The sequence below is a fragment of the Streptomyces sp. NPDC001914 genome, from assembly GCF_042891215.1.
Lineage (GTDB): Bacteria > Actinomycetota > Actinomycetes > Streptomycetales > Streptomycetaceae > Streptomyces.
Genome location: NZ_JBIASW010000008.1, coordinates 310,231 through 367,901, shown reverse-complemented (window position 1 = coordinate 367,901; position 57,671 = coordinate 310,231). Strand labels below are relative to the sequence as shown.

Genomic DNA, 57,671 nt, shown 5'->3' with positions numbered 1-57,671 from the left:
GGGAGAGCTGCGCCCGGTACACGGCGGCCAGCGAGGGCCACAGCCGCGCCCGCGGCCCCAGCTCCGCGGCCGCGCCGGCGTCCTCGGCCAGGGGCAGCGCGCTGCCCGGCAGAACTCCAACGGGTACGGCACTCACGTCGAACTGCTCCCCTTCGTCGGCAGCCGTCCTGTTCCGCTCACGTACGACGCCCCCCTCCCGTACGGATTCCACGCCCTGGACACTCACGCCTTCACCAGTCCCTGCGTCGCGTGGCCGCCGAGCGCCAGGTACACGTCCTCCAGGCTCGGCGTGGCCAGGGTGAAGTCGTCGAGCGCGGCGAAGGCGGCTCCGCCGGTGACCGTGGCGACGGCCGCGCGGGCCTCCTCGGGCGCGAGCCGCAGCGTCCAGCGGCGGCCCGACTCGACGGCGCGGGCCCGCAGCGCGGCGACCTCGGGGACGTGCAGCGGGGCGGCCTCGCGCCAGACGAGTTCGACCCGCACCTCGCCCGCGACCTGTTCCTTGAGCCCGGCCGGCGTGTCGCAGGCGATGACCCGTCCCTCGTCGAGGACGGCGACCCGGTCGAGGACCGTCTCGGCCTCGATGACGTTGTGGGTGACGAGCAGGACCGTGGCACCCTGTTCGGCGCGGCGCCGGTCGACGGCGGCCCACACGGCGCGCCGGGCGACGGGGTCCATGCCGGTGGTGGGCTCGTCGAGGACGAGCAGCGGGCGCCGCCCGACGAGGGCCGCGGCGAAGCAGGCGAGCCGGCGCTGTCCGCCGGAGAGTTTCTTCAGCGGGCGGGAGGCGAGCGCGGTCAGACCCAGTTCGTCGAGGACCGCGTCGCGCTCGGCGCGTGCCGCGCGGAGGTCGAGGCCGCGCAGCCGCCCGGTCGTCTCGGCGGCGAGCGACACGGTCAGCTCGTCCAGGGCGGTGGACTCCTGCCCGAGGTAGGCGAGGAGGCGGGCCGCCCGCTCGGGGTGGCGCACGATGTCGTGTCCGAGGATCTCGATGCTGCCGCCGTCGGGGCGCATCAGCCCGGTGAGCTGGCGGACGAGGGTGGACTTTCCGGCGCCGTTCGGCCCGAGCAGCCCGAAGATCTCGCCCCGGCGGATGTCCAGACGTACTCCGTCGGTGGCTCTGACCTCGGGTGTCGCGGGTGTGCCGCGGCGGGCGCGGACGGCCGGATAGGTCTTGGTCAGACCTCGCACGGCGCACACGACATCGCCCTTTTGTCCCGTCGGGGCCGTCTGTGCCGTGCGCGTACTCACGAAGGACGAGAGTACGTGGTCCGGCGCCCCGCGATGCGATCGGGGCCTTGGCGGGGCCCGGGCGCGGGCCCCCGCGGCCCTTGTCCGCGGCCGGGGATCACTCCCCCGCGGGCGCGTGCTCCGTCGCGGTGCGTACGTCGATCTCCCGCCAGAATCCGGCGCGGATCGCGTAGCGGTCGTGCTCGTCGATCTGGTCGTCCTTGTGCGCGAGCAGGCCGAAGCGGGCTGCGTAACGCAGCAGTTCGCCGTCCACCCGATGGGGGACCCGCGGGTACATCGTCGACAGCTTCTGCAGGTGGCCCGGGTCGGTGAGGCGACCCATCCAGCGGCGCGCGAAGACCTGGCCCACCTCGTACGGGTCGCCGCCGACCGTGGTGATGTCCTCCTCGCGGTCCGCCCACCGCTGCTCGGCGGAGGTGAGCTGGGCGAGGGTGGGCAGCGCGGCGGCCTCGGGGGACTCCGTGGTGCCGCCGGGCCGGTCGACCCAGCCCTTGTCCGAGGACCAGCGCAGTGTGGCGTTGGCGGGGTGCTGGGCGGGCTGGGTGCCCGGTCCGCGGAGCGCGGCCAGGTCCTTCGGGGTGGGGACTCCCTTGGCGGAGGGAATCCGTTCCTGCGTGCCGTTCGGCGATTCGGCCGCCTGGTGGTGCTCGGTCTCCTGGGCGGAGCGCTCGGCGGCGGCCGCGAGCGCGGACTCGGGCAGCGGTGCGGAGAGGATGGCGGCGATCTCGGGGCGCGGTGCGGGCGGCGGGGCGCAGACCCCGCCGGTCTCCTTGGCGCGGACCGCCTTGATGATCCAGGCCCGGTCGAGCACCCGCCGCTCGTCGGCCTCGGCCACCAGGTCCTCGGACTGGTTGTAGTCGCCGTCCGCGGCCTGCACGGCCCACAGGTGTACGGCCACCCCGTGCTCCTTGGCGGCCATCATGCCCGGGAGCAGATCACCGTCGCCCGTCACGAGGACGATGTCGGAGCAGGCGCGGTTGCGCGCGAGCTCGGTCAGCTCGGCGTGCATGGCGGCGTCCACGCCCTTCTGGGCCCACCGTCCGTCGCTGCGGGTCAGCGCGCCCAGGCGCACCGTGACCCGGGGCATCACGCGCAGCCTGCGGTGTTCGGGCTGCGGTACGCGGTCGGGGGCGCCGTCGAACCAGTAGATGCGCAGCAGGGGCCGTTCGGTGTCGGACTCGGCGCGCTCGCGCAGGCCCTGGATGAGGGCGGTGTGGTCGACGGTGATCCGGGATCGGGACGGCTCCCCGGCGAGGAGACTGGCGGCGGCCCCGAGCAGATACCCGGCGTCCACCAGGACGATGCAGCGGTCCACGCGATCCACCCTCTTTCCGGGAGGTTTGCTTCGGGCTTCCTTGGAGTCTGCCCGACCGTGCGGAGGTTAACGGCCGGAACTCGATCTTCGGCGTGGCGGATCGGAAGAACACCTGCCGACAGGTCTTATTACGCACGGTAATTCTACGAAATGCGCTGCTTGTCAGCCTATGTGAATCTGGTCGCGGCCCTGGCCCCTAGATCCCCCTCAGGAGGCAGATCACCATGGCCAAGAACAAGAATCGCAAGCAGGGCGGCCATCAGGACCGCTCCTCGCAGGCCGAGCGTGCGCAGGAGCAGGCCCAGCGGTCGTCGGCGCAGGCACAGCAGTCGCCGATGTCGCAGGCCCAGGGCAGCCCCGCTGATGTTGCCCGTAAGCATCAGAGGCGTTTCGGCCACAACTGAGGCCGCCGCGCGGGCCGTCGAGGCCCACACACGTGTCGAGGGGCGCATCCGGTACCGGATGCGCCCCTCGACACGTGTGTGTTGTCGCCGCCTTCGGCGCCCGGTGGTCAGCCGGCCAGGCAGGCCGGGCCGAGCAGCACCTTCAGGTCGCCGAAGAGCGCCGGGTCCGGCTTCACCCGGTGCCGGTCCAGCCGCAGCACGGTGGTCCTGCTCGGGCCCTGGAGCCGGATGCGGACCTCGCTCTCACCCTTGTGGTGGCTGAGGATCTCGCCGAGACGGCTGACCATCGGCGGAGTCACCTTCAGCGCCGGGATGGTGAGGATCACGGGCGCGTTGGTGCCCGCGTTCGACAGGTCCGGGACCTGGAGTTCCATGGCGACCAGCCGCGGCACGTCCTCGCGCTTGTCGAGGCGCCCCTTGACGAAGACGACCGCGTCCTCGACCAGTTGGGTCGACACGAGCTGGTAGGTCGCGGGGAAGAACATGCACTCGATGGTGCCCGCGAGGTCCTCCACGGTGGCGATCGCCCAGGCGTTGCCCTGCTTGGTCATCTTGCGCTGGAGGCCCGAGATGATGCCGCCGATGGTGACGACCGCGCCGTCGGCGTGCTCGCCGCCGGTGAGCTGGGAGATGCCCGCGTCGGCCTTGTCGGACAGGACGTGCTCCAGGCCGAAGAGCGGGTGGTCGGAGACGTACAGGCCGAGCATCTCCCGCTCCTGGGCGAGCAGGTAGGCCTTGTCCCACTCGTCGGTGGTGAACTCCACGTCGAGTCCGAAGCCGGGCTCGCTGGTGTCCTCGTCCCCCATGCCGCCGAAGAGGTCGAACTGCCCCTCGGCCTCCTTGCGCTTGACCGCCACCACGTTGTCGATCATCGGTTCGAACTGCGCGGTGAGGCCCTTGCGGGTGTGCCCCATCGTGTCGAACGCGCCCGCCTTGATCAGTGATTCCGTGGTGCGCTTGTTGCAGGCGACCGCCTCGACCTTGTCGAGGTAGTCCGGGAAGGAGGCGTACTTCCCCTTGGCCTTGCGGCTGCGGATGATCGACTCGACGACGTTCGTGCCGACGTTGCGGACGGCCGAGAGGCCGAAGAGGATCACGTCGTCGCCCTGGGCGGCGAAGTTCTGCTCGGACTCGTTCACGTTGGGCGGGAGCACCTTGATGCCCATGCGCCGGCACTCGTTGAGGTAGACGGCCGACTTGTCCTTGTCGTCCTTGACCGAGGTGAGCAGCGCGGCCATGTACTCGGCCGGGTAGTTCGCCTTCAGGTAACCGGTCCAGTACGAGACGAGTCCGTACGCGGCGGAGTGCGCCTTGTTGAAGGCGTAGCCGGCGAAGGGGACCAGCACGTCCCACAGCGCCTGGATCGCCTCGTCGCTGTAGTTGTTCTTGCGGGCGCCCTCCTGGAAGAGGACGAAGTTCTTCGCCAGCTCGTCAGGCTTCTTCTTGCCCATGACGCGGCGCAGGATGTCGGCCTCGCCGAGCGAGTACCCGGCGATGATCTGGGCGGCCTTCTGGACCTGCTCCTGGTAGACGATCAGGCCGTAGGTGACGGCCAGCACCTCTTCGAGGGGCTTCTCCAGCTCCTTGTGGATCGGCGTGATCTCCTGGCGGCCGTTCTTGCGCTCCGCGTAGTTGATGTGCGAGTTCATGCCCATCGGGCCCGGGCGGTACAGGGCCGAGACGGCGGAGATGTCCTCGAAGTTGTCGGGCTGCATCTGGCGGAGCAGCGAGCGCATCGGACCGCCGTCGAACTGGAAGACGCCGAGGGTGTCACCGCGGCAGAGCAGTTCGAAGGTCTTGGGGTCGTCCAGCGGGAGGGCGAGCATCTCCAGGTCGATGCCCTTGTTGGCCTTCACCATCTTGATGGCGTCGTCCATGATCGTGAGGTTGCGCAGGCCGAGGAAGTCCATCTTGAGCAGGCCCAGCGACTCGCACTGGGGGTAGTCCCACTGAGTGATGGTCACGCCGTCGGTGTGCCGCACCCAGATCGGGGCGTGGTCGACGATGGGCTCGCTGGACATGATCACGCCGGCGGCGTGCACGCCCATCTGCCGGACCAGGCCCTCGACGCCCTTGGCGGTGTCGATGACCTTCTTCACGTCGGGCTCGTTCTCGTACATCCCGCGGATCTCGCCGGCCTCGCCGTAGCGGGGGTGCGAGGGGTCGGTGATGCCGTTCAGGTCGATGCCCTTGCCGAGGACGTCGGCGGGCATCGCCTTGGTGAGCCGGTCGCCCATCGCGTACGGGTAGCCCAGCACGCGCGCGGAGTCCTTGATGGCGTTCTTCGCCTTGATCTTGCCGTACGTGCCGATCATGGCGACCTTGTCGGCGCCGTACTTCTCGGTCACGTACCTGATCACCTCGACGCGCCTGCGCTCGTCGAAGTCGATGTCGACGTCGGGCATGGAGACGCGCTCGGGGTTGAGGAACCGCTCGAAGATCAGGCCGTGCGGGATCGGGTCGAGGTCGGTGATGCCCATGGCGTACGCGACGATCGAGCCGGCCGCGGAACCACGGCCCGGTCCCACCGCGATGCCCTGCTTCTTGGCCCACATGATGAAGTCGGCGACGACGAGGAAGTACCCGGGGAACCCCATCTGGATGATGACGTCCATCTCGTACTCGGCCTGCTTCTGGCGGTCCTCGGGGACGCCGCCGGGGAAGCGGCGCTCCATGCCGCGGCGCACCTCCTCCTGGAACCAGGTGACCTCGGTGAAGCCGTCCGGGATGTCGAACTTCGGCATGAGGTTCTTCGCCTCGAACATGCCGGTCGTGTCGATCTGCTCGGCCACCAGGAGGGTGTTGGCGCAGCCCTCCTGCCAGGCGTCCGAGGAGTCGACGGCGTACATCTCGTCCGTCGTCTTCAGGTAGTAGCCGGTGCCGTCGAAGCGGAAGCGGTCCGGGTCGGAGAGGTTCTTGCCGGTCTGGATGCACAGCAGGGCGTCGTGCGCGGTCGCCTCGTGCGCGTACGTGTAGTGCGAGTCGTTCGTCACCAGGGGCGGGATGCCGAGCTTCTTGCCGATCTCCAGGAGTCCGTCGCGGACCCGGCGCTCGATCTCGATGCCGTGGTCCATCAGCTCCAGGAAGTAGCGGTCCTTGCCGAAGATGTCCTGGTACTCGGCGGCCGACTTCAGGGCCTCGTCGAACTGGCCGAGGCGCAGCCGGGTCTGGAGCTCGCCCGAGGGGCAGCCGGTGGAGGCGATGAGCCCCTCGGACCACTGGGAGATCGTCTCCTTGTCCATCCGGGGCCACTTCTGGAGCCAGCCCTCGGCGTACGCGTCCGAGGAGAGCTTGAAGAGGTTGTGCAGGCCCGTCCGGTTCGCCGCCCAGATCGTCTTGTGCGTGTAGCCGCCCGAACCGGACACGTCGTCGCGCTTCTGGTGCGGCTGGCCCCACTGGATCTTGCGCTTGTTGCGCCGGGACTCCGGGGCGACGTACGCCTCGATGCCGATGATCGGGGTGACGCCGGCCTTCTTCGCCGTGTGGAAGAAGTCATAGGCCCCGTGGAGGTTGCCGTGGTCGCTCATCGCGATATGGGTCATGCCCATCTCGTTGCAGGCGTCGAACATGTCCTTGAGCCGCGCGGCACCGTCCAGCAGCGAGTACTGGGTGTGGACGTGCAGGTGCGTGAACGGCGGCTTCGACACGGTTTCGGCCTCCAGGAAGAACCATCGGTTACAGGCTGCGGACAGTCTGGGGGGTCAGCGTCGAAGTCTATGACGCGGGACTGACACTCGGCGGAGCATCGTCCGTACCGTCGTACGGGGGCCCGTCGTCCGGGGTGTGCGTTCGCCGCCGGAACCCGGGCACTCCGGCGTATGTTCGTCCGTTGGAAGTGGACGGAACCCCTTGTCCCGGGGCGGCGCGCCCGCCCCGTCATGTCACGCACCACCTGCACCAGGAGGCACCCAGCGATGTCGGTCCCGCAGCTCAGCGCCGAGCAACGCGGCGAGGAGATCCTCGCCGTCTTCGACACCGCCTTCGGCGAGCTCCTGGCCGCCGACCCGGCCGCGTTCCGCGTGAAGTTCCGCAAGATGGCGGCTTCCGCCTTCGCGTTCTACCGCGGCACCGCGGCGCTCTTCTACCACGACCTCGACCAGGACCGCCGGGGCGGCCCGTACCTGGACGAGCGCACCTCGCGCGTGTGGATCCACGGCGACCTGCACGCCGAGAACTTCGGCACGTACATGGACGCCCAGGGCCGTCTGATCTTCAACGTGAACGACTTCGACGAGGCCTATGTGGGCCCTTTCACCTGGGACCTCAAGCGCTTCGCCGCCTCCGTGGCCCTCGTGGGGTACGCGAAGGCGCTCAGTGACGAGCAGATCACCGAGCTGGTGCGGGTGTACGCGGCCGCCTACCGCGAGCGCATCCACTCCCTGGCCACCGGCGCCAAGAGCGACGAGGTGCCGCCCTTCACGCTGGACACCGCCGAGGGCCCGCTCCTGGACGCGCTGCGCGACGCCCGCTCGCTGACCCGCTTCGGGCTGCTGGACTCGATGACCGAGATCCGCGACTTCGAGCGGCGCTTCGCCTCGGGCGGCGGCTCCATCGAGCTGGACGCCGCCACCCGGTACAAGGTCCTCGCGGCCTTCGACGGCTATCTGGAGACGCTCCCGGAGTCCTCGCTGACCCGCCCGGACTCCTACCGCGTGAAGGACGTCGTGGGCCGCCGCGGCATCGGCATCGGCTCGGCCGGACTGCCGTCGTACAACATCCTTCTGGAGGGCAACAGCGACGCCCTGGAGAACGATGTGGTGATCTACATCAAGCAGGCCCAGACCCCGGCCGTCTCCCGGCACGTCACGGACCCCGCCATCCGCGGCTACTTCCGGCACGAGGGCCACCGCACGGTGATCTCGCAGCGTGCCCTGCAGGCGCACGCCGACCCGTGGCTGGGCTGGACCGAGCTGGACGGCGCGGGCCAGCTCGTCGCCGAGGTCTCGCCGTACGCGGTGGACCTGGACTGGGGCGACATCGACGACCCCGAGGAGATCGCCTCCGTGGTCGCGGACCTCGGCCGCGCCACCGCCACGATGCACGCCGCGGCGGACGACGAGAGCGGCCACTCGGAGCTGGTGCCCTTCTCCACGGAGCGGGCCATCGACGCGGCCATCGCGGCCGACGAGGACGGCTTCGGCGACCTTCTGGTGGACTTCGCGCACAGCTACGGCGGCCGCGCGCGGACCGACCACCAGATCTTCGTGGACCTGTTCCGCAACGGACGGATCCCGGGCCTTTAGAGCACACGGCCGGCCACGGGGCGTCACCCGCGGCCGGCCCGCCCCACAACGCTCCCGTAACGCACAGGAACCGTCCCTAGGGACTGAGCGGGAGTGAGTCCTGTTGCCAGGACCCGTGCTCAGCCGAACGCCCCGGACGGTGTTGGGCGTTCTGGTTGCCCGCGTTCGCTCCGCGTCCGGGCCGCACGGATCGTGTCCGAGGTCCGGGGATGCGGGGGCGGGTTTCCTCACGCCCCGGGGAGCCCGTTCCGGCCTGCACGGTCCGATGCCCGTACCCATCGCTCTGGTGGGTACGGGGCGGTGCCGTCCGACGCCGGATCGGGTGTCCCAGGGCGCGCCTTCCGATGGCCACGGCGGCAGCGTCGTGCCGGGTGGTGGTGCGTCTGCTGGTGGTGAGGGGTTTCTGCCAGTGCTGGGCGCCCCACTTCGAGGTGTAGGCGGGGTCGACCGCGACCAGAGGGATGCCGAGCTCGGTGGCCATGGAGATCAGACGGGCGCGCAGCCGGGCGATGGGCATGCCGGAGATCAGCTTGCGGAACTTCTTCTGCCGACCGTGCTTCTCCCGGCTGGTCTCCGCGGTGAAGTCGAGATCCTCGACCGCGATGGCGAGACGGTGGCGTCGAGCCCAATGGAGCAGGCGGGTCAGCGCGTGGCGCACCTGTGCGTCACGGTGGTCGGCCGAGCCGGTCAGGTCGTAGGCGAAGCGGCGCGGGGCACCTACCGGGTTGCCGTGCTGGTCCAGCCGCCAGGCTGCCAGGTGGTCGGCGTTGGTGTCGACGCCGACCAGGCCGCCTGCCCGGACGGCGGTCAGGGGCATGGTCTGGGCGGGTGGGATGGCCCAGGAGGCAGTCAGGTACCAACGTTGTCGCTGGACGTCTTCGTGGATGTGGTAGGCCACTGCCCGGTCCGCCTCGACCCGGTCGCGCCACGCCTGGCCCCGGTGCGCAAACGACACCCGCGCGGTGAGGACGTAGCGACTGTGCGGGGCATTGGCGAGATGAGACAGCGGGGCCGGGAGCCTGATGCTGACCTCGCCGTCGGGGCTGATGCGGATGGTCTCGTTGCCGTACCGCTTCCCGGACTCGCCGTCCGCCTGAAGGAACCGGCGCGACGCCTCCCACCCGGCACGCCACACGTCCTCGATGAGGTGGGCCTGTTCCAGGTGGTGGCGACTGTGGAGCAAATGTTTCCCGCCCCGGACCACCCGCACCCGACCGGCCGCCCAGTCGGCCCGCGCCCGTTCCAGCCGGTCCTCCAGCACCCGCAGGCGACGCGTCTTGGCATGCCACTCCCGCCGACTGCGATATCCACCCGCCGTCCGCTTGCTGCCCTTCTCCCCCAGAGGCAGCGCCAGCCGGTGCCGGATCGTGTTCACCCCGGCTTCGAGCTGCCGGATGTGCGCGGCCTGGCCTCGCCGGGCCAGCGCCCACAAGTCATGCGTGGCCTTCGTCAACGATCCCGCCCACCGCGATGACGACAGCCCCGTCAGCTCCCGCTTACGCACCGCCCAGCTTTCGCTGTCGTGGTCCAGGCCAGCCGCGCACCGCGCCTTCAGATCCACTGCCGCCAGCGAACCGAGATGGTCGCCGACCAGCCGCAACACACCCTCGTCCTCGACCGTCAGACCCTTGAGCCGGTCACGGAGCGACACACCCGACGGACCGGGCACCACGAACGACACCCCTACCGCCCGCAGCCCACCCGCATCGCCCAACCCGATCACCCCCGACCCGAACACCCAACGAACAACCCGCCACCCCACTCAACGACCACCACCCGCACAGGTCACCCCTTCGAGACAAGAACTCCCGTTCCCGCCCGCGCTCTCATGCGGACGAACCTCACCGACACTCACCCATCCACGCGAGAACACCCCCATACGCAGTCAAGAGCAACAGTTGCCAACCCTTTAGGGGATGCTTACGGGAGCGCGTGGGAGACTCACCTCTGCTATGGACATATCCGGGACCCAGCTCAGAGCCGCGCGCGCGGCCGTGTTCACGGCTGTCGTCGTGACGCTCTCCGCCGCGTCGCACGTGCTGCTGTCCCGGATGCCGCTGCCGCTGACCACCGTGGCCGCGATCAGCGCCGCCGTCTTCGCCCTCTCCTTCGCGCTCGCGGGCCGTGAGCGCGGCTTCGGCCGCATCGCCGCCCTGCTCGTCCCGCTGGAACTGGCCGCCGACACCGTGTTCACGACCGGCCAGCACGTCTGTTACGGCAGCGCGGGCGGCCCGGTCACGGGCCCGCTGCGCTCGGTCGGCCTCGACGTGCTGTGCGGCGGCGACGTGGGCACCCCGCTGTCCCGGGTGACCGGCGGCGCCCCCGACCGTGCCGCCGCCCTGCTCGCGCACGCCGACCCGGCCGCCGCCTGGCTGCTGCTCGGCGCGCACGTCGCCGTCGGCCTGCTCGCCGCCGCGTGGCTGCGCCGGGGCGAGCGCGCCCTGGACCAGTTCGTCCGCGCGGTGGCCGCCTCGACCTTCCGGCCGCTGCTGCTCGCGGTCGCCGCGGTGACCGTCCGGCCGGCCCCCGCCCGTCCGCTGCCGCGCACCGCGCACCGGCCGGCCGCCGCCCGCACCCGCCTGTTCGTGCACTCCCTGGGACGCCGCGGACCGCCCCTGCCGGCCCTGTCCGCCTGAACCGGCCGGCCCGGGCGACCGCGCGGGAACGGACGTTCCCCGGAACAGCCCTGAGCACCAGCAGTCCCCCTTACGTATTCCGCGTACCACGTCGTGCGCGTCCCCGATGGAGAACACCACTATGAGCAAGCGGAACAGCCAGGCGTCGAAGACGGCGGCGCGCGAGAGGCTGCGCCTGGAGCGCGAGCGCCAGGCCAAGCGCGACAAGGTCAAGCGCCAGGCGATCGTGGCCGGCTCCCTCGTCGCGGTCCTCGCGATAGCGGGCGGCATCGGCTACGCCGTCGTGCAGAACAACAAGCCCTCCCAGTGGGAGGCCGTGGCGAGCGACAAGGTGGTCGCCCCGGCAAACACCACGGGCAAGGACGGCACGACCGTCGTCATCGGCAAGGACACCGCGAAGAAGACCCTGAAGCTGTACGAGGACCCGCGCTGCCCGATCTGCGCCTCCTTCGAGCAGACCGTCGGCCCGACCGTCCAGAAGGACCTCGACGCCGGCAAGTTCAAGATCCAGTACATCGGCGGCACGTTCCTCGACGGCGACTCCGACAAGAGCGGGAAGATCTCGATCGGCTCCCGCGGCGAGGGCTCGAAGAACGCGATGAGCGCGATGGGCGCCGCGCTGAACGTCAGCGACCAGGCGTTCCTCGACTACAAGGCCGCGCTCTACTCGGCGAAGTACCACCCCGAGGAGACGACCGACAAGTTCAAGGACGACGCCTACCTCATCAAGGTCGCGAACACCGTCCCCGCGCTGAAGAACAACGCCAAGTTCCAGGACGCGGTCAAGAAGGGCACGTACGACGCCTGGGCGCTGGCCATGTCCGAGACCTGGAACAACAACAAGGACGGCGTCAACGGCACGCCGAGCCTGGTCATGGACGGCAAGAAGCTCACCGGCTCGGACGGCCAGAACGCCCCGATGACGGTGGCCGACTTCACCAAGGCGATCGACGCGGCCCTCAAGGCCTGAACAGTCAGCACCGGGTGACCTGTGTGACCTATGTGACCTGAGCGGCGAAAAGCAGAAGAGCGGGCGAACTTTTCCAGTTCGCCCGCTCTTGGCTTGTACCGCTCGGTAACCTCATCGCCCGTGACCAGTCGACAGAGATCAACCGACTCCGCGGAAGTCCTCAACTCCCGCGCCCCCCGCCGCCGTACGGTCGTCAAGGCCGCGGCCGCCACCGCCGTCCTCGCCGCCCCGCTCGCGGCCGCCCTGCCCGCCCGCGCCGCCGAGGCGCCCACGTTCCTGCACGGCGTCGCCTCCGGCGACCCGCTGCCCGACGGCATCCTGCTCTGGACCCGGGTGACGCCGACGTCTCAGGCGATACCCGGCTCCGGGCTGGGCCCGGACACCGAGGTGAGCTGGACCGTCGCCCGGGACAAGGCGTTCACCTCCGTCGTCGCCACGGGTTCCACCGTCGCGACGGCCGCCTCCGACCACACCGTCAAGGCGGACATCCGCGGCCTGCAGCCCGCCACGGACTACTGGTTCCGGTTCTCCGCCGGCGGTACCGACTCGCCCGTCGCCCGCACCCGCACCACCCCGGCCGCCGACGCCTCCGTCGCCGGGCTGCGCTTCGGCGTGGTCTCCTGCGCCAACTGGGAGGCCGGCTACTTCTCGGCGTACCGTCACCTCGCGGCGCGCGGCGACCTGGACGCCTGGCTGCACCTCGGCGACTACATCTACGAGTACAAGTCCGGCGAGTACGGCACCCGCGGCACGGTCGTGCGGCCGCACGCCCCGGCCAACGAGATCCTCACCCTCGCCGACTACCGCACCCGGCACGGCCGTTACAAGACGGACCCGGACCTCCAGGCCCTGCACCACAAGGCGCCGGTCGTCGCGATCTGGGACGACCACGAGTTCGCCGACAACTCCTGGTCGGGCGGCGCGGTCAACCACACCGAGGGCGCCGAGGGAGCCTGGTCGGCCCGTCAGGCGGCCGCGAAGCAGGCCTACTTCGAGTGGATGCCGGTCCGCCCGGCCATCGCCGGAACCACCTACCGGCGGCTGCGCTTCGGCAAGCTGGCCGACCTCGCGCTGCTCGACCTGCGCTCCTTCCGGTCGGAGCAGGCGTCCACCGCCAGCGGTTCGGTCGACGACCCGGAGCGCACGATCACCGGCCGCGCCCAGCTCGACTGGCTGAAGTCCGGACTCAAGTCCTCCGACACCACCTGGCGTCTGGTCGGCAACTCGGTGATGATCTCGCCGTTCGCGGTGGGCTCCCTGTCAGCCGACCTGCTCAAGCCGCTGGCCAAGCTGCTCGGACTCCCTCAGGAGGGCATCGCACTCAACACCGACCAGTGGGACGGCTACACCGACGACCGCCGCGAACTGCTCGCGCACCTGCGGTCCAACGCCATCCGCAACACGGTCTTCCTGACCGGCGACATCCACATGGCCTGGGCCAACGACGTGCCGGTGGACGCCGGTACGTACCCGCTGTCCGCGTCCGCCGCCACGGAGTTCGTCGTCACCTCGATGACGTCCGACAACCTCGACGACATCGTCAAGGTCCCCGAGGGCGTCGTCTCGGCCGTCGCCGCCCCGGTCATCCGCGCGGCCAACCGCCATGTGCACTGGGTCGACACCGACCGGCACGGCTACGGCGTCCTGGACATCACGGCCGACCGCGCGCAGATGGACTACTACGTGCTGTCCGACCGCACGAACCCGAACGCGACCTCGTCCTGGGCCCGTTCGTACCGCACACGCAGCGGCACACAGACGGTGGAACGGACGTACGACCCGGTGTAGTCCCCCGGTCCTACAGCGAATCGAGGAAGCCGAGTGCCACCTTCCAGGTGGCCTCGGCCGCCTCGGCGTCGTAGTCCGGCAGGTCCGGGTCGGTGTAGAGGTGGCCCGCGCCCGCGTACCGGTAGATCTCCACGTCGGCTCCGGTTCTCTGCATCTGGAGATACCAGGCGCTCAGCCAGTCGTCCGTCTCGAACTGGTCCGGCTCGGCGACGTGCAGCTGGACGGGAAGCTCGTCCACCGACGCGCTCTCGGCGATGTCCGACGTGCCGTGCAGCAGGAGCAGTCCGCGGGCCTTCTCGTCACCGAGGGCCAGGGTCTGCCCGATCGAGGCGCCGAGGGAGAAGCCCGCGTAGACCAGACCGCGGTCGGAGTAGGGCGCGGCGGCCAGGACCGCCCGCTTGAGCAGCTCGTCCTTGCCGATCCCGTCGCTGAAGGCCATGCCCTCCTCGACGGTCTCGAAGGTGTGCCCCTCGAAGAGGTCGGGGGTCCACACCTCGTGGCCCGCGGCGCGCAGCCGGTCCGCCGCCGCGCGCACCGCCGGCCTGAGGCCGTAGGTCGAGTGAAAGAGCATGATGTTCATGGACTCCATGGTGCCAGCCTGCACCGACAGCGCCGGTCCGGCCGTCCCGCGGGGTGACGGGAGCCGGTCGCCTACGCGCTCCGGAACGAGCCCCTGGGATACCCCGTTCCGCCCCGAGAACACATGTTCATGATGCCGACGGCCGGTTAGCTTCTCAGGCATGGAGAACGTACTGCGCCCGGTGATCGTCGTCGGAGGCTCGGTCGTCCTCACCCTGCTCATCGGATGGTCCGTGGACCGTCTGCTGCGGCGGGCTGACGACCGGCACAGCGAGACCTCCCTGTGGGGTCTGCTCCGCCGCGGCCGTGTCCCCTTCCAGCTCGTCCTGTTCGCTGCCCTGCTCAGAGGCTCCTACGACCAGGTGAGGGTCCTGGTCGAGCACCGGATCGGCATCGGCCGGACCCTGACCCTGATCCTGATCGGCGCCGCCGCCTGGCTGGTGGTGAGCATCGCCACGGCGGTCGTCGAGACCTCGTACAACCGGTACGCCAACGCGCACCGCGATCCGGCCCGGATCCGCCGGGTCCGCACCCAGGTCACGCTGATCCAGCGGGTGGTCACCGCGGTCGTCGGCGTGGTCGCGGCCGCGGCGATGCTGCTCACCTTCCCCGCGATGCGCGCGGCCGGCGCCTCGCTGCTGGCCTCGGCCGGAATCCTCGGCATCGTCGCCGGTGTCGCCGCCCAGTCCACCCTCTCGAACCTCTTCGCCGGACTCCAGATCGCCTTCGGCGACATGGTGCGGCTCGGCGACACCGTGGTCGTCGACGGCGAGTGGGGCACGGTCGAGGAGATCACCCTGACGTTCCTGACCGTACGGACGTGGGACGAGCGCCGGATCACCATGCCGGTCTCGTACTTCACCTCGAAGCCGTTCGAGAACTGGTCGCGCGGCACGCCCCAGATGACCGGCATCGTCTTCCTGCACCTCGACCACTCCGCCCCGGTGGAGGCGATGCGCGCCAAGCTGCGCGACATCCTGCGCGTGCCCGGCCTGGGACGGCCGCGACTACGGCCTCGCCGTGACCGACTCGACGCCCAACACCATGCAGGTGCGCGCCCTGGTCACCGCGAAGGACGCGGACGACATCTGGACGGTACGGGTCACGGTCCGCGAGCAGCTGATCCGCTGGCTGACCGAACAGCACCCGTACGCGCTCCCCCGCGTCAACACCGCCGAGGCGGCGCTGCTCCACGGCCCGAGCGCCCGCGCGGGCCGCACGGAACCGGACGGGGCGGTGTCCCGCCCCCACGCCCGCCACGCCCACGAACCACCCCGCACGGGCCCGGGCCGCGGCTGAGCCCGCGCAGGGCGTCCGGCGCCGGGTGAACGTACCCGGCGCCGGTGACGCGGGCGGCGCCGGTGGACGCGTCGGCGGGGCTCAGCGGAGGCTTCGGACGTCCAGGTGTCTCAGGACGCGGTCCACGATCTCCGGGTCGGCCCCGGGCTCGCTCCGCGCGGACAGCACCTCGTGCCGGGCGGCGCTCATCATCTCCCCCTGGATCCGCCGCATCCGCTTCATCCGCCGCACCCGCTGCAGATGCGCCTCGCGCCGCTCCTCGTCGCCCATGTCGGGGCTGATCCGCACACCGATCTCGAAGGCCCGGCGCAGCAGTTGCTCGGAGACCTCCTCCGGCAGGTCCTCCACCTCCTCGATCTCCCGCAGCCTCCGCTTCGCGGCCTTGGCGGCCCGCACCGCGAGTTCCTTCTCGAAGGCCTTCTCGACATCCTCGTCGGCCCGCACCCCGAGCTTCCTGACCAGCCAGGGCAGGGTGAGACCCTGGAGCACCAGGGTCGCCATGATCACCCCGAAGGCGATGAACACGATCTCGTCGCGGTCGGGGAACGGCGACCCGTCGTCCATCTTCAGCGGAATGGCGAGCGCCAGGGCCACGGAGGCGACCCCGCGCATCCCGGCCCACCACATGACGACGGTCTCGCGCCACGAGGTCGGGATCTCCTCGTCGTAGTCCCGCTTGGCGTGCAGCCGCTTGGTCAGCCAGGTCGCGGGCAGCAGCCAGGCCAGGCGGACGAACACCACCACGACCACGATCGTGGCGGCCCAGCCGAGCATCTCGCCCCAGCGTCCCGCCGCCGTGCGGATCGCGTTGTGCAGTTCGAGGCCGATGAGTCCGAACGCGACCCCGGTGACGAGCGTGTCCACCACCTCCCACACGGTCGCCCCGGCGAGCCGGGTCGCGACGTCGTCGGCGTCGGTGGCGTACTCGGCCAGGAACAGGGCGGTGACGAGCACGGCGAGCACGCCCGATCCGTGCAGCTCCTCGGCCAGCACGTACGCGGCGTACGGCACCAGCAGGGTGAGGCCGACCTGGAGGGGGGCGTCGCCGACCAGCGTCATCAGCTTGTTCGCCGCCCATCCGAGGGCCAGCCCGACGACGAGCGCCACGACGGCGGAGAGCACGAAGTCGAGTCCGGCCCGCCAGGGCGAGAAGGTTCCGCTGACCGCGGCGGCGATGGCCACGTGGTAGAGCACGATCGCCGTGACGTCGTTGAAGAGCCCTTCCCCCTCCAGGATCGACACCAGGCGCCGCGGGAGCCCGAGCTGGCCGGCGACGGCGGTCGCCGCGACCGGGTCGGGGGGCGCGACGAGAGCGCCCAGGGCGAAGGCGGCGGCGAGCGGCAGTCCGGGCACGATCGAGCTCGCGACGGCCGCGACCGCCAGGGTGGTGACGAACACCAGGGCCACGGCGAGCAGGAAGATCGGGCGTCTGTTCGCGGCGAACTGTCTCCACGAGGTGCGGCGGACCGCGGCGTACAGCAGCGGCGGCAGCAGCGCGGGCAGGATCAGTTCCGGCGGGATGTCCACGTCCGGGACGAAGTCCAGCACGGCCAGCACCATGCCGAGCAGGGTCACCAGGACCGGGGAGGGAAGCCCCCACCGCTCTCCGAGCGGGACGCTGACCACGGCCCCGAGCAGGAGCACGAACAGCAGGGCCAACTGATCCACGGTCAGCGCTCCGGCGGGGTCTCGACGATCAAAGGCGAACCAGACCCCAAGCGTGCCACGCGGCTACGGCGATCCCCGGCTCACAGCGCCTTGCGCATCGCGCGGTGCGGCATTCCCGCGTCCGCGAACTCGGGACCGTAGGCCACGTATCCGAGGCGTTCGTAGAACCCCAGCGCGTGCGTCTGCGCGTGCAGGTCCACGGCGGTCAGGCCACCCGCGCGTGCCGCGGCCTCGATGGCCCCGACCAGCGCGGCGCCGACGCCGAGTCCGCGCGCCTCGCGCGTCACGGCGAGCCGTCCGAGCGAGCCGACGGCCGGGTCCCCGCCGACCTTCGCGGCGGCCGCCTCGCCCCGGAGCAGACGCCCGGTGCCGAGGGCTGCGCCGTCCTCGGTGACCGCCAGCACGTGCAGGGCACCGGGGTCGTACGCGTCGTACTCGATGTCCTGGGGGACGCCCTGCTCGCCGACGAAGACGTCCTTGCGCACCGCGAAGCAGGCCTCACGGTCGTCGGCGTGCTCGGCGACCCGCACCTCGTACGCGACGCCCCGCGCCTCGTGGGAGACGCCCGCCGCCGTGTCCGGACCGGAACTCACGCGTTGCTCTCCTCACGGACCTTGTCCAGCGCGCGCCGGAGGTCCTCGGGGTAGCCGGTCTCGAACTCCACCCAGCGGCCGTCCGCGGGGTGCTCGAAGCCGAGGCGCACCGCGTGCAGCCACTGGCGGGTGAGGCCGAGGCGCTTGGCGAGCGTGGGGTCCGCGCCGTAGGTCAGGTCGCCGACGCAGGGGTGGCGGTGCGCGGACATGTGGACGCGGATCTGGTGGGTGCGCCCGGTCTCCAGCTTGATGTCGAGCAGGGAGGCGGCGCGGAACGCCTCGATCAGGTCGTAGTGCGTGACGGAGGGCTTGCCCTCGGCCGTGACCGCCCACTTGTAGTCGTGGTTCGGGTGGCGTCCGATGGGCGCGTCGATGGTGCCGCTGGTCGGGTCCGGGTGGCCCTGCACGAGCGCGTGGTAGCGCTTGTCGACCGTGCGCTCCTTGAACTGGCGCTTGAGCGAGGTGTACGCGTGCTCCGACTTGGCGACCGTCATCAGGCCCGAGGTGCCCACGTCCAGGCGGTGGACGATGCCCTGGCGCTCGGCCGCGCCGGAGGTCGAGATGCGGTAGCCGGCGGCCGCGAGACCGCCGATGACGGTCGGGCCCGACCAGCCGGGGCTGGGGTGGGCGGCCACGCCGACGGGCTTGACGATCACGAGCACGTCGTCGTCGTCATGGATGATCTCCATGCCCTCGACGGGTTCGGCGACGATCTGCACGGGCGCGGGGGCCCCGGGCATCTCGACCTCGAGCCAGGCGCCGCCGTGCACCCGCTCGGACTTGCCGACCACCGAGCCGTCGACCGTGACCTTCCCCGCCGCGGCGAGCTCCGCGGCCTTGGTTCGGGAGAAGCCCAGCATGCGGGAGATGGCGGCGTCGACGCGCTCGCCCTCCAGGCCGTCGGGCACGGGCAGGGTACGGATCTCGGGAATCGTGCTCACCCGTCGAGTATGCCGGACGGCTCGGACACCGCCGGACCACGGCCCGGACGCCCGTGCCCGGCCGATGCCTCCCCGAGGCGTCGTACGGGTCGCGGGACGGCCCGTACGACAGGCCCGGGAGGGGTCAGTCCTTGTGGACCGTGCCGTCCGGGTCCAGGCCCCGGAAGGAGAGCAGCACGATCAGGATGCCGCCGCAGACGATCGCCGAGTCGGCGAGGTTGAAGACGGCGAAGTGCTTGGGTGCGATGAAGTCCACGACCGCGCCCTCGAAGACGCCGGGCGAGCGGAAGATCCGGTCGGTGAGGTTGCCGAGCGCACCGCCCAGCAGCAGGCCGAGCGCGATGGCCCACGGCACGCTGTAGAGCTTGCGGGCGAGCCGGGCGATGACGACGATCACGGCCGCCGCGATCACCGTGAAGATGATCGTGAACGCCTGGCCGAAGCCGAAGGCGGCACCCGCGTTGCGGATCGCCTCGAACCTCAGCCAGTCCCCGAGGACGTCGATGGAGTCGTGGTGCTCCAGCTTCGCCACCACGATCATCTTGCTGACGAGATCGAGGGCGTACGCCAGGACGGCCACCGTGAAGAGCACGGCGATCCTGCGCTTGCCCCGGGGCCGCTCGGCCGGGGCCGGCGCGTCGGCGCCGGACCGGTCGCCGGACGCCGCGTTCCCGCCGGACTGTTCCGGTTCGGCTCCCGCCGCCCCTGGAATCTCCGGCGTACCGATGATGCGCTCCGCCTCTGCCACGTGAGTGAGTCCCTCGACCTAGGTTCCTGACTGAGGACGAGGGTACGTCACACGCTCGCGGGCCCAGGTGCTCAGGAGCACTCCGGGCCGCGAGGCGCCGGCACCCCCTTGCGGCGCCCGGGGTTCAGTGCCTGCGTTCCTGCTTCTGCTTGCACTCGACGCACAGGGTGGCGCGCGGGAACGCCTGCATCCGGGCCTTCCCGATGGCGTTGCCGCAGTTCTCGCAGAGCCCGTAGGTGCCCGCGTCGAGGCGCTCCAGGGCGTGCTCGGTCTGCTCCAGCGTTTCCCGCGCGTTCGAGTTGAGTGCCATCTCGTGCTCGCGTGTGATGTTTTTCGTACCGGTGTCCGCCTGGTCGTCGCCCGCGCCGTCGCCCGAGTCCCGCATCAGGCCCGCCAGGGCCTCCTCGGACGAGGAGATCTCGGCGCGCAGCCGCAGCGCCTCGGACTGGAGCTCCGCGCGGGCCGCCCCGACCTCCTCCGGTGTCCAGGGGTCCTCCCCCGGCCGCACCGCGAGCTCGCCGGGCTCGACCGCGGCGATCCTCGCCTTCGGTACGGCGGTGGCCTTCTTGGCGGCCGTGGCAGCGCCACGGGTCTTCTTCGCAACCACCGTCGTGGCTCCCGTCGTCTTCGCGGCCTCGGCCGCGCCCTGGGCCGCCGCAGCGGCCGTCTTCCTGGCCGTACCGGTGCTCTTCCTCGCCGTGCCCGTGCTCTTCCGCGCCGCGGAGGCGGCGGACTTCCCGGACGCGGTCTTCCCCGCGGCCGCGGCCGCCTTCTTCGCGGTGGTCTTCCTGGCGGCCGTCTTCCGGCCCGCGGCCTTCGTGGACGCGCTCCTGGAGGAGGCCGTCCTCGTCCCGGCCGTCTTCGCCGGGGCCGCCTGCGCGTTCTTCTTCCCGTCCGTCTCCCCGGCCGCCGCACTCGTGGATCTGCCCGACGCCGACTGCTGTACGGCGGTCTTCTTCGCCACCATGGCCGCGGCCCCTTCACATATTGTGATCTTGCTCGCGAATCGTGCTGGGACGATAAATCGACTTCCGGCCCGCGGCAACGGGACCCGGCCACGATTCGCCCGCCACGCGAGCCCCGCGCGGCGAGTCTGCCTCCGTTGTGCCCAGCTCCCCGCCGGGTAATCCGCCGGGACCGGCGTCCCGGGATCCGGACGCGCGCGCCTCGCCATTCGGGTCACCGCGCAGGCCACGGCCGTGACCGGGAAAACCGGTCGGCCGACGGCTCCGGGGCGCCGTACACTGGGCGCAGCGAGAAGCGTGGATGGGGACGAGTAGCGGCGTACGCGGCCAGGAGCGACCCGGGGACGGTGGAAGCCCGGGGGCGAGCGCGACGCGAAGATCACCCCGGAGCCGCCGGCAGAACACCCCTCTGGGGTCAGTAGACCCGGCATCGCGACCCCAATGAGGGGGCTCACCGGCACGAACGGCGTACCGGAGGGCCAAGGAGGGTGGTACCGCGGGAGCGCGCCGCACACGGCGTCCGTCGCAAGACGGCTCTCGTCCCTCCGACGGAAGGCAGAAAGTCCGTTGGAGGAAGCTCGCCGATGACAGCGCCGACGTACCGCCAGGTGCCCGCCCAGGTCGACCTGCCCGCACTCGAGCACGCCGTGCTCGACTTCTGGCGTGAGCAGAAGATCTTCGCCAAGAGCCTCGAGCAGTCCGAGGGCCGGCCGGAGTGGGTGTTCTACGAGGGCCCGCCCACCGCCAACGGCATGCCGGGCGCCCACCACATCGAAGCGCGCGTCTTCAAGGACGTCTTCCCGCGCTTCCGCACCATGCGCGGCTACCACGTGGCCCGCAAGGCCGGCTGGGACTGCCACGGCCTCCCGGTCGAGCTGGCGGTCGAGAAAGAGCTCGGCTTCACCGGCAAGCAGGACATCGAGGCGTTCGGCATCGCCGAGTTCAACGACCGGTGCCGCGAGTCCGTGACCCGCCACACCGACGCGTTCACCGAGCTCACGAACCGCATGGGCTACTGGGTCGACCTCGACGACGCCTACCGGACGATGGACCCCGAGTACATCGAGTCCGTGTGGTGGTCGCTCAAGGAGATCTTCGACAAGGGCCTGCTGGTCCAGGACTACCGCGTGGCGCCCTGGTGCCCGCGCGACGAGACGGGCCTGTCGGACCACGAGCTGGCCCAGGGCTACGAGACGATCGTCGACCCCTCCGTGTACGTCCGTTTCCCGCTCACCTCCGGTCCGCTGGCCGGCCGTGCCTCGCTGCTGGTGTGGACGACCACTCCGTGGACGCTGGTGTCCAACACCGCGGTCGCCGCCCACCCGGGTGTCACCTATGTCGTCGTGACGAACGGCGAGGAGCGGCTCGTCGTCGCGCAGCCGCTCGTCGAGAAGGCGCTCGGCGAGGGCTGGGAGCCCACGGGCGAGTCCTTCACGGGTGCCGAGATGGAGCGCTGGACGTATCAACGTCCGTTCGAGCTCGTCGAGTTCCCCGAGCCCGCCCACTTCGTCGTGAACGCCGAGTACGTGACGACCGAGGACGGCACGGGTCTGGTCCACCAGTCCCCCGCCTTCGGTGAGGACGACCTCAAGGTCTGCCGCTCGTACGGCCTTCCGGTCGTGAACCCGATCCGCCCGAACGGCACCTTCGAGGAGAGCGTCCCGCTCGTGGGCGGCGTCTTCTTCAAGAAGGCGGACGAAAAGCTCACCGAGGACCTCCAGAACCGCGGCCTCCTCTTCAAGCACGTCCCGTACGAGCACAGTTACCCGCACTGCTGGCGCTGCCACACCGCGCTGCTGTACTACGCGCAGCCGTCCTGGTACATCCGCACGACGGCCGTCAAGGACCGCCTCCTGGAGGAGAACGAGGGGACCAACTGGTTCCCGGAGTCCGTCAAGCACGGCCGCTTCGGCGACTGGCTGAACAACAACATCGACTGGGCTCTCTCGCGCAGCCGTTACTGGGGCACGCCGCTGCCGCTGTGGACCTGCGAGGAGGGCCACATCACCTGTGTCGGCTCGCGCGCGGAGCTGTCCGGGCTGACCGGCACCGACCAGTCGGAACTCGACCCGCACCGCCCGTACATCGACGCGGTGACCTTCCCGTGCCCGCAGGGCGGCTGCGGTCTGACGGCGACCCGCGTGCCCGAGGTCATCGACGCCTGGTACGACTCGGGTTCGATGCCGTTCGCGCAGTGGGGCTACCCGTACAAGAACAAGGAGATCTTCGAGAGCCGCTACCCGGCGCAGTTCATCTCCGAGGCCATCGACCAGACGCGCGGCTGGTTCTACACGCTGATGGCCGTCGGCACCCTGGTCTTCGACAAGTCCTCGTACGAGAACGTCGTGTGCCTCGGCCACATCCTCGCCGAGGACGGCCGCAAGATGTCCAAGCACCTGGGCAACATCCTGCAGCCCATCCCGCTGATGGACCAGCACGGCGCCGACGCGGTGCGCTGGTTCATGGCGGCCGGCGGCTCGCCGTGGGCGGCCCGGCGCGTGGGCCACGGCACCATCCAGGAGGTCGTCCGCAAGACGCTCCTCACGTACTGGAACACCGTCGCCTTCCAGGCGCTGTACGCCCGCACCAGCGACTGGGCGCCGAGCGAGGCCGATCCGGCTCCGGCGGACCGTCCGGTCCTGGACCGCTGGCTGCTGTCCGAACTCCACGCGCTCACCGACCAGGTGACGCAGGCTCTGGAGGCGTACGACACCCAGCGGGCCGGCAAGCTCCTGTCGGCGTTCGTCGACGATCTCTCGAACTGGTACGTGCGCCGCTCCCGCCGTCGCTTCTGGCAGGGCGACAAGGCCGCGCTGCGCACGCTGCACGAGGTCGTGGAGACCGTCACGCGGCTGATGGCGCCGCTGACCCCGTTCATCACCGAGCGGGTCTGGCAGGACCTGGTCGTCCCGGTCACCCCGGACGCCCCGGAGTCCGTGCACCTGTCGACCTGGCCCGAGCCGGACCTGTCGGTCATCGACCCGGAGCTGTCGCGCCAGATGGTGCTCGTGCGCCGTCTCGTCGAGCTCGGCCGGGCCACGCGCGCGGAGTCGGGCGTCAAGACCCGTCAGCCGCTGTCGCGCGCGCTGATCGCCGCCACCGGGTTCGCCGCGCTCGACCCCGAGCTGCACGCGCAGATCACCGAGGAGCTGAACGTGAGTTCCCTCGCGTCGCTCTCCGAGGTCGGCGGCTCACTGGTCGACACCACCGCCAAGGCGAACTTCCGCGCCCTGGGCAAGCGGTTCGGCAAGGGCGTCCAGGATGTGGCGAAGGCCATCTCCCAGGCCGACGCCGCGGCCCTGTCCCTCGCCCTGCGCGAGGGCACCGCGTCCGTCGAGGTCGGCGGCGAGACCGTGACCCTGGCCCCGGACGAGGTGATCATCACAGAGACCCCGCGCGAGGGCTGGTCGGTGGCCTCCGACTCCGGCGCCACCGTCGCGCTCGACCTGGAGATCACCGAGGAGCTGCGGCAGGCGGGCCTCGCCCGTGACGCGATCCGGCTGATCCAGGAGGCCCGCAAGAACAGCGGTCTCGACGTCGCCGACCGCATCGCGCTGCGCTGGACCTCCACGGACCCGGCGGTCGTCGCGGCGCTCGCCGAGCACGCCGGGCTCATCGCCGACGAGGTCCTCGCCACGGACTTCGCCCAGGGTGAGGCCGACGGTGCCTTCGGGGAGCCGTTCACCGACGAGGGGCTGTCCCTGGTGTTCCGGCTCCGCAAGGTGTGACGAGGGCAACCCCACCGGCGCCGAGGGCCCGGGACCGCCAGAACCCCTGGCGGCCCCGGGCCCTCGCCGTTCCCGGCCCTCACCGCTCCCCGGGCCCAGCCCTGCGAGGCGGCTCAGGCTCCGCCGTGGTTCCGCCCACTGTTCCTCGCCCCCTCCGCCCCTGCCCTTCCCACCCCTGGGGCTCCGCCCCAGACCCCGCTCCTCAATCGCCGGAGGGGCTGAAATCTGGCCCCGTACCCGAGAGGTGGCCCCTGGGGCTCCGCCCCAGACCCCGCTCCTCAAACGCCGGAGGGGCTGAACTTCCCCGGCTGGGGCTGAAAGCTTCCTCGGCCGGGACTGAGACGTGGCCCGCCGGGCTGGGGCCGCAGGCCGGGTGTGCCGGGCGTTGGGGCTCGCGCGGCAAGAGAGGCCCGCGTGGGCCTGTCGGCGGCTCCTGGGGCCCGTACAGCTCCTTCGTGGGGATGGGAAAAGGGCGGGGCCCCCGGATCTCTCCGGGGGCCCCGCCCTGAATGCTGCCGACGCCTAAGGCGTGCGAGCGGCCGTCAGTTGTCGTCCTCGTCGATGAGGAACCCACGCATCGGCGAGGGCGCCTGCTGCATCGGCGACGGGCCCTGGGGCCGCACCGGAGCCATCGGCTGGGTCATCGCGGGCGACATCTGCTGCTGCCCGCCGTACGACGGTCCCGCCTGCGACGGCGCGCCCATGCCCGGGTTGCCGCCGTAGGACGGCGCACCGGCACCCGCGGGAGCCATCGACGGCGCGGACGCCGCCGGCAGGGAGGCCGCGGCCGGCGTGCGCGGCGGAGCGAGCGAGTCGTCCGCCTGCGTCTCCAGCTGGCGCAGCTGCGACTCCAGGTAGGACTTCAGACGCGTGCGGTACTCGCGCTCGAAGCCGCGCAGGTCCTCGACCTTGCGCTCCAGCGTGGCGCGGGCGGACTCCAGGGAGCCCATCGCGACGCGGTGCTTCTCCTGCGCGTCCCGCTCCAGGGCGTCGGCCTTGGCACGGGCGTCCCGCTCCAGACCCTCGGCGCGGCTACGAGCCTCACCGACGATCTTGTTGGCCTCGGAGCGCGCCTCGGCGATCGCCTGGTCGGCGGTCTGCTGAGCCAGCGAGAGGACACGGGCGGCACTGTCGCCACCGGGACCCTGCTGCGGCATCTGCTGACCGGGGCCGCCCATGGGGCCACCCATCGGACCACCCATCGGACCGCCCATGGGGCCACCCATCGGACCGCCCATGGGGCCGCCCATGGGGCCACCCATTTGCTGCATCTGACCGGGACCCTGGCCCATGGGGCCCTGACCCATCGGACCCTGACCCATGGGGCCCTGACCCATCGGACCCTGACCCATCGGACCCTGACCCATGGGGCCCTGGCCCATCGGACCCTGACCCATGGGGCCCTGGCCCTGCGGGCCGCCCTGGCCGCTGGGGCCGGCGGGCAGCGCGGGAGCACCGCTCGGGAGCTGAGGCGGACCACCCATGGGGCCGCCCATTCCCTGCGGCGGACCCGATATCCCGGCGGGCACGGGAGCGCCGGGCCCACGCATACCCTGCGGCGGGCCCTGCTGGTCCTGCTGCTCGGGCGGTTTGCGCATACCCTGCTGCTGCTGGTTCTGAGCGGCCGCGCGCGTGGCGGCGGCCAGCTTGGCGCGCAGGTCCTCGTTCTCGCGGAGCAGGCGGGTCAGTTCGGCTTCGACCTCGTCGAGGAAGGCATCGACCTCGTCCTCGTCATAGCCTTCTCGGAGGCGGACGGTCGTGAACTGCTTGTTCCGCACGTCCTCGGGGGTCAACGGCATCTCTTCACCTCAACGTAGTCGTCGGCATTCGGCAAGACCGTATCGTTCACATCGCTCACATCAAGTTCTGCGTAAGTCTGATCAAGATGAAGACGATGATCATCAGCACGAAGAAGGACAGGTCAAGCGCCACGCCCCCGAGACGCAGCGGCGGAATGAACCGCCGCAGAAGCTTGAGCGGTGGATCGGTGACAGTGTAGGTGGCCTCCAGAACGACCACCATCGCCTTGCCGGGTTGCCATGAGCGGGCGAACTGGAAGACGTAGTCCATGACCAACCGGAAAATCAGCACGATGAGGAAGCACATCAGCGCGATGTAGAAGACCTGCCCGACCACGCTCATGATCCGTGCTTCCCTCTCCCCTGTTTTCCATACGGTGTTCCGGTCCTGCGTCTCAGCTCTGGTTGAAGAACCCGCCCTCTGCGATGCGGGCCTTGTCCTCCGCCGTGACATCGACGTTAGCAGGCGACAACAGGAACACCTTCTGCGTCACCCGCTCGATGCTGCCGTGGAGACCGAACACCAAACCGGCGGCGAAGTCGACAAGTCGCTTCGCGTCGGTGTCGTCCATCTCCGTCAGGTTCATGATCACCGGGGTGCCCTCACGGAAGTGTTCCCCGATGGTACGGGCCTCGTTGTACGTCCGGGGGTGCAGCGTGGTGATCCGGTACGGCTCTCGTTCCGACACGACCTTGGGCATGATCACCGGGGCGTTCTTCTCCAGGCTCTGACGTTCTTGTGTGATGGACGCCACGGGGGCGATGCGTGCCGGACGTCCGGACTCCGCGGCGAGCGACGCGGAATGCGGCACCGGGTCGCGGGGCGCCGGGGGCTGTACCACTCGTACCGATTCGTCCCTTTGGGACGAGTGCACCTGATGTGACTGGTGCGGCGGTTCGTGCCGTCGCCGGTCACGCTCGGGCTCCGGGTCGAGCTCGGGCTCGAAGTCGTCGTCGGGGTCGAATCCTCTGCCGTCGTACCCATCGTCCTCCACGAGGCCGAGGTAGACCGCCATCTTGCGCATCGCGCCGGCCATGCTCTGAGTCCTCCGCTCTGTGGTGGATCGGCTGACGAATTGCCAAGTGCCCGCGATCCACGAGGTCGTTATGCCCGCATTTGGCGGTAATGACCATATTTTCTGCTGTGGTCCGACTTCTTGGCGACGTTACCGGAGGCCGGGTCGGACTCCGAGTACCGCAGTACCGACGCGTACATGTGTCGCTCCGGCCGCCACAGCCTGTTCGAGATCCGAGCTCATCCCTGCCGAGACCATGTTCGCAGCCGGATGGGCCCGGCGCACGGCAGTCGACAAATCCATCAGCCGCCCGAACGCCTCCTGTTGGCGCCCCGCGTACGCGCCGGTAAGGGGGGCGACGGTCATCAGCCCGTCGAACCGGAGCCCCGGGGACCCCGCGACGAGGTCGGCCAACTCCTCGACCCCGCCCACCCCCACGCCGCCGCGCTCACCGCGGCCGCCCTCCTCGGCGTCCAGCGCGACCTGCACGAGGCACCCCACTTCGCGCTCCGCCCGCACCGCTTCCTTCGAGAGGGCCGTGACGAGCCGGGCACGGTCGACGGACTGCACGAAATCCGCGTAACCGACCACGGAACGCACCTTGTTGGTCTGCAACTGGCCGACAAAATGCCACAACAGGGGCAGATCCGAGCACTCCGCGCTCTTCGGCGCAGCATCCTGGTCCCGGTTCTCGGCCACGTGCCGCACACCGAGTTCGGACAGCATCCGCACATCACTGGCGGGATAGGTCTTGGTGACCACGATCAGGGTCACCTCTTCACGCTTGCGTCCGGCCGCCGTGCAGGCCGCCGTGATGCGTTCTTCCACTTTCGCCAGGTTCGCGGCGAGTTGAGCCTTACGGTCCGTCATGCCCTATCAGTCCAGCCAGACATAACCCGCGAGCCGCCCGGTGGTGCGGTCCCGTCGGTACGAGAAGTGGTCCCCGGATTCGAGCGTGCACACCGGCGACTGCTCCCGGTCCCGCACGCCGAGCCGTTCGAGCTGCGCGTGCACCCCGGCGGTCACGTCGACCGCGGGTGTCCCCCACGTGGTCTCGGAGTGGGCCGCGGGCTCGACGGCCGCGACCTCGGCGCGCATCGCGTCCGGCACCTCGTAGCACCGTCCGCAGACGGCGGGTCCGGTGCGGGCGACGATCCTGGCCGGATCGGCACCGAGTTCCACCATGGCCCGTACGGCCGCGGGAACGACTCCGGCGACCATGCCGGGCCGTCCCGCGTGCGCGGCGGCCGCGACCCCGGCGACGGGGTCGGCCAGCAGGACGGGGGTGCAGTCGGCGGTGAGGACGGCGAGCGCCAGCCCCCGCCGCGTCGTGACGATCGCGTCGACGGCGGGAATCCCCGAGGCGCCCCAGGGCTCCTCGACGACGGCCACGTCCGGCCCGTGCACCTGGTTCATCCAGACCACCCGGGCCGGGTCGAGCCGGAGCGCCTTGGCGGCCAGTTCCCGGTTGGCGCGTACCGCGTCGGGGTCGTCGCCGACCGCCCCGCCGAGGTTGAGCTCCTCGTACGGAACGGCGCTCACCCCGCCCCACCTGTCGGTGAAGGCGAAGTGGGCGCCGCTCACGGTGCTCGCAGCGGAGCGCTGTCCTATCACTTCAGGAAGTCCGGCACGTCCAGTTCCTCGGCCGCGCTGTCCGAGTAGGAGCGGGACGGCGGGACCGGCGGGGACACCGGCAGCTCGCTGACCGGCTCCGGGGCGGGCTCCGGAGCGGGCTCCTTGGGCGTGACGCTGCCGAGCGTTCCGAAGGACGGGCGGCTCTCGGCGGCGCGCGAGGGCACGGGGTCCTCGCGACGGGCCGTGGCCGAGCCGAGGACGTTCTCGCGCTTGGCCGGCGGCTGCCCGCCGTCGAAGCCGGCGGCGATGACGGTGACCCGCACCTCGTCGCCGAGGGCGTCGTCGATGACCGCACCGAAGATGATGTTGGCCTCGGGGTGCGCCGCCTCGCTGACGAGCTGGGCCGCCTCGTTGATCTCGAACAGGCCGAGGTCGGAGCCGCCGGAGATGGACAGCAGGACGCCGCGGGCGCCGTCGATGGAGGCTTCCAGCAGCGGCGAGGAGATCGCCATCTCGGCCGCCGCCACCGCGCGGTCGTCGCCGCGGGCCGAGCCGATGCCCATGAGCGCCGAACCGGCCTCGGACATGACGGACTTGACGTCGGCGAAGTCGAGGTTGATCAGACCGGGCGTGGTGATCAGGTCGGTGATGCCCTGGACGCCGGAGAGCAGGACCTGGTCCGCCGACTTGAAGGCGTCGAGGACGGAGACCTGGCGGTCCGAGATGGACAGCAGCCGGTCGTTCGGGATGACGATGAGGGTGTCGACCTCTTCGCGGAGCTCCGCGATGCCGTCCTCGGCCTGGTTGGCGCGGCGCCGGCCCTCGAAGGTGAACGGGCGGGTGACCACGCCGATGGTGAGGGCGCCCAGCGAGCGGGCGATGTTGGCCACGACGGGCGCGCCGCCGGTGCCGGTGCCGCCGCCCTCTCCTGCCGTCACGAAGACCATGTCGGCCCCCTTGAGGACCTCCTCGATCTCCTCGCGGTGGTCCTCGGCGGCCTTGCGGCCGACTGCCGGGTTGGCTCCGGCCCCGAGGCCGCGGGTGAGTTCCCTGCCGACGTCGAGCTTGACGTCGGCGTCGCTCATCAACAGCGCCTGCGCGTCGGTGTTGATGGCGATGAACTCGACGCCCTTGAGACCGACCTCGATCATCCGGTTGATGGCATTGACACCACCGCCGCCGACACCGATGACTTTGATGACTGCGAGGTAGTTCTGCGGTGCTGCCACGTCGAAGGCCTCTCGCCTCGAGTTACGTGTCGTCGCCTCGCACGCTCGCGATCCGACGACTGATGCCGAATGGGACGGTCCGAACGCCGACCCGAACCCTAACGCTGAAGTTTAGGGTTACCAGTGTGTCTGTTCCTTGGACTCTTCCGAACAGGACACTAAGTCGACAAGTGGCGCGCGTTCAACGAACACGCCGAACCTCCCGTTTTTCTTTTCACCCTATGTGATCAGGCCGAGCACTGCCCAACCAGGGTGCTGGCCTGCACTGATGCGAGTCAACTGCCCGACGATGCGGGGGCCGTGGGGGCACTTACGTCGAAGTGCCGGGCCCCGGAATCGGCTTTCATGAGAGCAAGGAGCGTCCTGGCCTTCGCCGGACCCTTCTCCGCGCTGCCCCACTCGACGGTCCGGCCGCCCCCCAACTCCAGTGAGACGGCGTCGTAGGAACGGACCTTGACGGTACGGGTGTCACGGGCGACCCGGTCCGGGATGTCCCCGGCGATCCGCACCGCCTCGCGCACGAGCCGGTCGGCGGGGAAGCGGCGCGCCGCGGCGCCCTTCGACACCGCCAGTTCCAGGACGGGCACGCCCTTCGGAGCCTTCGAAACCGTGGCGAACCGGACGCCCTCGACGTCCACTTCGACGAATTTCGCGCCTTTCCCGATGATGAGGACCGGGGTCCGTTCGGTCACGCTCAGAGCGATTCCGTGCGGCCAGGACCGGACGACCTCGACCGAGTCGATCCGGGGCAATTGCCTCAGCAGCCGCGCCTCGATGGCGTCCGTGTCGACGGAGACCAGCGGGGACCCGACCGGAACGCCGGCGGCTTCGCGCACCTGCGCGGGGGTCAGCACCCGCGTCCCGGAGACGGACACGCGTTCCGTGCGCAGCCAGGAGGAACCGTAGAGGATCCACACCGCGGCGGCGCCGGCCAACACCACGGCGAGCAAAAGGATGATGAGCCTACGAAGGCGGCGGAGCCGCCCGGCGAGGGGCGGCCGGGGCGGGCCGGACTCCAGCTTCTGCCGTTCACCGCGCTCGGCGGTACTCGGTCCGGCCACGCTCCCTGCCTTCCCTCATGCGTTCCTAGTGGCGACGCGAGGCGATCGCCTCGTAGACCATGCCGACGAGCAGGTCGTCGGCGTCGCGGCGGCCGAACTCGCTGGCGGCGACCGACATCTCGTACAGGCGGTGCGGGTCGGCGAGCACGGGCAGCACGTTCTGCTGCACCCACTGCGGGGTCAGCTCCGCGTCGTCGACGAGCAGTCCGCCGCCGGCCTTGACCACCGGCTGGGCGTTGAGCCGCTGTTCGCCGTTGCCGATGGGCAGCGGGACGTAGGCGGCGGGCAGTCCGACGGCGGAGAGTTCGGCGACGGTCATCGCGCCCGCGCGGCAGAGCATCATGTCGGCCGCGGCGTACGCGAGATCCATCCGGTCCACGTACGGTACCGGGATGTACGGGGGCATTCCCGGCATCTGGTGCACCTGCGGCAGTTCGTTCTTCGGGCCGACCGCGTGCAGGATCTGGATCCCGGCCTGCTGGAGGTACGGAGCCGCCTGCTGGACCACCTCGTTGAGGCGGCGGGCGCCCTGCGAACCGCCCGACACGAGCAGCGTCGGCAGGTTCGGGTCGAGCCCGAACGCGGCGCGTGCCTCGGGCCGTACGGCGGCCCGGTCGAGGGTGGCGATGGTGCGGCGCAGCGGGATGCCGATGTAACGGGCCCCGCGGAGCTTGCTGTCGGGCGTGGAGACGGCGACCTGGGCCGCGTACCGCGATCCGATCTTGTTGGCCAGTCCGGGCCGGGCGTTGGCCTCGTGGATGATGATCGGCACGCCGAGGCGCTTGGCCGCCAGGTAGCCGGGCAGGGCCACGTAGCCGCCGAAGCCGACGACCGCGTCCGCCTTGGTCCGCTCCAGGATCTGCTCGACGGCCTTGATCGTGCCGCGCAGCCGCCCGGGGACGGTGATCAGTTCGGGAGTGGGCTTGCGCGGCAGCGGTACGGCCGGGATCAGCGCCAGTTCGTAACCGCGCTCGGGTACGAGCCGGGTCTCCAGGCCCCGTTCCGTGCCCAGGGCCGTGATCCCCACGGTGGGGTCCTGCCTGCGCAGGGCGTCCGCGAGGGCGAGCGCGGGCTCGATGTGGCCGGCGGTCCCCCCGCCGGCGAGTACGACATGCACCGAAATTCACCGCTCTCCGGACGAACGCGCCGCAGGGGCACGCCGTCGCATCGTGTTCCATCTCCGGGGCCCCGCGGCCCTTGCGGACTCTCTCACCGGACCCCGCTTTCTGCCAAAGCGGGGTTGCCGCATCGCGAGAGCCGCCCGCGCAGCGGGATCGTCACGCGCGAACGCGATCAGCAGCCCGATGGCGAACATGGTCGGCAGCAGGGCGGAGCCCCCGTAGGAGAACAGCGGGAGCGGGACACCGGCGATCGGCAGCAGACCGAGCACCGCACCGATGTTGATCACGGCCTGGGCCGTGATCCAGGTGGTCACGCCTCCCGCGGCATACCTCACGAAGGGGTCCTCCGTGCGTCCGGCCACGCGGATACCCGCATAGCCTAGAGCCGCGAAGAGAGCGAGCACCGACAGCGTCCCCGCGAGGCCCAGTTCCTCCCCAGTGATGGCGAAGATGAAGTCGGTGTGCGCTTCGGGCAGTTGGCCCCATTTCTCCACGCTGGCACCGAGGCCGGAGCCGAAGAGCCCGCCGGAGGCCAGGGCGTAGATGCCGTGCACGGCCTGCCAGCAGGTGTCGTGCGGCCCCGGCTCGGTCGCGCCGATGCAGGCCAGCCTGGACATGCGGTTGGGGCTCGTCTTGATGAGCAGGAAGCCGATCGCGAGGGCGACGGAGAGCACGCCCACGAACAATCGGGTGGGCGCTCCGGCCAGCCACAGCAGCCCGAACAGGATGGCCGTGAGGATGATCGCCGTTCCCATGTCGCCGCCGAGCATGATCAGGCCGAGCAGCATGAAGGCGGCGGGCACGAGCGGCACCAGCATGTGCTTCCACTGGGTCAGCAGCCGCTTGTCCTGTTTGCGGGCGAGCAGATCGGCTCCCCAGAGCACGAGCGCGAGCTTGCCGAACTCGCTGGGCTGGATCTGGAACGAGCCGCCCAGCGAGATCCAGTTCTGGTTGCCGTTGACCGAGAGCCCTATCCCGGGCACCTGGACCAGGACCATCATGAAGACGGCGCCGGCCAGGATCGGGTAGGCCAGCGCCCGGTGCAGCTTCACCGGCATCCGTGAGGCGGCGAACAGCAGCACACCGCCGATCAGGGCGGCCAGGGCCTGCTTGCGGAAGAAGAACGACCCGGGCAGCGAGAGCTGGAGCGCCGTGATCTGCGAGGCCGAGTAGACCATCACGAGGCCCAGCACGGTGATCAGCAGACTGCCGCCGAGGATCAGGTAGTACGCGGTCAGCGGCCGGTCCCAGGCCCTGCGGGCACGCAGGTACAGCCGGCGTACGGGGTTGTCGCGGGGCGCCCCCGCGGCGGCGGGCCGGCCGGCCCGCCGCACGGGCGGGCGGCCGGTGCGGCTAGCCGGCATCGGAGTCTTCGGTCCACAGCGATGTCACGCGTCCGTCCCTCCCTGGTTCGCCCGGCCAGGCAACCGGGTCAGGCGCCGAGTTCGCGGACCGCCTCCGCGAACGCGTCACCGCGCTTGTTGTAGTTGGCGAACATGTCCATGGACGCACAGGCCGGGGCCAGCAGCACCGTGTCCCCGGGCTCGGCGAGCCTCCTGGCCTCCTGGACAGCCGCGAGCATCGCCCCAGTGTCGGTCCGGCCGAGGTCGACGACCGGCACTTCGGGGGCGTGTCGCGCGAGGGCTTCACGGATCAGCGCGCGGTCCGCGCCGATCAGGACGACGCCCCTCAGCCGCTTCGCCGACCGGGCGACGAGCTCGTCGAAGGTCGCGCCCTTGGCGAGTCCTCCGGCGATCCACACGATCGACTCGTAGGCCGCCAAGGAGGCTTCCGCGGCATGCGTGTTGGTGGCCTTGGAGTCGTCGACGTAGGCGACCTCGTCGACGTCGGCCACGTGCGCGATGCGGTGCGCGTCCGGGGTGAAGGCCCGCAGTCCGTCCCGTACGGCCGTCGGGGGCACCCCGAAGGCGCGCGCGAGGGCCGCCGCGGCAAGGGCGTTGGCGACGTTGTGCGGGGCGGGCGGAGTGACGTCGGAGACCTCCGCCAGCTCCTGGGCGTTCCGCTGCCGGTTCTCGACGAAGGCGCGGTCGACCAGGATGCCGTCCACGACGCCGAGTTGGGAGGGTCCCGGAGCGCCGAGGGTGAAGCCGACGGCGCGGCAGCCCTCCTCGACGTCCGCGGCGCGCACCAGGTCCTCGGTGGCCTTGTCGGCCACGTTGTAGACGCACGCGACCCGATTGCCCTCGTAGATACGGCCCTTGTCGGCGGCGTACGCCTCCATGGAGCCGTGCCAGTCGAGGTGGTCGGGCGCGAGGTTCAGCACGACCCCGGAGTGGGCGCGCAGCGAGGGCGCCCAGTGGAGCTGGTAGCTGGAGAGTTCGACCGCGAGGACGTCGTACTCCTCCTCGCCGAGGACGGCGTCGAGGAGCGAGACACCGATGTTGCCGACCGCCGCGGTGCGCAGGCCCGCCGCCTTCAGGATGGAGGCGAGCATCTGGACGGTCGTGGTCTTGCCGTTGGTGCCGGTGACCGCGAGCCAGGGAGCCGCCTTCCTGCCGTCCAGTTCCCGCAGCCGCCAGGCGAGTTCGACGTCGCCCCAGACCGGGACGCCCGCCGCGGCGGCCGCGGTGAACAGCGGCTTGTCCGGCTGCCAGCCGGGCGCGGTCACGATGAGCTCGGTGCCCTCGGGCAGGGTCGCGCCGTCACCGAGGCGCACGGTGACGCCGAGTGCCTCCAGGTCCGCGGCCTGGGCACGGGCCCGTTCGTCGTCGCCGTCGTTGACGACGGTGACGAGCGCTCCGAGGCCGTGCAGGACCTTGGCCGCCGGGATGCCCGAGACGCCGAGGCCGGCGACGGTGACGTGCTTTCCCTGCCAGTTGGTCACTTCTTGGCTGCCCATCCTGCGTAGAAGAGGCCGAGTCCGACGATCACGCAGATGCCCTGGATGATCCAGAATCGGACCACCACAAGGACTTCGGACCAGCCCTTGAGTTCGAAGTGGTGCTGGAGCGGGGCCATGCGGAAGACACGCTTCCCGGTCAGCTTGAAGGAGCCGACCTGGATGACCACCGACATGGTGATGAGGACGAACAGGCCGCCCATGATGGCCACCAGCAGCTCGGTGCGGGAGAGGATGGCCAGGCCGGTGAGGACACCGCCGAGGGCGAGCGAACCCGTGTCGCCCATGAAGATCTTGGCGGGCGACGTGTTCCACCACAGGAAGCCGAGGCAGGCGCCCATCAGGGCGGAGGCCACGACGGCCAGGTCGAGCGGATCGCGCACCTCGTAGCAGGCGCCCGGGTTGGTCAGGGTCGTCGCGTTGGCGCAGGACTCCTGGAACTGCCAGACGCCGATGAACGTGTAGGCGCCGAAGACGAGGACGGAGGCGCCGGTGGCGAGGCCGTCCAGACCGTCGGTCAGGTTCACGCCGTTCGACATCGCGAGGATCATGAACAGCGCCCAGATCACGAACAGCACCGGGCCGATCTTCCAGCCGAAGTCGGTGATGAACGACAGCTTGGTGGAAGCCGGGGTGTTGCCCCGGTTGTCGGGGAACATCAGGGCCAGCACCGCGAAGGAGATGCCGACGATCAGCTGTCCCGCCATCTTCGCCTTGGCCCGCAGACCGAGCGACCGACGCTTGACGATCTTGATGTAGTCGTCCAGGAAGCCGACCATGCCCATGCCGAACATCAGGCCGAGGACCAGCAGACCCGAATAGGTGGGCGGGTAACCGGTGATGAGCTTGCTCAGGAAGTACGCGGCGATCGTCGCCAGGATGAAGGCGATACCACCCATGGTCGGCGTACCGCGCTTGCTGGCGTGCTCGCGCGGGCCGTCGTCGCGGATGTACTGACCGTAGCCCTTGCGGGCCAGCAGCTTGATCAGCAGTGGAGTGCCGGCCAGGGTCAGGAACAGACCGAGGACTCCCGCGAACAGGATCTGCTTCATCATCGGGCGGAAACCTCACCCTCGGTACCGTCGGCGAGCAGCGCGAGCGCCACCCGTTCCAGCCCGACGGACCTGGACGCCTTCACGAGCACGACGTCCCCTGGGCGCAGCTCGCTGCGCAACAGGTCGACAGCCGCCTGTGCGTCGGACACGTGCACCGACTCCTCACCCCACGAACCCTCGTTATATGCGCCCAGTTGCAGCCAGGACGCTTCCCTGCCCCCGACCGCGACGAGCTTGCCGACATTGAGCCGGACGGCAAGCCGTCCGACCGCGTCGTGCTCGGCGAGCGCCGCGTCCCCGAGCTCGGCCATCTGACCGAGCACCGCCCACGTGCGGCCCCCTTGTGCCTGATGGGCCTTGCCCATCGCCGCGAGCGCGCGCAGGGCGGCCCGCATCGACTCGGGGTTCGCGTTGTAGGCGTCGTTGACGACCGTCACGCCGTCCGGACGCTCGGTGACCTCCATCCGCCAGCGGGAGAGGGAGCCCGCCTCGGAGAGCGCGCGGGCGATCTCGTCTGCGGACATGCCCAGCTCATGGGCGACGGCGGCCGCGGCGAGCGCGTTCGACACGTGATGCTCACCGTACAGGCGCATGGTCACATCACTGCACCCGGAGGGTGTGCGAAGACTGAAGGAAGGCTGTCCGCCCTCCGTGAGCCGGACGTTCTCGGCCCGTACGTCCGCTTCGCCGGACTCTCCGAAGAGGATCACGCGTGCCTTGGTGCGCGACGCCATGGCGCGGACGAGGGGATCGTCCGCGTTGAGGATCGCGGCGCCGTCCTCGGGAAGGCTCTCGACGAGCTCGCCCTTTGCTTGCGCGATCTGTTCGCGGCCGCCGAACTCGCCGATGTGGGCGGTGCCGACGTTGAGGACGAGACCGATCTTCGGCGGGGTGAGCTCCGTCAGGTACCGGATGTGGCCGATGCCGCGGGCGCCCATCTCCAGCACGAGGAACTTCGTCTCCTCGGTGGCGCTGAGCGCGGTGAGCGGCAGTCCGATCTCGTTGTTGAGGGAACCGGGGGTGAAGACGGTCGGCGCCTTGCTGCGCAGCACCTGGGCGATCAGGTCCTTGGTGCTGGTCTTGCCCGCGGAGCCGGTGAGGGCCACGAGGGTCGCGCCGAGCCGTTCGACGACATGGCGGGCGAGGGCGCCGAGGGCCGTCTGCACGTCGTCGACGACGATGGCGGGCACCCCGACGGGGCGGGACGCGAGGACGGCGGCCGCGCCGGCCCCGATCACCGCCCCGGCGTAGTCGTGGCCGTCCACGCGTTCGCCGACGAAGGCGACGAAGAGGCTTCCGGGCTCCACTTCACGGGAGTCCCTGACGACCGGTCCGGTGACCTTCAGCTCCGGATCCGGTATGTCGTACGTCTGCCCGCCGACGACTGCTGCGATCTCGGCGAGGGAGAGGGCGATCACAAGTTCATCCCTGGGGCTGCTGGATAGCTTCGCGGAGCACCTGGCGGTCGTCGAAGGGACGCACCACCCCGGCGATGTCCTGGCCCTGCTCGTGGCCCTTGCCGGCGACGAGCACGGTGTCCCCCGGCTTTGCGCGCGCGACGGCCGCGGCGATGGCGGCGGCCCGGTCCTCGAAGACCTGGACCTCGCCCCGCTCGTGGGCCGGCACCTCGGCGGCGCCCGCGAGCATCGTGGCGAGGATCGCCAGCGGGTCCTCGGAGCGGGGGTTGTCGGAGGTGAGGACGGCGGTGTCGGCGAGCCGGGCCACGGCCGCGCCCATCGGCATCCGCTTGGTCCTGTCCCGGTCCCCGCCGCAGCCGAGCACCACGTGCAGCCGGCCCTCGGTGACCTTGCGCAGGGCGCGCAGGACGGATTCGACGGCGTCCGTCTTGTGGGCGTAGTCGACGACGGCCAGGTAGGGCTGGCCCACGTCCACGCGCTCCAGCCGGCCCGGGACGCCGGGGACGGCGGCGATTCCGTCGGCCGCGGTCTGCGGGTCGATCCCGGCGGCCGCGAGGGCGACGATCGCGGCGAGCGTGTTCGCCACGTTGAAGGGACCGGCGAGCGGCGAGCGGGCGGTGATCCGCTCGCCCTTGGGGCCGACGGCGGTGAACGTCGAGTCCATCGGGCCGACTTCGACCTCCTCGGCGCGCCAGTCGGCGTCCGGGTGGCCCTCGGCGGAGAAGGTGACGACGGGGACCGTGGCCTCCTCCGCGAGCCTGCGGCCGTACTCGTCGTCGAGGTTCACGACGCCGAGCCGGCTGCGCCGGGCCGTGAAGAGCTGGGCCTTGGCCTGGAAGTAGTCCTCCATGCCCGTGTGGAACTCCATGTGTTCCGGGCTGAGGTTGTTGAAGACGGCGACGTCGAAGACGCAGCCGTCGACGCGGCCGAGGACCAGCGCGTGGCTGGAGACCTCCATCGCGACCGAGTCGACCCCGCGCTCGCGCATGACGGCGAACAGGGCCTGGAGGTCGGTGGCCTCGGGTGTCGTGCGCTCGGACTTGATGCGCTCGTCGCCGATGCGCATCTCCACCGTGCCGATCAGGCCGGTGGAGCGGACGGTCTTCAGGCCGCCCTCGACGAGGTAGGCCGTCGTGGTCTTGCCCGAGGTGCCGGTGATGCCGATCTGGAGGAGATCGCGCCCCGGGTGGCCGTAGATGGTGGCCGCCAGCTCGCCCATCGATCCGCGCGGGTCCTCGACGACGAGGACCGGCAGACCGGTGGCCGCGGCGCGGTCGGCGCCGGTCGGGTCGGTGAGGACGGCGACGGCGCCGAGGCCGGCCGCCTGGGTCACGAAGTCGGCGCCGTGCAGCCGGGCGCCCGGCAGAGCGGCGTACACGTCGCCGGGTCGCACCGCCCGGGAGTCATGGGTGATGCCCGTGACCCCGGCGTCGCTCTCCGGCTGCTCGGCACCCAGCTGATCTGCCAGCTCCGCGACGGGGATGGCGGAGACGTGAACCGGACGCGGCGGCCCCGGATATGTCACAGGGACGCCCTTCTGGGTGGTTTGGGACTGATCAGCTTGTGGCACGGCGGTGAGCGTACCGGGCTCACCCCCGCCGGAGCGAAGCGAGGGCGCGGACGGGGTGTGCGAGGAGGGCTGGTTCCCGGGGTCCGGGGTGATCGTTGTCACGAGTGGTTCCTGGTCCGTTGTGCGGGGGCGCTGATCACAGCGTGCGGGCGGGGGCGGTCACGGCGTGTACTCGACGGGCAGCCGGGCCGCGTGGGCGCCGGTGGGCGGGACCTGAAGGGTCTTGAGGGCGAACTCCATCACCTGCTTGAAGACGGGTCCGCAGATCTGGCCGCCGAAGTAGCTGCCCTTCGTGGCGTTCTGGATCGCGCAGTAGACGGTGACGCGGGGCTTGTCGGCGGGAGCGAAGCCGGCGAAGGAGGAGGTGTAGCCGTGGTACTTCCCGGTGGCCGGATCCACGCGGTTGGCCGTACCGGTCTTGCCCGCGACCCGGTACCCGGGGATGCGCGCCTTGATGCCGGTGCCCTGCTTGTCGTCCACCACGGACTCCAGCATCTGGGCGAGTGTCTTCGCCGTCTTCTCGCTCACGACCCGGGTCTTCTTCGGCTCGGCGGCGGGTGTGAAGCGGCCGTCGGGCCCCTTCGTGCCGCGCACCAGGGTCGGCTCGACGCGGACGCCGCCGTTGGCGATCGTCGAGTAGACCGAGGCCGCCTGCATCGCGTTGATCGACACGCCCTGGCCGAAAGGGATCGTGTACTGCTGCGAGGTCGACCACTTGTCGGCGGGCGCGAGGATGCCCGCCGTCTCGCCGGGGAACCCGAGCCCGGTGTGGCTGCCGATGCCGAACTTGCGCAGATACGAGTAGAGGACCTGGTTGGCCTGTTTCTGGGTCTTGCCGAGCTGGCCGGTCGCCAGGATGGTGCCGATGTTGCTGGACATGGCGAGCACGCCGTTGAGCGTGAGGTACCAGGTCTTGTGGTTGACGTCGTCCTGGAAGAGCCGGTCGCCGCGGTGCAGCCGGTTGGGCACGACGACATGGGTCGCGGGCGTCGCCGCGTTCTCCTGGAGGACGGCGGCCATCGACATCAGCTTGGCGGTGGAGCCCGGCTCGTACGCGTCCTGGAGGGCCGCGTTGCCCATGGCCGCCGCGTCGGCCTGGGTGAGGTCGTTGGGGTCGAAGCCGGGCGCGTTGGCCATGGCGAGGACCTGGCCGGTCTTCGTGTCCTGCACTATCACGTAGCCGCGGTCCGCCTTGGACTTCTTCACCTGCTCGGTGATGGCGTCCTGCGCGGCCCACTGGATGTCCCGGTCGATGGTGAGCTCGACGTCGGAACCGGCCACGGCCGGTGTCTCGGTGGAGCCCACGGTCGGCACCTGGCGGCCTCCGGACTGGGCGTAGCGGATCTTGCCGTCCTTGCCGGTGAGCTCCTTGTTCAGCTGCTGCTCGACACCGCCGCCGCCCTTGCCCTCGGCGTTGACCCAGCCCAGTATCCCGGCGGCCAGATCACCGTTCGGGTACACGCGCTTGCTGGCCGGCACCGCGAGGACCCCCGCGAGGACGTTGACCGTGTTCCGGTCGGTCTCGGCCTTGCTTCCGAGCGTGCTCTTCAGGTCCTTGATCTGCTGCCAGACCTGGGGGGTGCGGCGGTGCGCGAGGAGGACGTAGCGGGTGTTCTTCGTGCGCAGCTTCCTGGCGACGGTGTCGACGTCCTGGCCGATGATCGGACCGAGGAGGGCCGCGGCCTGTTCGGGGGCGTCCCCCACCTCGGTGGCCTCGCGCGTGAACATCGTCGGGTCCGCGGTGATGTCGTACGCGTCCACGCTCGTCGCCAGCTCGACGCCGTCGCGGTCGGTGATCCCGCCGCGCTCGGCGGCCAGGGTGCGCCCGACGTACCGGTTCTGCTCGGCCTTGGCGGCGTAGGTGCCCGCGTCCACGGCCTGCACCTGGAGCAGCCGCACGACGAACGCGATCATCACCAGCGTCAGGGCCAGGCTGACCATGCGCAGGCGGGGGCGCGGGCTGCCGAGCCGGATGAGGCGCGGGCCGTCGGAGCGCTGCGCGGCCGGGCGGCGCCCTGGGCGGGCGCCCGGCCCCGGGCGGTTCCGGCCGGCCGGGCGCGCGGGCCTGGCGGGGCCGGGCACGCGGCGGCGCGGCGGTTCCCTGTCGGACACTTCCGTCACCTGCCAGGGGTCGTGGAGGGCTGTTCGGACACTCCCGCGGAGGGCTGCCGCGGGCCGGGAGCCGGTGTCGCGTTGCGTACAGCGCCCGCGGCCCGGCCCGTGGTGCGGGCGGGGGCGAGGACCTCGGGCGGGGGGACCATCGGGGACCGCGCGGCGGAACCGGCGGCTCCGGGAACGCCCTTGACGGTGCCGTCGGGATCGAGGAAGGCCGGGTCGCCGCCGGGGACCATGCCGAGTTCGCGGGCGCGGCGCTGGAGGGCGTCGGGGGCCGCGTAGGCGTCCACGTCCCGCTGGAGGGCCTGTTCCTCGTCGGTCAGGCTCTTGGTCTCCTTCTGGAGGTCGTCCAGGCGGAACGCGCCCTCGCTGAGCGCCGAGTTCAGCACGAGGAGCCCGATGAGGCCGCCGCCGAGGAGAAGGACCACCAGGAGGACGAAGGGGGTGCGGGCGGCCTGGCCCGCCCCGGCCGGAAGGAGCCGCGCGAGCCGGGCGGCCCGCCCCTTGAGTTCGGGTCTGCCGCTCACGCGCCCTCCCTGTGGCTCTGGTGTGCCGCCTTCACGGCCGCTCCATGGGTCCGGTTCCCCTACTCACGAATCCACCGCCGGTTCGGTTCCCGGCCTCGAAGAGCGGCCGCGGCGCCCGATGCCCGGTGCCCGCCCTCCGGCGGGTCCGGGAAACGGGCCCGGGGCGTCGCACGGTCCGGGTTTCCGCCTCACGGCCTCTCCTTCTCCCCTCGCCTATTCGACGGATTCCTCGCGGATGCGCTCCGCTCCCCGCAGCCGGGCGGGGGCGGCCCGCCGGTTCTCGGCGACCTCCTCCTCGGTGGGAAGTTCGGCACCGCGGGTGAGGAGCTTGAGCCGGGGCTGGTAGCGCTCGGGGACGACCGGCAGTCCGGGCGGCGCGGTGTTGGCGGCGCCGGCCGCGAACACCTGCTTGACCAGCCGGTCCTCCAGCGAGTGGTAGGACAGCACGGCGATCCGGCCGCCCACGGCGAGTGCCTTCACGGCCGCGGGAATCGCCCGCTCCAGGACGCTCAGTTCGCCGTTGACCTCGATGCGCAGTGCCTGGAAGGTGCGCTTGGCCGGGTTGCCGCCGGTGCGCTTGGCGGCCTGGGGCAGCGCGTCGCGGATCAGCTCGACGAGCCGCGCGCTGTTGGTGAAGGGCTCCTTCTCGCGCTCGCGCACGATCGCGGAGACGATCCTCTTGGCCTGCTTCTCCTCGCCGTACGCCCGCAGGATCCGCACCAGTTCGCCCGGCGGGTAGGTGTTGAGGACCTCGGCGGCGCTCATGCCGGCCGTCTGGTCCATGCGCATGTCGAGCGGGGCGTCCTGCGCGTACGCGAATCCCCGGTCGGCCTCGTCGAGTTGCATGGAGGAGACGCCGAGGTCGAACAGGACGCCCTGGACGCGCGGGACGCCCAGGCGGTCGAGGACCTCGGGGAGTTCGTCGTAGACGGCGTGCACCAGGTCGGCGCGGGTGCCGTAGGGGGCGAGCCGCTCTCCGGAGAGGCGCAGCGCCTCCTTGTCACGGTCCAGGGCGACGAGCCGCACTCCGGGGAAGCGGGTCAGCAGTGCCTCGCTGTGACCGCCGAGTCCGAGCGTGCAGTCGACGACGACCGCTCCCGGCTCGGCGAGGGCCGGGGCGAGCATGTCCAGGCACCGCTGGAGCATGACCGGGACGTGTCGGGTCCGCCCCTCCGGTCGCCCGCCGTCACCCTCGTCGGGAAGCGCTTCGCGCCCTTTCATTCCGGGCCCTCTCAGGTCCGGCGCGGCCATACGCACTGCCGGGTCCCCACCCGCTCGGGAAGGGGAGGCCGCCGGCGCCGGATGAAGGGCGTCGGCCGACCGGGAGCGGGAGGAGGCCGAGCCGTACGTACGCGCCGCGCACGCGGGGAAACTCCGGAAGGTCGCCGGGTCTCCTGGGGAGAACAGTGCAGCGGAAGAGCCTCGCCTCCCGCTTCGCGTCACTTTAGTCCACGGTGTCTCGCGGTCAACCAACCGGCTTGCGCGTCGCGGACGGCGCCCGGACCGAAGCCGCGTATCCGGAAGAATCACCCGAACGGGCAGGCCGTCACCGCCCGTGTGGATTACCTCACAACAAGCCGCGATGACATTCTTTGTCCCCTCTCACAACAGGCCTCGCCCGGGCGTGACCAGTAACGTCGCGGGTATGACGACTTCCGCATCCGTTCCCACCGAGCCCGAAGACGCCATAGACACGAAGCGCTCGGTCACCGACCGCCTCGTGGACGCGAACGGGAAATACGCCGCCGCCTTCACCGACCCGGGGATGGACGCCCGCCCCGTCCAGCGGGTCGCCGTGGTCGCCTGCATGGACGCGCGCCTCGACCTGCACGCCGCGCTCGGCCTGAAGCTCGGCGACTGCCACACCATCCGCAACGCGGGCGGCGTGGTCACCGACGACGTGATCCGCTCCCTCACGATCAGCCAGCGCGCGCTCGGCACCCGCAGCGTTGCCCTGATCCACCACACCGGCTGCGGCCTGGAGTCCCTCACGGAGGAGTTCCGGCACGACCTGGAGATGGAGGTCGGCCAGCGCCCCGCGTGGGCGGTCGAGGCGTTCCGGGACGTCGACCAGGACGTACGGCAGTCGATGCAGCGGGTGCGCACGTCCCCTTTCCTGGTGCACACCGACGACGTCCGCGGCTTCGTCTTCGACGTCACGACCGGCCTGCTGCGGGAGATCGACCCCTCCTGACCTGCCCCGCCGGGGCCCCGGTCGCCGGTCCTCCGCAGCTCGTGGGACCCTCTCTGCACAAAAAGCCCCGGCCGTCCGGTGGCCAAAGAGCCGTAAGAACTGACATATCGCGGCCACTTGTCCACAGGCGGATGACACGAACCGGTAACGGCAACAAGAATGCGGGTGTGGCGTCACGCGGAACCTTTCGCGCGTGGTGCCCGTGTTTCGGGGTGGGCCGGTCCGCACAGGGCGTCGGCCCGAACGGGCCGAGGAGGGCCGGGTGACGACCTATGACGATCGAGCGAGCCTCACTGATCTGACCGCCACTGCGGAGCGTGTCCGCAGTTCGGTGGAAGGAGTGATCGAAGGCAAGCCTGAGGTCGTACGGCTTTCGCTGACCGTGCTGCTCGCCGAGGGCCATCTTCTGATCGAGGATGTCCCCGGCGTCGGCAAGACCATGCTCGCCAAGGCGCTGGCGCGTTCCATCGACTGTTCGGTGCGGCGCATCCAGTTCACCCCCGACCTGCTGCCCTCGGACATCACGGGTGTCTCCATCTGGGACCAGCAGCGCCGGGACTTCGAGTTCAAGCCGGGCGCGATCTTCGCCCAGATCGTGATCGGCGACGAGATCAACCGCGCCTCGCCCAAGACGCAGTCCGCGCTCCTGGAGTCGATGGAGGAGCGCCAGGTCACGATCGACGGGCAGACCTACGAACTGCCCAGCCCGTTCATGGTGGTGGCCACCCAGAACCCGGTCGAGATGGAGGGCACCTACCCTCTGCCGGAGGCCCAGCGCGACCGCTTCATGGCCCGGGTCTCCATCGGCTACCCCAGCGCGGAGGCCGAGCTCCAGATGCTGGACGTCCACGGCGGCGTGAACCCGCTGGACGACCTCCAGCCCGTCGCCCACGCGCACGACATCGTGAAGCTGATCGACGCGGTCCGCACGGTCCACGTCGCCGACCCGGTGCGCCGCTACGCGGTGGACCTGGTGGCGGCCACGCGCACCCACCCCGACCTGAGACTCGGCGCCTCGCCGCGTGCCACGCTGCACCTGCTGCGCGCGGCGAAGGCGTCCGCCGCCCTCAGCGGCCGGGAGTACGCCCTGCCGGACGACGTGCAGGCCCTCGCCGTCGCGGTCCTGGCCCACCGCCTGCTGCCCACGGCGCAGGCCCAGTTGAACCGCCGCACCTCCGAGCAGGTCGTCCAGGAGATCATCCAGCGCACCCCGGTGCCCGCCGCTCCCCAGCAGTCCGGCCTCTCGATGGGCCGGGGCGCGCCCACGTACGGTCAGCAGCCGCCCCGGAGGCTGTGATGACACAGGCGAGCACGGGCCACACCGCCGAGGACAAGGGCGGGCTGCGCACCGCGCTCGCCGGTCTCACCACACGCGGCCGCTCGTTCCTGGCCGCCGGGGTGGCCGCCGCGATCTGCGCCTACGTCCTCGGGCAGAGCGAGCTGCTCCGGGTCGGCCTGCTCCTCGCGGTGCTGCCGCTGGTCTGCGCGACCGTCCTGTACCGCACCCGCTACCGCGTCGCGGGCAGCCGCAGGCTCTCCCCCGGGCGGGTCCCCGCGGGCTCCGAGGCCCGCGTGCATCTGCGCATGGACAACGTCTCGCGGCTGCCCACCGGCCTGCTGATGCTCCAGGACAAGGTGCCCTACGTCCTCGGTCCGCGCCCCCGCTTCGTGCTGGACCGGGTCGAGGCGGGCGGCCGCCGCGAGGTGTCCTACCGCGTGCGCTCGGACCTGCGCGGCCGCTATCCGCTGGGCCCGCTGCAACTGCGGCTGACCGACCCGTTCGGGATGTGCGAGCTGACCCGCTCCTTCTCGGCGTACGACACCCTGACCGTCATACCGCGCGTGGAGGCGCTGCCGCCGGTGCGGCTGATCGGTGAGGCGAAGGGGTACGGCGACGGGCGGCAGCGCTCGCTCGCCCTGGCCGGCGAGGACGACATCATTCCGCGCGGGTACCGCTACGGCGACGACCTGCGCCGCGTGCACTGGCGGCTGACCGCCCGCTACGGCGAGCTGATGGTCCGCCGCGAGGAACAGCCCCAGCGCTCGCGCTGCACCGTGCTGCTGGACACCCGGGGCATCGCCTTCCAGGGCGCGGGACCCGACTCGGCCTTCGAATGGGCCGTCTCGGGAACGGCCTCGACACTGCTGCACATGCTCGAACGGGGCTTCTCGGTGCGCCTGCTGACGGACACCGGCAGCTCGGTGCCCGGCGAGGGCGCCGACGGGTTCGCCGGCGCGGGCCAGGAGTCGGCGGACGCCGCCGGGATGATGATGGACACGCTCGCCGTCGTGGACCACTCGGACGGCACGGGCCTCTCCCGGGCGTACGAGGTGCTGCGCGGCGGCAACGAAGGACTGCTGATCGCCTTCCTCGGCGATCTCGACGAGGAGCAGGCGACCGTGCTCGGCAAGATGCGCCAGCGCAGCGGCGGGGCCGTCGCGTTCCTGCTCGACAGCGAGTCCTGGGGCCGGGAACCCACGGACGTCCCCGGCCCGTTGGAGGAGGGCATGGACCCGCTGCGCATGCTGCGCGAGGCGGGCTGGACCGCCGTGTCGGTGCCGCGGGGGGCGTCGCTCGCCGACCTGTGGCGCGAGGCGGACCGTCAGCGCACCCACGGGGCGTCGACGGGTACTACCGCGGGGGGTGGTGGGGCATGAGCGGGCGGGCCAGGCTGGCGCTGTTCGCGGCGGCGGCCACACTGATGACGTCGTGTGCGCTGCTGCCGCTGGTGAGTCCGGCGACGTGGATCTTCCAGGCGGCGTTCCTGCTGACCGTGCAGACCGGTGTCGGCGCGCTGACCCGGCGGGTCCCGCTGGCCCGGCCGCTGACCGTGGCGGTCCAGGCGCTGGTGACGCTGATGATGCTGACGCTGGTCTTCGCCCGGAGCCAGGCGCTCGCCGGGATCGTTCCCGGGCCCGAGGCATTCCAGCACTTCTCTGCGCTGCTCCGGGCAGGAGCCGACGACGTCGGCAGATACTCGATCCCCGCTCCGCTGTCGGACGGGATCCGGCTGATGGTGGTCGGCGGTGTCCTGGTGATCGGGCTCGCGGTGGACACCCTCGCGGTGACCTACCGCAGCGCCGCGCCCGCCGGCCTTCCGCTGCTCGCCCTGTACTCGGTCGCCGCGGGCCTCTCCGGCGGCGGCGCGGCCTGGCTGTGGTTCCTGCTCGCGGCCGCCGGCTATCTGATGCTGCTGCTGGCCGAGAGCCGGGACCGGCTCTCGCAGTGGGGCCGGGTCTTCGGCGGAGCGGCCCGCGGGCCCGGGCCGGAGTCCGCGAGCGGTGTCGTCGCGCCCGTCCGCACCGGCCGGCGGATCGGCGCGGTCGTGCTGGGCGTCGCCCTCTTCGTGCCGCTCGCGCTGCCCTCGCTCGACGGCGGTCTGCTGGACGGCGCGGGCCGGGGCATCGGCAACGGCACCGGGGGCGGCGGCACGATCGCCGCGGTGAACCCGCTGGTCTCGCTCCGCGACAGCCTGAACGTGGACGAGGACCGCACGGTCATGACGTACCGCACGGACACCGGGGACACACAGAACCTGTATCTGCGGATCGTCTCGCTGGACGACTTCGACGGCACCGCGTGGAAGCCGGCGCAGCGGCACATCATCGACGTGCCGGACACGTTCCCGGCGCCGGTCGGTCTGTCCGGCGAGGTCAAGCGGGCGACGATCCGGACCCGGATCGCGGCGGCCGACTGGTACGCCCAGGACTGGCTGCCGATGCCGTATCCGGCCAGCAAGGTGGACATCAAGGGGAGCTGGCGCTACGAACCAGTCGGGCGCACCCTCGTCGGCGATCACGGCCAGAACACGCGCGGCGCTCGGTACGAGGTCACGAGCCTCATGGTGGAGCCGACGGCGCAGCAGCTCGCCAGCGCCCCGGAGGCCTCGCCCGCGATGAAGCGCGAGTACACCAAGGTCCCGGAGTCGCTGCCGGCGATCGTGGCGAGGACGGCCCGCAAGGTCACCGCGGGCTCGGCCAACCACTACGAGCAGGCGGTCAAGCTCCAGGACTACTTCGCGGTCAGCGGGGACTTCCGCTACAACACCGAGGTCCAGGCCGGCAGCGGCTCCACGGCGATCGCGAACTTCCTGAAGGAGAAGGAGGGCTTCTGCGTCCACTTCTCCTTCGCGATGGCCTCGATGGCGCGCACCCTCGGGATTCCGGCCCGCGTGGCGGTGGGCTTCACGTCGGGCACCCCGCAGGCGGACGGTTCGATGGCGGTCGGGCTGCGGGACGCGCACGCCTGGCCCGAGCTGTACTTCGAGGGCGTGGGCTGGACCCGCTTCGAGCCGACCCCGAGCCGGGGTTCGGTGCCGTCGTACACCCAGACGAACACGCCGGGCGAGATCGAGTCCGCGGCCCCGAAGCCGACGTTCTCGACGTCGGCGGCGCCCTCGGCGGAGCCGTCGGCGACGGAGAGCTGCTCGCCCCAGCTCCGGAAGCTGGCGGCCTGCCCGGAGGAGTCCTCCGCGGCGGCGGTCGGTGCCCAGGACGACGACTGGCCCACGACGAGGATCCTCGGACTCGCGCTGGCCGGGCTGCTGGTGCTGGGAGTGCCGCTGTTGCCCCTGCTGTGGCGGACACGGGTCCGTGCGGTCCGGCTCGGCGGCCACGGCCGCACCGAGGCGGACGTGGCGGCGTACACGCTGGGGGCCTGGTCGGAGGTGACCGACACGGCGTGGGACTACGGGATCGCGCCGGAGGAGTCGCAGACGCCGAGAAAGGCGGCCGAGCGGATCGTCCGGATCGGGGGCCTGGACCCGGAGGCCGAGGCGGCGGTGCACCGGCTGGCCGCGGCCGTGGAGCAGGTCCTCTACGCTCCGCACCCTCGGCCGGTGACGGGCCTCGCCGCCGACGCGCGCCGGATCGGGAAGTCCTTCTGGACCTCCGCGAGCCGTCCCGCGCGGCTGCGTGCTCTCCTCGCCCCCCGTTCGGCCGTCCGGGTGATCTGGATGGCCTCGGCCGCCCGGACAAAGCTGAGCACCCGCCTCACCCCCCGCCGCCGCCCCGTCCCCCACCACCCCTCCAGCCAGAACCCCTGACACCCCGGGCCCCGGCTGCGGACAGAGGTCCCGCAGCCGGGCCGGTCCCGCTGTGGGCAGGCGTCCCGCAGGACGGGCCAGGGCACGGACCACCGTCCGGCCGCTCCCGCTGTGGGCAGGCGTCCCGCGGGGCGGGACGGGTGGGCACAGCCACCGGTGCCGGGTGCCCTGTGGACATGGCCTCCGGTCACGGGGGCGAGGCGCGGCAGCGGAACGGCATGCGTGAGGGGGCGTCCACCCGAACCCGGGTGGACGCCCCCTCACGCGTATGTCTGCGGCGACGAAGCCGACGGCTCAGTGGCCACCCTGCTCGTCACGACGACGCTGCCAGCGCTGTTCGATCCGCTCCATCATGGAACGGCGTTGTCGCCCCTGCCGACGAGCGGCGGACGAGCCCGGAACGGTCGGCTGTTCACCCGGCTTGGGAGCCTTGCGCCAACCGGTGACGGCGAGCACCGCACAGCCCAGCATGACGAGGAAGCCCACCACGCTCAGCCAGATCTGAACCGCGACCATTCCAGCCATGAGGAGCGCGATACCCACCAGGAAGCCCGCGACCGCCTGGTAGACCCGTCGCCGGGTGTACGTACGCAGCCCGCTTCCCTCAAGCGCTGTCGCGAACTTGGGATCTTCGGCGTACAGCGCTCGCTCCATCTGCTCGAGCATTCGCTGCTCGTGCTCCGAGAGCGGCACGGAGTCCTCCTCATCGTGCAGTCGCCGGGGCGACCGGGGGTCCCCTTCAGGATAGGCAGGGAATCGGCCCCGTGAAACCCGCCCTCTACGCCAATTCGCCGACCGGAACCCTTCATGGCGGCCCGGTGCGCTGAGGCGTGCATTCCCCAGCGAACGGTCCGTCATGCCGGACGGTCTCCCCCGATCATACGGCGCCAAGCACTCGATCGGGTGGTCTGTGGCGTACTCCATCTGCCGCCAAGCCCCTGATCAGCGACGCACCACGGGGGCCGCTCAGTCCTCCGTGGCCCCTCGGGCCTCACCCAGCACATGGAGCTGTGTGGCCACGGAGTGGAACGCGGTGAGCTCGGCCGCCGCCGCCTCCAGCTTCAGCAGGGCCTCCAGGGCACCCGGCTCGGTGTCCACCAGGACCCCCGGCACCAGGTCCGCGAAGACCCGGACACCGTGCACGGCGGCGACGTGCAGACCGGCGCCCGCGACCAGGGAGGTGAGCTGCTCGGCGGTGAACCGGTGCGGAACGGGATCACTCTCGCCCCAGCGTCCGTCCGGGTCGTCGAGCGCGTGCCGGGCCTCCTTGAAGTGCCCGGCGAGGGCGCGGGCCAGCACGGCTCCGCCCAGGCCCGCGGCGAGGAGGCTGAGCACGCCCTCGGGGCGCAGCGCGTCCACGACGTTGCGGACGCCCTCGGCCGGGTCGTCCACGTACTCCAGGACGCCGTGGCACAGCACGGCGTCGTAGCGGCCGCGCTCGACCACGTCGAACAGGCCGTGGGCGTCGCCCTGGACGCCCTGCACGCGGTCGGCGACGCCGGCCTCGGCGGCACGGCGCTCCAGCGCGAACAGCGCGTTCGGGCTGGGGTCGACGACGGTGACCCGGTGACCGAGGCGGGCCACGGGCACGGCGAAATTGCCGCTGCCGCCGCCCGTGTCGAGTACGTCGAGCGACTCCCGCCCCGCGGTCTTGACCTGACGGTCCAGGGCGTCCTTGAGGACCTCCCACACGACGGCGGTACGGAGAGAAGCGCGGGGGCGCATCGGGTCCGACACGGCAGTTGACTCCTCGGCGCGGCACCGCCCGGTGAACGGCGGAGCGAAGTTCGGGCCTCCCGGCGGGGAGGCAGCAGGCGACTCCACCCTATTGCCTCCGCCACCGTGACCGGTCCTCCGTCTCACGCGCGCCGGATCGCGCGAGGAGCGCGCGGGACCACCGGTACCCCTGCGGTCCGGGATCACCGATCCCCCGCGGTCCGCCCGGAGTTCCCTCCGGTCAGCCCGCGTCCGGAACCTCCCTGCCCATCCCGCCCGCCCTGTTCATCCCGCCCGCCCCCTCCGGCCTGTCCCGGTCTCCGTCGTGGCGGGGCTGGGGCAGCACGGGCTGCAGCGACAGCATCCGTTCGACCAGGCGCAGGAACATGTGGACGTCGCGTATCAGGTCGTCGGCGTCCCGGGTGCTGGCCGCCCCCTGGATGCCGGCCTCCGCGCGGGCACGGCGAGTGGCTCCGGAGGCGAACAGCGCGCTCCACTCGGTCAGTTCGGGAGCGATCTCCGGGAGCACTTCCCAGGCGCTGCGGATCCTGGCCCTGCGCCGGGACGACGCGGGCTCCGGGCGGACGCGCGCCGCGAGAACGGCGGCGGCGGTGCGCAGCGCGGCCAAGTGGGCCGTCGCATAACGCTCGTTGGACGTCTCCAGGGCCGTCGCCTCGTCAAGTCCGGCGCGGGCCTGGGCGAGCAGGTCGAGGGCGGCGGGCGGGGCCGTGGCCCGGCGGAGCACGGGGTGGACGTCGCCCGCCGGTCCGGTCAGTGAGGGGGCAGGGCCGGTGGCGCGGCGCCGACGGGCGGCGGCTGCGGACGAGCTGGCCATGACGAACCTCCTGTCGTCGTGTGACGGCACTGTGGCCGTATGTGCCCATCGTGCGGTATGCCACTGACAATCCGTTCTGACCTGCGGCTTTGCTTCGAGCGGCAGTTCGGGTTAGTTTTTGCACTGACCAGTCAGTTCAAAGTAGTTCGATGTGTTCCAAGGGATGGGGGAGCTGTGGACGGTCCGCACGGACTGCGTGTCACGGCCGAGGACTTCGGACTCGAAGGACCCCGCGGATGGGTTTTCCGCGGGGTCCGTCTCGACGCGGAGCCCGGATCGCTCGTCACGGTCGAGGGGCCGTCGGGATCCGGCCGCACCTGCTTGCTGCTCGCCCTCACGGGCCGGATGAAGGCCACCGAGGGGACGGCGGCCGTCGGTTCGTGGAAGCTGCCGAAGCAGATGGCCGCGGTGCGCCGGACCAGCGCGCTCGCGCACGTCCCCGGCGTCACGGACCTCGACCCCGCGCTGACCGTCGGGGAGCACCTGCGGGAACGCGCCCTGCTGCAGCGGCGGTTCGGGGGTTCGCTGCGCGCCCTGCTGCGGCCTCGCGGCGAGCGGGCCGGTGAGGCCGAGGCGCGGATCGGCGCCGCGCTGGCCGCCGCCGGGCTCGACCCGGACACGCTGCCCAAGGGCCCGAGGACCGCCGTACGTGATCTGGAACGGCTCGAAACGCTGCGGCTGTCGCTCGCGCTGGCCCTGATCGGCCGCCCCCGGCTGCTCGGCGTCGACGACACCGACCTCAAGCTCTCGGACGCCGAACGGTCCGAGGCCTGGGACCTGTTGAGGTCCCTCGCCGAGTCCGGCACGACGGTCGTCGCCGTGTGCAGCGAGGCTCCCGAGGGCGCCGTCGTCGTGTCCACCGCGCCAGCCGCCACGGCGACGGCCGCGGAGGACGAGGACCCGGGCACCGGCACCCTCGCGGCGGCTTCCGAGGACGCCGCCGACGCCGACACGGCCGCGCGGAAGGACGCCCTCTCCGACACGGCCACCACCGTCGGCACGGACACGGACGCGGCCGCCACGGTCGGCACGGACAGGGACGCGGCCACCAAGGCCGGCACAGCCAGCGACAGCGACAGCGACAGCGACAGCGACAGCGACAGCGGGAACGACAGCGGGAACGACGACACGGAGACGGCCGATGCGCTCGCCTGAACTGGCCTTTCTCGAACTCCGCCGCTTCGGCCGGGGCAAGCTCCCGCGCGCCGCCCTGGTCGCGCTCCTGCTGCTGCCCCTGCTCTACGGCGCCCTCTACCTGTGGTCGTTCTGGGACCCGTACAGCCGTCTCGACCGCATCCCCGTGGCGCTCGTGAACGACGACGAGGGGGCGACGGCCGGCGGCCGCAAGGTCACCGTCGGCGACACCATCACCGAAGGGCTGCGCGACAGCGAGACCTTCGAATGGCACGAGGTCGGCCCGGCCGAGGCCCGCCGGGGCGTGGAGGACGGCACGTACTACCTGTCGCTGACCATGCCGGGCGACTTCAGCAGGAGGATCGCCTCCAGTTCCGGGACCTCGCCCGAGACGAGCGCGCTCCAGGTGCGGACCAACGACGCCAACAACTACATCGTCGGGCAGATCTCCCGCACGGTGTTCAGCGAGGTCCGGACGGCCGCCTCCACGAAGGCCTCGCGGTCGTTCCTCGACAAGATCTTCATCTCGTTCTCGGACATCCACGGGAAGACCGTGCGGGCGGCCGACGGAGCCGACCGGCTCAGCAGCGGCATCGGCAGGGCGAAGAAGGGCTCCAAGGCCCTCGCGGACGGCCTGACGGAGGCCAAGAAGGGCAGCGGGAAGCTCTCCGGGGGCCTCAGGAAGCTCACCACGGGCGCCGGCGACCTGGAGGACGGTTCCCAGCAGGTCGCCGACGGCACTCAGGCGCTGGCCGACAAGGTCGACGGCGTCGCGGACAAGGTGGGCCCCTTCCTGGAGGACAACGAGAAGTCGATCGGCGACACGGCCGAGCTGGTCGCCGACTCCGCCGCGGGCATCCGCCACAACCTCGGCACCCTGGTGAAGACGGCCCCGGCCGCGGCCAAGGGCGCGCGCACCGCCTCCGAGGCGCTGAACGCCGTCCACCGCGCGCGGTGCGAGACCCTGCCGGTCCCCGACCCGGCGTGTCCCGAGCTGACGAAGGCGAAGGAGGCCGCCGCGGACGTCGTCGCGGTCACCGAGGACGTCAACACGCTGATCGACGACCAGGACGGCGACCTCACCGAGCTGGACAAGAACCTGGCCACCCTGGAGAAGCAGGCCCGCGCCCTCGCCGGCCGCGCCCCGCACCTCTCCGAGGACCTCGACGACGCCGTCTCGAAGATCGACAAGCTGAACGAGGGTGCCGCCGCGGTCGCCAAGGGCGCGAAGCGGCTGCACTCCGGCCTCGGCACCGCGCGGACCGGAGCGACGACCCTCGACAAGGGCGTGGGCCGGCTGGAGACCGGCGCGAGCGGCCTCGACGGCGGCCTGTACAAGCTGGTCGGCGGCTCCGGGAAGCTCGCGGGCGGTCTGCACGACGGCGCCGGGCGGATTCCCGACTACGACAAGCCGGACCGCGACCTGCGGACCGAGGTCATGGCCGATCCGGTGCGCATGGCCTCCCGGGATCTGCACAAGGCGCCCAACTACGGCACCGGTTTCGCCCCGTACTTCATCCCGCTGTCCCTGTGGGTCGGCGCGATGGTGGCGTACATGCTGATCCAGCCGCTGAACCGGCGCGCGCTCGCGGCGGGCGCCTCGGCCTGGCGCATCGCCCTGGCGGGCTGGCTGCCGGTCGCGGTCGTCGGCGTCCTGCAGACGGCCGCCCTGATGGCGGTGCTGCACTGGGCGATCGGCCTCCAGATGGCGCGGGCGGCGGGAACCGTCGGCTTCCTGTTCCTGGTGACGGCCTGCTTCGCGGCGATCGTGCAGTGGCTGAACGCCCGCTTCGGAGCGGCCGGCCGGATCCTCGTCCTGGCCTTCCTGATGCTCCAGCTCACCTCGGCGGGCGGCACGTACCCCGTCCAGACCAGTCCGGCCTTCTTCAACGCGATCCACCCCTTCCTGCCGATGAGTTACGTCGTCGAAGCCCTCCGCAGGCTCATCACGGGCGGCGGCCTGGAGCCCGTACGGACCGCGTGCGCCGTGCTGACCGCCTTCACGGTGGGCGCGCTCGCGCTCACCGCCCTGACGGCGCGCCGCAAGCAGGTGTGGACCCTCGACCGGCTGCATCCGGAGCTGAGCCTGTGACCGCGCGCGCGGGTGCTCCTGTGACAATCGGAGCCATGGAAAGCAGCAGCACCACGGCGGGCGGCGGCGGCCGCCGCGAGGCGACCCGGCAGAAGCTCTACGAGGCGGCCGTCACCCTGATCGCCGAACAGGGCTTCTCCGCCACGACGGTGGACGAGATCGCCGAGCGGGCCGGGGTCGCGAAGGGCACGGTCTACTACAACTTCGCGAGCAAGTCGGTCCTCTTCGAAGAGCTGCTGCGCCACGGCGTCGGGCTGCTCACCGCCTCGCTGCGGGAGGCGGCGGAGAAGACCGACCGGGACGGCGGCAGCAAGGTCGACGCGCTGGACGCGATGATCCGGGCCGGGCTCGTCTTCATCAACCGCTATCCGGCGTTCACCCAGCTCTACGTGGCGGAGCTCTGGCGCACCAACCGGGCCTGGCAGTCCACCCTGATGGTCGTGCGGCAGCAGGCGGTGGCGGTCGTCGAGGGCGTTCTGCGCGACGGGGTGGCGGGCGGGGAGCTCAGCGACGAGATCGACATCCCGCTGACGGCGGCGGCGCTCGTCGGGATGGTTCTGGTGGCCGCCCTGGACTGGCAGGCCTTCCAGCCGGAGCGCTCCCTGGACGACGTCCACGCGGCCCTGTCCCGGCTCCTGCAGGGGCGCGTGAGCGGCCACCGCTGAGCCGGAGCCGCGGGACCGCAGCGGAGGCCCGGCCGCTGCCCCGATGCCGAAGGGACGGGCGGCACGCACAACCGGGCACACACAGCGGGGCGGCCCGCACACGAGAGCGCCGGTCCGGTCGGCCGCGTCCCCCGCGGGCCGTCCGTACCGGCGCCTCGTCGTACTCCCCCGTGCCCCCCGTCGGGCCCCCGTTCGGTCGTCCCCCGGGTCCCCCCGTGTCTCACTCCCGCCGAGCAGGTCGGCGGAAGGAGCGGCCAAGGGCGCGAGTTCCGTTCCGCCGCCCCGTGTCGGCGGTACCGGAGCCGCGCCCCTTTCCGTGCCTCCACTCTTCCGTTCGCGCAGGTCGGACCCATCCGTGCGCCTACTCATCTCTCCCCGTAGGTACGGATACTCAGGCGTACGTGCTCAGACCCAGGACGCGCCGCTCTCCCACTGGTTACGATCCCCTCCGTGTCCGTACTCCCCCTGGTCTTCACCAGCGGCTGGGCCAGCGGCATCAACGCGTACGCGGTGGTGCTGCTCCTCGGCATATTCGGCGCCACCGGGCTGAGCGACGAGGTCCCGGAATCCCTGCAACGCCCTGAGATCCTGGTCACAGTCGGTGTCCTGTTCCTCTGCGAGGCGGTCGCCGACAAGATCCCGTACGTGGACTCGGTGTGGGACTCCGTGCACACCGTGATCCGGCCGGCGGCGGGCGCCTGGGTCGGGGCCATGCTCGCCGGGCAGAGCGGCTCGGTCTCGGACCTGACGGCGGCGGTGCTCGGCGGTTCGACCGCGCTGGCGAGCCACGCGGTCAAGGCCGGGACCCGGATGGCGGTCAACACCTCGCCTGAGCCCTTCAGCAACATCGTGATGAGCATCGCCGAGGATCTCGGGGTCGCGGGGATCATCACGCTGGCGATCTTCCATCCCTGGGCGGCGGCGACCGTCGCCGGCGCCCTGCTGTTCACCGGGCTCACGGTGGTCGGCTTCCTCCTCTCGCGCATCAGACGGTTCCTGCGGCGCCGGGCACAGCGCCGGGAGGAGCGGCGGACGACGCCGGTGGTGGGGCGGCCGCCGGACGGCATGCCGTGGGCGGACCGCGACTGACGGGACTGTCGGCGGGGGCGGATAAAGTCGCCGCCATGGGACGGATTGCGGTGATCGGCGCCGGGATGGGCGCCATGGCGGCCGCCGCCCGGCTGGCCGTCGCGGGCCACCGGGTGGTGGTGTACGAGCGGGCGGAGACGTACGGCGGTGCGGTACGCCGCTTCGAGCGGGACGGCTTCGCCTTCGACACGGGCCCGGGGCTGCTCCCGGTGCCGGCCGTCTACCGCGACCTGTTCGTCAAGACCGGGAAGCGGCCCCTGGAGGAGTGCGTCGAGCTGGTGCAGGTCGACCCGTCGGCCGGCCACGTCTTCGCCGACGGCACCCGGGTGACCCTGCCGAACGCCTCACGCGCGGGCGTGCTCGCCGCACTGGACGAGGCGCTGGGCGACGGCGCGGGCGCCCGGTGGGGCGCGTTCCTGGTGCGGGCCCGGGAGGCGTGGGACCGCGCGCGCCGGCCGCTCCTGGAGGAGCCGCTGTGGCCCAACTGGGACGTGCTGGCCGAGCGCGAGCCGTACCCCTCGGTGCCGCACAAGAAGCTGCTGCGCACCCGCAGGGCCGAAACCCTCGCCGAGGTCGCCGCCTGGGAGCTGCGCGACCCACGCCTGACGGCCCTCCTGGAGAGCCACGCCCTGGCGTACGGGCTCGACCCGCGCGCGACCCCGGCGAGCGCCGCCGTGCTGCCGTACATCGACCACGCCTTCGGCACCTGGTACGTACGCGGCGGCATCCGGGAACTGGCGCGCGCGGTGTACGAGCGGTGTCTGGAGCGCAGGGTCGAGTTCCGCTTCGGCACCCCCGTCGAACGGATCGTCGAGAAGGACGGACAGGTCGTCGGCGTGGAACTGGCCCGGGACGGCTCGGCGGCTTCCGGCGCCGAGGGCGGCCCGGAGCCCGGCGGACCGGGGGGCCTCTTCGAGCAGGCGGACTTCGTGGTCGCGGGCGTGGCGCCGGACGTACTGGACGGCCTCGTGGCCGGGGCGGCGCTCCGGGGCGCTGCCGAAGTACCGCCGCGGCCGGGCACGGCCAGCAGGCTGACGCTGCTGCTCGCGCTGCGCGGCGGACGGCCCGCCGGGACGGCGCACCGGACGGTGGTCCACTCGGCCGACCGGGAGGGCGAGCTGGAACGGCTCTTCGGGGAGCGCCCCGGAGTGCCCGCGGCGCCGACCGTCGTGGTGGCGCGGCCCGACGACCCCGCGCTCGTCCCGGACGCGGAGCACGAGGCGGTCGCGCTGACCGTCACGGTCCCGCCCGGCGCCCGGGTCTCGGAGGAGGACGTGGAGCGGGTTCTGGACGCCGCCGGGCGGGCCCTGCCGGGTCTGCGCGACCGGCTCCTGTGGCACGAGGTCCGTACCCCGGCCGACATCGCGGAGGCGACCGGTGCGGAGGGCGGCGCGGTGCCCGCCCCGGCGCTCGCCGCGGCGGGAGGGCGG

General features: G+C 71.4%; 46 protein-coding genes and 1 pseudogene (2 of these 47 only partly in view). 17 read left to right on the top strand and 30 right to left on the bottom strand.

Translation table 11 applies throughout. The features are described 5' to 3' along the window. From ACFYYF_RS24320 to ACFYYF_RS24310, 3 genes are all read right to left on the bottom strand, one after another. Positions 1-136, bottom strand: the start of a protein-coding gene (locus ACFYYF_RS24320) for an ABC transporter permease (protein ID WP_388779215.1). 686 nt of this gene lie to the left of the window's left edge; only the first 136 of its 822 coding nucleotides appear in the window; it begins with the start codon at positions 134-136; the stop codon falls past the left edge of the window. Positions 137-222: 86 nt separating this feature from the next. After that, on the bottom strand, positions 223-1,197 hold the full coding sequence (locus ACFYYF_RS24315; RefSeq protein ID WP_388779213.1) for an ABC transporter ATP-binding protein: 975 nt from the start codon (positions 1,195-1,197) through the stop codon (positions 223-225). Positions 1,198-1,345: 148 nt separating this feature from the next. Next, entirely contained in the window at positions 1,346-2,563 is a 1,218-nt protein-coding gene (locus ACFYYF_RS24310) for an NYN domain-containing protein (RefSeq protein WP_365491045.1), read from the bottom strand. A gap of 224 nt (positions 2,564-2,787) precedes the next feature. Between ACFYYF_RS24310 and ACFYYF_RS24305 the strand changes: the two genes are divergently transcribed. Continuing rightward, complete coding sequence (locus tag ACFYYF_RS24305; protein ID WP_103554547.1) at positions 2,788-2,967, top strand: hypothetical protein; 180 nt, start codon at positions 2,788-2,790, stop codon at positions 2,965-2,967. Positions 2,968-3,074: 107 nt separating this feature from the next. Here the strand turns inward: ACFYYF_RS24305 and dnaE are convergent, their stop codons facing one another. Continuing rightward, positions 3,075-6,614: a DNA polymerase III subunit alpha gene (dnaE, locus tag ACFYYF_RS24300; protein ID WP_361686221.1), complete on the bottom strand. Its 3,540-nt coding sequence runs from the start codon at positions 6,612-6,614 to the stop codon at positions 3,075-3,077. 267 nt (positions 6,615-6,881) lie between these two features. Between dnaE and ACFYYF_RS24295 the strand changes: the two genes are divergently transcribed. Next, complete coding sequence (locus ACFYYF_RS24295; protein WP_388779026.1) at positions 6,882-8,210, top strand: DUF2252 domain-containing protein; 1,329 nt, start codon at positions 6,882-6,884, stop codon at positions 8,208-8,210. Positions 8,211-8,286: 76 nt separating this feature from the next. Here the strand turns inward: ACFYYF_RS24295 and ACFYYF_RS24290 are convergent, their stop codons facing one another. Then, complete coding sequence (locus ACFYYF_RS24290) at positions 8,287-9,891, bottom strand: IS200/IS605 family accessory protein TnpB-related protein (RefSeq protein ID WP_388779211.1); 1,605 nt, start codon at positions 9,889-9,891, stop codon at positions 8,287-8,289. Between the two features lie 271 nt (positions 9,892-10,162). Here ACFYYF_RS24290 and ACFYYF_RS24285 point away from each other — a divergent pair, with 271 nt between their 5' ends. From ACFYYF_RS24285 to ACFYYF_RS24275, 3 genes are all read left to right on the top strand, one after another. Further along, the gene (locus ACFYYF_RS24285) at positions 10,163-10,846 is read left to right on the top strand and encodes a hypothetical protein (protein ID WP_388779024.1); all 684 of its coding nucleotides are present in this window, start codon (positions 10,163-10,165) and stop codon (positions 10,844-10,846) included. 121 nt (positions 10,847-10,967) lie between these two features. Next, positions 10,968-11,816, top strand: a complete 849-nt coding sequence (locus ACFYYF_RS24280) for a thioredoxin domain-containing protein (protein ID WP_388779022.1) — start codon at positions 10,968-10,970, stop codon at positions 11,814-11,816. Positions 11,817-11,936: 120 nt separating this feature from the next. Then, a complete protein-coding gene (locus tag ACFYYF_RS24275; protein WP_388779019.1) occupies positions 11,937-13,604 on the top strand; it encodes an alkaline phosphatase D family protein in 1,668 nt (555 codons plus the stop codon). A gap of 10 nt (positions 13,605-13,614) precedes the next feature. Here the strand turns inward: ACFYYF_RS24275 and ACFYYF_RS24270 are convergent, their stop codons facing one another. Then, positions 13,615-14,184 carry a dienelactone hydrolase family protein gene (locus ACFYYF_RS24270; protein ID WP_361686206.1) on the bottom strand — a complete coding sequence of 190 codons (570 nt, stop codon included), beginning with the start codon at positions 14,182-14,184 and terminating at the stop codon, positions 13,615-13,617. A 160-nt stretch (positions 14,185-14,344) separates the two neighbouring features. On the opposite strand from ACFYYF_RS24270, the pseudogene ACFYYF_RS24265 reads away from it, so the two are divergent. Continuing rightward, a pseudogene (locus ACFYYF_RS24265) lies at positions 14,345-15,482 on the top strand (mechanosensitive ion channel family protein). Between the two features lie 81 nt (positions 15,483-15,563). Here ACFYYF_RS24265 and ACFYYF_RS24260 read toward each other — a convergent pair. The 5 genes from ACFYYF_RS24260 to ACFYYF_RS24240 form a co-directional block, all read right to left on the bottom strand. Beyond that, on the bottom strand, positions 15,564-17,150 hold the full coding sequence (locus tag ACFYYF_RS24260; RefSeq protein WP_388779016.1) for a Na+/H+ antiporter: 1,587 nt from the start codon (positions 17,148-17,150) through the stop codon (positions 15,564-15,566). Between the two features lie 80 nt (positions 17,151-17,230). Then, complete coding sequence (locus tag ACFYYF_RS24255) at positions 17,231-17,680, bottom strand: GNAT family N-acetyltransferase (RefSeq protein ID WP_388779209.1); 450 nt, start codon at positions 17,678-17,680, stop codon at positions 17,231-17,233. Between the two features lie 59 nt (positions 17,681-17,739). Beyond that, complete coding sequence (locus ACFYYF_RS24250; protein ID WP_388779013.1) at positions 17,740-18,684, bottom strand: RluA family pseudouridine synthase; 945 nt, start codon at positions 18,682-18,684, stop codon at positions 17,740-17,742. Between the two features lie 124 nt (positions 18,685-18,808). Continuing rightward, a complete protein-coding gene (gene lspA, locus ACFYYF_RS24245; protein WP_361686194.1) occupies positions 18,809-19,432 on the bottom strand; it encodes a signal peptidase II in 624 nt (207 codons plus the stop codon). A 124-nt stretch (positions 19,433-19,556) separates the two neighbouring features. Next, positions 19,557-20,039 carry a TraR/DksA family transcriptional regulator gene (locus tag ACFYYF_RS24240; RefSeq protein ID WP_388779010.1) on the bottom strand — a complete coding sequence of 161 codons (483 nt, stop codon included), beginning with the start codon at positions 20,037-20,039 and terminating at the stop codon, positions 19,557-19,559. Between ACFYYF_RS24240 and ACFYYF_RS24235 the strand changes: the two genes are divergently transcribed. After that, positions 20,008-20,559 (top strand): hypothetical protein, encoded by a 552-nt coding sequence (locus ACFYYF_RS24235; RefSeq protein WP_388779007.1) that lies wholly within the window; start codon positions 20,008-20,010, stop codon positions 20,557-20,559. The two genes, ACFYYF_RS24240 and ACFYYF_RS24235, sit on opposite strands and share 32 nt — an antisense overlap. Before the next feature lie 422 nt (positions 20,560-20,981). Further along, positions 20,982-24,125: an isoleucine--tRNA ligase gene (ileS, locus tag ACFYYF_RS24230; protein WP_361686185.1), complete on the top strand. Its 3,144-nt coding sequence runs from the start codon at positions 20,982-20,984 to the stop codon at positions 24,123-24,125. Positions 24,126-24,667: 542 nt separating this feature from the next. Here the strand turns inward: ileS and ACFYYF_RS24225 are convergent. The 16 genes from ACFYYF_RS24225 to rsmH all read right to left on the bottom strand — a co-directional run bounded on the left by ACFYYF_RS24225 (position 24,668) and on the right by rsmH (position 42,692). Then, complete coding sequence (locus ACFYYF_RS24225) at positions 24,668-25,924, bottom strand: DivIVA domain-containing protein (protein ID WP_361686182.1); 1,257 nt, start codon at positions 25,922-25,924, stop codon at positions 24,668-24,670. A 55-nt stretch (positions 25,925-25,979) separates the two neighbouring features. Beyond that, positions 25,980-26,267: a YggT family protein gene (locus ACFYYF_RS24220; protein ID WP_339128866.1), complete on the bottom strand. Its 288-nt coding sequence runs from the start codon at positions 26,265-26,267 to the stop codon at positions 25,980-25,982. A gap of 52 nt (positions 26,268-26,319) precedes the next feature. Next, positions 26,320-26,961, bottom strand: a complete 642-nt coding sequence (locus ACFYYF_RS24215) for a cell division protein SepF (RefSeq protein ID WP_361686179.1) — start codon at positions 26,959-26,961, stop codon at positions 26,320-26,322. Between the two features lie 129 nt (positions 26,962-27,090). Then, positions 27,091-27,810, bottom strand: a complete 720-nt coding sequence (locus tag ACFYYF_RS24210; protein WP_388779004.1) for a YggS family pyridoxal phosphate-dependent enzyme — start codon at positions 27,808-27,810, stop codon at positions 27,091-27,093. Between the two features lie 6 nt (positions 27,811-27,816). Beyond that, positions 27,817-28,554: a peptidoglycan editing factor PgeF gene (gene pgeF, locus ACFYYF_RS24205; RefSeq protein ID WP_388779001.1), complete on the bottom strand. Its 738-nt coding sequence runs from the start codon at positions 28,552-28,554 to the stop codon at positions 27,817-27,819. After that, positions 28,551-29,744: a cell division protein FtsZ gene (gene ftsZ / locus ACFYYF_RS24200; protein WP_365492077.1), complete on the bottom strand. Its 1,194-nt coding sequence runs from the start codon at positions 29,742-29,744 to the stop codon at positions 28,551-28,553. Before ftsZ ends, pgeF begins: the two co-directional genes overlap by 4 nt. Positions 29,745-30,019: 275 nt before the next feature. After that, positions 30,020-30,805 carry a cell division protein FtsQ/DivIB gene (locus ACFYYF_RS24195; protein WP_388778998.1) on the bottom strand — a complete coding sequence of 262 codons (786 nt, stop codon included), beginning with the start codon at positions 30,803-30,805 and terminating at the stop codon, positions 30,020-30,022. 25 nt (positions 30,806-30,830) lie between these two features. Then, entirely contained in the window at positions 30,831-31,922 is a 1,092-nt protein-coding gene (murG, locus tag ACFYYF_RS24190; RefSeq protein WP_361686164.1) for an undecaprenyldiphospho-muramoylpentapeptide beta-N-acetylglucosaminyltransferase, read from the bottom strand. Between the two features lie 6 nt (positions 31,923-31,928). Continuing rightward, positions 31,929-33,290, bottom strand: a complete 1,362-nt coding sequence (gene ftsW, locus ACFYYF_RS24185) for a putative lipid II flippase FtsW (RefSeq protein ID WP_361686161.1) — start codon at positions 33,288-33,290, stop codon at positions 31,929-31,931. A gap of 68 nt (positions 33,291-33,358) precedes the next feature. Continuing rightward, positions 33,359-34,786 carry a UDP-N-acetylmuramoyl-L-alanine--D-glutamate ligase gene (gene murD, locus ACFYYF_RS24180; protein ID WP_388778994.1) on the bottom strand — a complete coding sequence of 476 codons (1,428 nt, stop codon included), beginning with the start codon at positions 34,784-34,786 and terminating at the stop codon, positions 33,359-33,361. After that, positions 34,768-35,841 carry a phospho-N-acetylmuramoyl-pentapeptide-transferase gene (gene mraY / locus ACFYYF_RS24175; RefSeq protein WP_361686155.1) on the bottom strand — a complete coding sequence of 358 codons (1,074 nt, stop codon included), beginning with the start codon at positions 35,839-35,841 and terminating at the stop codon, positions 34,768-34,770. Before mraY ends, murD begins: the two co-directional genes overlap by 19 nt. Then, entirely contained in the window at positions 35,838-37,259 is a 1,422-nt protein-coding gene (gene murF / locus ACFYYF_RS24170) for a UDP-N-acetylmuramoyl-tripeptide--D-alanyl-D-alanine ligase (RefSeq protein WP_361686152.1), read from the bottom strand. The genes mraY and murF overlap by 4 nt, the downstream gene beginning before the upstream one ends. A 4-nt stretch (positions 37,260-37,263) precedes the next feature. Continuing rightward, entirely contained in the window at positions 37,264-38,931 is a 1,668-nt protein-coding gene (locus tag ACFYYF_RS24165) for a UDP-N-acetylmuramoyl-L-alanyl-D-glutamate--2,6-diaminopimelate ligase (protein WP_388778991.1), read from the bottom strand. Between the two features lie 57 nt (positions 38,932-38,988). Continuing rightward, on the bottom strand, positions 38,989-40,941 hold the full coding sequence (locus ACFYYF_RS24160; RefSeq protein WP_388778988.1) for a peptidoglycan D,D-transpeptidase FtsI family protein: 1,953 nt from the start codon (positions 40,939-40,941) through the stop codon (positions 38,989-38,991). A gap of 5 nt (positions 40,942-40,946) precedes the next feature. Next, the gene (locus tag ACFYYF_RS24155; protein ID WP_388778985.1) at positions 40,947-41,471 is read right to left on the bottom strand and encodes a hypothetical protein; all 525 of its coding nucleotides are present in this window, start codon (positions 41,469-41,471) and stop codon (positions 40,947-40,949) included. A gap of 213 nt (positions 41,472-41,684) precedes the next feature. Then, positions 41,685-42,692, bottom strand: coding sequence for a 16S rRNA (cytosine(1402)-N(4))-methyltransferase RsmH (gene rsmH / locus ACFYYF_RS24150; RefSeq protein ID WP_388778982.1), 1,008 nt, complete (start codon positions 42,690-42,692; stop codon positions 41,685-41,687). Between the two features lie 424 nt (positions 42,693-43,116). Here rsmH and ACFYYF_RS24145 point away from each other — a divergent pair, with 424 nt between their 5' ends. The 4 genes from ACFYYF_RS24145 (at position 43,117) to ACFYYF_RS24130 (ending at position 48,710) form a co-directional block, all read left to right on the top strand. Further along, complete coding sequence (locus ACFYYF_RS24145; protein ID WP_361686142.1) at positions 43,117-43,665, top strand: carbonic anhydrase; 549 nt, start codon at positions 43,117-43,119, stop codon at positions 43,663-43,665. A 262-nt stretch (positions 43,666-43,927) separates the two neighbouring features. Beyond that, on the top strand, positions 43,928-44,962 hold the full coding sequence (locus tag ACFYYF_RS24140; protein WP_365492052.1) for a MoxR family ATPase: 1,035 nt from the start codon (positions 43,928-43,930) through the stop codon (positions 44,960-44,962). Beyond that, complete coding sequence (locus ACFYYF_RS24135) at positions 44,962-46,323, top strand: DUF58 domain-containing protein (RefSeq protein ID WP_361686138.1); 1,362 nt, start codon at positions 44,962-44,964, stop codon at positions 46,321-46,323. Before ACFYYF_RS24140 ends, ACFYYF_RS24135 begins: the two co-directional genes overlap by 1 nt. Further along, positions 46,320-48,710 carry a DUF3488 and DUF4129 domain-containing transglutaminase family protein gene (locus tag ACFYYF_RS24130; RefSeq protein ID WP_388778979.1) on the top strand — a complete coding sequence of 797 codons (2,391 nt, stop codon included), beginning with the start codon at positions 46,320-46,322 and terminating at the stop codon, positions 48,708-48,710. The genes ACFYYF_RS24135 and ACFYYF_RS24130 overlap by 4 nt, the downstream gene beginning before the upstream one ends. Before the next feature lie 294 nt (positions 48,711-49,004). On the opposite strand, the gene ACFYYF_RS24125 is transcribed toward ACFYYF_RS24130, so the two are convergent. From ACFYYF_RS24125 to ACFYYF_RS24115, 3 genes are all read right to left on the bottom strand, one after another. After that, entirely contained in the window at positions 49,005-49,403 is a 399-nt protein-coding gene (locus ACFYYF_RS24125) for a DUF3040 domain-containing protein (RefSeq protein WP_361686135.1), read from the bottom strand. A gap of 273 nt (positions 49,404-49,676) precedes the next feature. Next, positions 49,677-50,447 carry a methyltransferase gene (locus ACFYYF_RS24120; RefSeq protein WP_365492046.1) on the bottom strand — a complete coding sequence of 257 codons (771 nt, stop codon included), beginning with the start codon at positions 50,445-50,447 and terminating at the stop codon, positions 49,677-49,679. A 220-nt stretch (positions 50,448-50,667) separates the two neighbouring features. Continuing rightward, positions 50,668-51,261, bottom strand: coding sequence for an SAV_6107 family HEPN domain-containing protein (locus ACFYYF_RS24115; protein ID WP_388778975.1), 594 nt, complete (start codon positions 51,259-51,261; stop codon positions 50,668-50,670). Positions 51,262-51,435: 174 nt separating this feature from the next. Here ACFYYF_RS24115 and ACFYYF_RS24110 point away from each other — a divergent pair, with 174 nt between their 5' ends. From ACFYYF_RS24110 to ACFYYF_RS24090, 5 genes are all read left to right on the top strand, one after another. After that, positions 51,436-52,416 (top strand): ATP-binding cassette domain-containing protein, encoded by a 981-nt coding sequence (locus ACFYYF_RS24110; RefSeq protein WP_388778972.1) that lies wholly within the window; start codon positions 51,436-51,438, stop codon positions 52,414-52,416. Beyond that, the gene (locus tag ACFYYF_RS24105) at positions 52,403-54,487 is read left to right on the top strand and encodes a YhgE/Pip family protein (RefSeq protein ID WP_388778969.1); all 2,085 of its coding nucleotides are present in this window, start codon (positions 52,403-52,405) and stop codon (positions 54,485-54,487) included. The genes ACFYYF_RS24110 and ACFYYF_RS24105 overlap by 14 nt, the downstream gene beginning before the upstream one ends. Positions 54,488-54,522: 35 nt before the next feature. Continuing rightward, positions 54,523-55,152, top strand: coding sequence for a TetR/AcrR family transcriptional regulator (locus tag ACFYYF_RS24100; RefSeq protein WP_361686125.1), 630 nt, complete (start codon positions 54,523-54,525; stop codon positions 55,150-55,152). A gap of 450 nt (positions 55,153-55,602) precedes the next feature. Then, the gene (locus ACFYYF_RS24095; protein WP_388778966.1) at positions 55,603-56,241 is read left to right on the top strand and encodes a DUF4126 domain-containing protein; all 639 of its coding nucleotides are present in this window, start codon (positions 55,603-55,605) and stop codon (positions 56,239-56,241) included. A 35-nt stretch (positions 56,242-56,276) separates the two neighbouring features. Next, positions 56,277-57,671, top strand: partial view of a phytoene desaturase family protein gene (locus tag ACFYYF_RS24090; protein ID WP_388778964.1) — the 5' portion only. The gene runs 153 nt beyond the window's last position; the window shows 1,395 of its 1,548 coding nt (coding positions 1-1,395); the start codon lies at positions 56,277-56,279; the stop codon falls past the right edge of the window.

Excerpts from the sequence above, each read along its gene's own strand:
- ACFYYF_RS24305 (WP_103554547.1), top strand. The coding sequence starts at position 2,788 with ATGGCCAAGAACAAGAATCGCAAGCAGGGCGGCCATCAGGACCGCTCC.
- ACFYYF_RS24295 (WP_388779026.1), top strand. The coding sequence starts at position 6,882 with ATGTCGGTCCCGCAGCTCAGCGCCGAGCAACGCGGCGAGGAGATCCTC.
- ACFYYF_RS24285 (WP_388779024.1), top strand. The coding sequence starts at position 10,163 with ATGGACATATCCGGGACCCAGCTCAGAGCCGCGCGCGCGGCCGTGTTC.
- ACFYYF_RS24280 (WP_388779022.1), top strand. The coding sequence starts at position 10,968 with ATGAGCAAGCGGAACAGCCAGGCGTCGAAGACGGCGGCGCGCGAGAGG.
- ACFYYF_RS24270 (WP_361686206.1), bottom strand. The coding sequence starts at position 14,184 with ATGAACATCATGCTCTTTCACTCGACCTACGGCCTCAGGCCGGCGGTG.
- ileS (WP_361686185.1), top strand. The coding sequence starts at position 20,982 with ATGACAGCGCCGACGTACCGCCAGGTGCCCGCCCAGGTCGACCTGCCC.
- ACFYYF_RS24225 (WP_361686182.1), bottom strand. The coding sequence starts at position 25,924 with ATGCCGTTGACCCCCGAGGACGTGCGGAACAAGCAGTTCACGACCGTC.
- ACFYYF_RS24220 (WP_339128866.1), bottom strand. The coding sequence starts at position 26,267 with ATGAGCGTGGTCGGGCAGGTCTTCTACATCGCGCTGATGTGCTTCCTC.
- ACFYYF_RS24215 (WP_361686179.1), bottom strand. The coding sequence starts at position 26,961 with ATGGCCGGCGCGATGCGCAAGATGGCGGTCTACCTCGGCCTCGTGGAG.
- ACFYYF_RS24210 (WP_388779004.1), bottom strand. The coding sequence starts at position 27,810 with ATGACGGACCGTAAGGCTCAACTCGCCGCGAACCTGGCGAAAGTGGAA.
- ftsW (WP_361686161.1), bottom strand. The coding sequence starts at position 33,290 with ATGCCGGCTAGCCGCACCGGCCGCCCGCCCGTGCGGCGGGCCGGCCGG.
- murD (WP_388778994.1), bottom strand. The coding sequence starts at position 34,786 with ATGGGCAGCCAAGAAGTGACCAACTGGCAGGGAAAGCACGTCACCGTC.
- mraY (WP_361686155.1), bottom strand. The coding sequence starts at position 35,841 with ATGATGAAGCAGATCCTGTTCGCGGGAGTCCTCGGTCTGTTCCTGACC.
- rsmH (WP_388778982.1), bottom strand. The coding sequence starts at position 42,692 with ATGAAAGGGCGCGAAGCGCTTCCCGACGAGGGTGACGGCGGGCGACCG.
- ACFYYF_RS24145 (WP_361686142.1), top strand. The coding sequence starts at position 43,117 with ATGACGACTTCCGCATCCGTTCCCACCGAGCCCGAAGACGCCATAGAC.
- ACFYYF_RS24135 (WP_361686138.1), top strand. The coding sequence starts at position 44,962 with ATGACACAGGCGAGCACGGGCCACACCGCCGAGGACAAGGGCGGGCTG.
- ACFYYF_RS24130 (WP_388778979.1), top strand. The coding sequence starts at position 46,320 with ATGAGCGGGCGGGCCAGGCTGGCGCTGTTCGCGGCGGCGGCCACACTG.
- ACFYYF_RS24115 (WP_388778975.1), bottom strand. The coding sequence starts at position 51,261 with ATGGCCAGCTCGTCCGCAGCCGCCGCCCGTCGGCGCCGCGCCACCGGC.
- ACFYYF_RS24105 (WP_388778969.1), top strand. The coding sequence starts at position 52,403 with ATGCGCTCGCCTGAACTGGCCTTTCTCGAACTCCGCCGCTTCGGCCGG.
- ACFYYF_RS24100 (WP_361686125.1), top strand. The coding sequence starts at position 54,523 with ATGGAAAGCAGCAGCACCACGGCGGGCGGCGGCGGCCGCCGCGAGGCG.